This is a genomic window from Mangrovimonas aestuarii, from assembly GCF_028767185.1.
In the GTDB taxonomy this organism is placed as follows: Bacteria; Bacteroidota; Bacteroidia; order Flavobacteriales; family Flavobacteriaceae; genus Mangrovimonas_B; species Mangrovimonas_B aestuarii.
In genome coordinates, this window is the sequence record NZ_JARACK010000002.1 from 1 (window position 1) to 57,671 (window position 57,671).

General features: G+C 36.0%; 52 protein-coding genes (1 of these 52 running past the window's edge). 29 read left to right on the forward strand and 23 right to left on the reverse strand.

Going from position 1 to position 57,671, the window contains the following annotated elements:
* From PWU04_RS02685 to PWU04_RS02720, 8 genes are all read left to right on the forward strand, one after another.
* A partial coding sequence (locus tag PWU04_RS02685; protein ID WP_274474268.1) for a T9SS type A sorting domain-containing protein occupies positions 1–875 on the forward strand: 875 nt, incomplete at its 5' end.
* Between the two features lie 327 nt (positions 876–1,202).
* A complete protein-coding gene (locus PWU04_RS02690) occupies positions 1,203–4,706 on the forward strand; it encodes a fibronectin type III domain-containing protein (protein ID WP_274474269.1) in 3,504 nt (1,167 codons plus the stop codon).
* Between the two features lie 324 nt (positions 4,707–5,030).
* Complete coding sequence (locus PWU04_RS02695) at positions 5,031–8,846, forward strand: fibronectin type III domain-containing protein (RefSeq protein WP_274474270.1); 3,816 nt, start codon at positions 5,031–5,033, stop codon at positions 8,844–8,846.
* Positions 8,847–8,933: 87 nt separating this feature from the next.
* Complete coding sequence (locus PWU04_RS02700; protein WP_274474271.1) at positions 8,934–9,932, forward strand: glycosyltransferase; 999 nt, start codon at positions 8,934–8,936, stop codon at positions 9,930–9,932.
* Positions 9,933–9,937: 5 nt separating this feature from the next.
* Positions 9,938–10,900, forward strand: a complete 963-nt coding sequence (locus tag PWU04_RS02705; RefSeq protein ID WP_274474272.1) for a CdaR family protein — start codon at positions 9,938–9,940, stop codon at positions 10,898–10,900.
* Positions 10,897–11,481 (forward strand): dephospho-CoA kinase, encoded by a 585-nt coding sequence (coaE, locus tag PWU04_RS02710; RefSeq protein ID WP_274474273.1) that lies wholly within the window; start codon positions 10,897–10,899, stop codon positions 11,479–11,481. The genes PWU04_RS02705 and coaE overlap by 4 nt, the downstream gene beginning before the upstream one ends.
* A gap of 80 nt (positions 11,482–11,561) precedes the next feature.
* Complete coding sequence (locus PWU04_RS02715) at positions 11,562–13,136, forward strand: sensor histidine kinase (RefSeq protein WP_274474274.1); 1,575 nt, start codon at positions 11,562–11,564, stop codon at positions 13,134–13,136.
* A gap of 4 nt (positions 13,137–13,140) precedes the next feature.
* Positions 13,141–13,848, forward strand: a complete 708-nt coding sequence (locus tag PWU04_RS02720; protein WP_274474275.1) for a response regulator transcription factor — start codon at positions 13,141–13,143, stop codon at positions 13,846–13,848.
* Positions 13,849–13,909: 61 nt separating this feature from the next.
* Here PWU04_RS02720 and PWU04_RS02725 read toward each other — a convergent pair whose 3' ends face one another.
* The 5 genes from PWU04_RS02725 to PWU04_RS02745 are packed head-to-tail and all read right to left on the reverse strand — an operon-like array spanning position 13,910 to position 18,609.
* Positions 13,910–14,425, reverse strand: a complete 516-nt coding sequence (locus tag PWU04_RS02725; protein WP_274474276.1) for a DUF4440 domain-containing protein — start codon at positions 14,423–14,425, stop codon at positions 13,910–13,912.
* Positions 14,426–14,455: 30 nt separating this feature from the next.
* Complete coding sequence (locus tag PWU04_RS02730) at positions 14,456–15,112, reverse strand: alpha/beta hydrolase (RefSeq protein ID WP_274474277.1); 657 nt, start codon at positions 15,110–15,112, stop codon at positions 14,456–14,458.
* Positions 15,112–15,438 (reverse strand): DUF4870 domain-containing protein, encoded by a 327-nt coding sequence (locus PWU04_RS02735; protein WP_274474278.1) that lies wholly within the window; start codon positions 15,436–15,438, stop codon positions 15,112–15,114. The genes PWU04_RS02730 and PWU04_RS02735 overlap by 1 nt, the downstream gene beginning before the upstream one ends.
* Before the next feature lies 1 nt (position 15,439).
* Positions 15,440–16,696 (reverse strand): dihydroorotase, encoded by a 1,257-nt coding sequence (locus PWU04_RS02740; protein WP_274474279.1) that lies wholly within the window; start codon positions 16,694–16,696, stop codon positions 15,440–15,442.
* Complete coding sequence (locus PWU04_RS02745; protein WP_274474280.1) at positions 16,693–18,609, reverse strand: BatA domain-containing protein; 1,917 nt, start codon at positions 18,607–18,609, stop codon at positions 16,693–16,695. Before PWU04_RS02745 ends, PWU04_RS02740 begins: the two co-directional genes overlap by 4 nt.
* 172 nt (positions 18,610–18,781) lie before the next feature.
* Here PWU04_RS02745 and PWU04_RS02750 point away from each other — a divergent pair, with 172 nt between their 5' ends.
* Entirely contained in the window at positions 18,782–20,668 is a 1,887-nt protein-coding gene (locus tag PWU04_RS02750; RefSeq protein WP_274474281.1) for a M61 family metallopeptidase, read from the forward strand.
* A gap of 69 nt (positions 20,669–20,737) precedes the next feature.
* On the opposite strand, the gene PWU04_RS02755 is transcribed toward PWU04_RS02750, so the two are convergent.
* Genes PWU04_RS02755 through PWU04_RS02765 form a run of 3 tightly spaced genes read right to left on the reverse strand, consistent with a single transcriptional unit; the run spans position 20,738 to position 23,729 of the window.
* On the reverse strand, positions 20,738–22,225 hold the full coding sequence (locus PWU04_RS02755; protein ID WP_274474282.1) for a S10 family peptidase: 1,488 nt from the start codon (positions 22,223–22,225) through the stop codon (positions 20,738–20,740).
* Between the two features lie 40 nt (positions 22,226–22,265).
* Positions 22,266–23,048, reverse strand: a complete 783-nt coding sequence (locus PWU04_RS02760) for a TIGR02757 family protein (protein ID WP_274474283.1) — start codon at positions 23,046–23,048, stop codon at positions 22,266–22,268.
* A gap of 3 nt (positions 23,049–23,051) precedes the next feature.
* Entirely contained in the window at positions 23,052–23,729 is a 678-nt protein-coding gene (locus PWU04_RS02765; RefSeq protein WP_274474284.1) for an ABC transporter ATP-binding protein, read from the reverse strand.
* Positions 23,730–23,914: 185 nt separating this feature from the next.
* On the opposite strand from PWU04_RS02765, the gene folE reads away from it, so the two are divergent.
* Both folE and PWU04_RS02775 read left to right on the forward strand, forming a co-directional pair.
* A complete protein-coding gene (gene folE, locus PWU04_RS02770; RefSeq protein ID WP_274474285.1) occupies positions 23,915–24,511 on the forward strand; it encodes a GTP cyclohydrolase I FolE in 597 nt (198 codons plus the stop codon).
* A gap of 33 nt (positions 24,512–24,544) precedes the next feature.
* Positions 24,545–24,841 (forward strand): hypothetical protein, encoded by a 297-nt coding sequence (locus PWU04_RS02775; protein WP_274474286.1) that lies wholly within the window; start codon positions 24,545–24,547, stop codon positions 24,839–24,841.
* A gap of 11 nt (positions 24,842–24,852) precedes the next feature.
* Here PWU04_RS02775 and PWU04_RS02780 read toward each other — a convergent pair whose 3' ends face one another.
* From PWU04_RS02780 to PWU04_RS02815, 8 genes are all read right to left on the reverse strand, one after another.
* Positions 24,853–27,084: a TonB-dependent receptor gene (locus PWU04_RS02780; protein ID WP_274474287.1), complete on the reverse strand. Its 2,232-nt coding sequence runs from the start codon at positions 27,082–27,084 to the stop codon at positions 24,853–24,855.
* 56 nt (positions 27,085–27,140) lie between these two features.
* Entirely contained in the window at positions 27,141–27,419 is a 279-nt protein-coding gene (locus PWU04_RS02785; protein WP_274474288.1) for a hypothetical protein, read from the reverse strand.
* 54 nt (positions 27,420–27,473) lie between these two features.
* The gene (locus PWU04_RS02790) at positions 27,474–27,791 is read right to left on the reverse strand and encodes a DUF6787 family protein (protein WP_274474289.1); all 318 of its coding nucleotides are present in this window, start codon (positions 27,789–27,791) and stop codon (positions 27,474–27,476) included.
* A gap of 36 nt (positions 27,792–27,827) precedes the next feature.
* Positions 27,828–28,259 (reverse strand): DUF6146 family protein, encoded by a 432-nt coding sequence (locus PWU04_RS02795; protein ID WP_274474290.1) that lies wholly within the window; start codon positions 28,257–28,259, stop codon positions 27,828–27,830.
* A gap of 68 nt (positions 28,260–28,327) precedes the next feature.
* A complete protein-coding gene (locus PWU04_RS02800; RefSeq protein WP_274474291.1) occupies positions 28,328–28,963 on the reverse strand; it encodes a DUF937 domain-containing protein in 636 nt (211 codons plus the stop codon).
* A 95-nt stretch (positions 28,964–29,058) separates the two neighbouring features.
* Positions 29,059–30,012 (reverse strand): D-2-hydroxyacid dehydrogenase, encoded by a 954-nt coding sequence (locus tag PWU04_RS02805; RefSeq protein ID WP_274474292.1) that lies wholly within the window; start codon positions 30,010–30,012, stop codon positions 29,059–29,061.
* Positions 30,013–30,027: 15 nt separating this feature from the next.
* Positions 30,028–31,089 carry a 3-phosphoserine/phosphohydroxythreonine transaminase gene (gene serC / locus PWU04_RS02810; RefSeq protein WP_274474293.1) on the reverse strand — a complete coding sequence of 354 codons (1,062 nt, stop codon included), beginning with the start codon at positions 31,087–31,089 and terminating at the stop codon, positions 30,028–30,030.
* Positions 31,090–31,159: 70 nt separating this feature from the next.
* The gene (locus PWU04_RS02815) at positions 31,160–32,221 is read right to left on the reverse strand and encodes an acyl-CoA reductase (RefSeq protein WP_274474294.1); all 1,062 of its coding nucleotides are present in this window, start codon (positions 32,219–32,221) and stop codon (positions 31,160–31,162) included.
* Positions 32,222–32,287: 66 nt separating this feature from the next.
* On the opposite strand from PWU04_RS02815, the gene PWU04_RS02820 reads away from it, so the two are divergent.
* The 5 genes from PWU04_RS02820 (at position 32,288) to PWU04_RS02840 (ending at position 39,011) form a co-directional block, all read left to right on the forward strand.
* On the forward strand, positions 32,288–32,641 hold the full coding sequence (locus tag PWU04_RS02820) for a 4Fe-4S dicluster domain-containing protein (RefSeq protein ID WP_274474295.1): 354 nt from the start codon (positions 32,288–32,290) through the stop codon (positions 32,639–32,641).
* Positions 32,642–32,810: 169 nt separating this feature from the next.
* Positions 32,811–33,905: a redox-regulated ATPase YchF gene (ychF, locus tag PWU04_RS02825; protein WP_274474296.1), complete on the forward strand. Its 1,095-nt coding sequence runs from the start codon at positions 32,811–32,813 to the stop codon at positions 33,903–33,905.
* 150 nt (positions 33,906–34,055) lie between these two features.
* Positions 34,056–35,906, forward strand: a complete 1,851-nt coding sequence (locus PWU04_RS02830) for a DNA topoisomerase IV subunit B (RefSeq protein ID WP_274474297.1) — start codon at positions 34,056–34,058, stop codon at positions 35,904–35,906.
* 5 nt (positions 35,907–35,911) lie between these two features.
* Positions 35,912–36,403, forward strand: coding sequence for a hypothetical protein (locus tag PWU04_RS02835; protein WP_274474298.1), 492 nt, complete (start codon positions 35,912–35,914; stop codon positions 36,401–36,403).
* Positions 36,390–39,011, forward strand: a complete 2,622-nt coding sequence (locus PWU04_RS02840; RefSeq protein WP_274474299.1) for a DNA gyrase/topoisomerase IV subunit A — start codon at positions 36,390–36,392, stop codon at positions 39,009–39,011. The genes PWU04_RS02835 and PWU04_RS02840 overlap by 14 nt, the downstream gene beginning before the upstream one ends.
* Before the next feature lie 53 nt (positions 39,012–39,064).
* Here the strand turns inward: PWU04_RS02840 and PWU04_RS02845 are convergent, their stop codons facing one another.
* Positions 39,065–39,232 (reverse strand): hypothetical protein, encoded by a 168-nt coding sequence (locus tag PWU04_RS02845; RefSeq protein WP_274474300.1) that lies wholly within the window; start codon positions 39,230–39,232, stop codon positions 39,065–39,067.
* A 171-nt stretch (positions 39,233–39,403) separates the two neighbouring features.
* On the reverse strand, positions 39,404–40,471 hold the full coding sequence (locus PWU04_RS02850) for a DUF3810 domain-containing protein (RefSeq protein WP_274474301.1): 1,068 nt from the start codon (positions 40,469–40,471) through the stop codon (positions 39,404–39,406).
* A 74-nt stretch (positions 40,472–40,545) separates the two neighbouring features.
* Between PWU04_RS02850 and PWU04_RS02855 the strand changes: the two genes are divergently transcribed.
* Complete coding sequence (locus PWU04_RS02855) at positions 40,546–42,006, forward strand: aminoacyl-histidine dipeptidase (protein ID WP_274474302.1); 1,461 nt, start codon at positions 40,546–40,548, stop codon at positions 42,004–42,006.
* 70 nt (positions 42,007–42,076) lie between these two features.
* Here the strand turns inward: PWU04_RS02855 and PWU04_RS02860 are convergent, their stop codons facing one another.
* From PWU04_RS02860 to PWU04_RS02870, 3 genes are read right to left on the reverse strand one after another with little or no spacing between them, the layout of a single operon-like run.
* Complete coding sequence (locus PWU04_RS02860) at positions 42,077–43,192, reverse strand: peptidylprolyl isomerase (RefSeq protein ID WP_274474303.1); 1,116 nt, start codon at positions 43,190–43,192, stop codon at positions 42,077–42,079.
* A 27-nt stretch (positions 43,193–43,219) separates the two neighbouring features.
* Complete coding sequence (gene gldI, locus PWU04_RS02865) at positions 43,220–43,768, reverse strand: gliding motility-associated peptidyl-prolyl isomerase GldI (RefSeq protein WP_274474304.1); 549 nt, start codon at positions 43,766–43,768, stop codon at positions 43,220–43,222.
* Positions 43,765–44,781: a DHH family phosphoesterase gene (locus PWU04_RS02870; RefSeq protein WP_274474305.1), complete on the reverse strand. Its 1,017-nt coding sequence runs from the start codon at positions 44,779–44,781 to the stop codon at positions 43,765–43,767. The genes gldI and PWU04_RS02870 overlap by 4 nt, the downstream gene beginning before the upstream one ends.
* A gap of 89 nt (positions 44,782–44,870) precedes the next feature.
* On the opposite strand from PWU04_RS02870, the gene PWU04_RS02875 reads away from it, so the two are divergent.
* The 5 genes from PWU04_RS02875 to PWU04_RS02895 all read left to right on the forward strand — a co-directional run bounded on the left by PWU04_RS02875 (position 44,871) and on the right by PWU04_RS02895 (position 48,291).
* Positions 44,871–45,290, forward strand: coding sequence for a nucleoside-diphosphate kinase (locus tag PWU04_RS02875; RefSeq protein ID WP_274474306.1), 420 nt, complete (start codon positions 44,871–44,873; stop codon positions 45,288–45,290).
* Positions 45,291–45,550: 260 nt separating this feature from the next.
* Positions 45,551–45,961 carry a hypothetical protein gene (locus PWU04_RS02880; RefSeq protein ID WP_274474307.1) on the forward strand — a complete coding sequence of 137 codons (411 nt, stop codon included), beginning with the start codon at positions 45,551–45,553 and terminating at the stop codon, positions 45,959–45,961.
* A complete protein-coding gene (locus PWU04_RS02885) occupies positions 45,958–46,806 on the forward strand; it encodes an ABC transporter ATP-binding protein (RefSeq protein ID WP_274474308.1) in 849 nt (282 codons plus the stop codon). The genes PWU04_RS02880 and PWU04_RS02885 overlap by 4 nt, the downstream gene beginning before the upstream one ends.
* Before the next feature lie 4 nt (positions 46,807–46,810).
* On the forward strand, positions 46,811–47,641 hold the full coding sequence (locus PWU04_RS02890) for an ABC transporter permease (protein ID WP_274474309.1): 831 nt from the start codon (positions 46,811–46,813) through the stop codon (positions 47,639–47,641).
* Complete coding sequence (locus tag PWU04_RS02895; protein WP_274474310.1) at positions 47,638–48,291, forward strand: hypothetical protein; 654 nt, start codon at positions 47,638–47,640, stop codon at positions 48,289–48,291. Before PWU04_RS02890 ends, PWU04_RS02895 begins: the two co-directional genes overlap by 4 nt.
* Positions 48,292–48,313: 22 nt before the next feature.
* On the opposite strand, the gene PWU04_RS02900 is transcribed toward PWU04_RS02895, so the two are convergent.
* Positions 48,314–51,325 carry an AsmA-like C-terminal region-containing protein gene (locus PWU04_RS02900; RefSeq protein ID WP_274474311.1) on the reverse strand — a complete coding sequence of 1,004 codons (3,012 nt, stop codon included), beginning with the start codon at positions 51,323–51,325 and terminating at the stop codon, positions 48,314–48,316.
* 379 nt (positions 51,326–51,704) lie between these two features.
* Between PWU04_RS02900 and PWU04_RS02905 the strand changes: the two genes are divergently transcribed.
* Together PWU04_RS02905 and PWU04_RS02910 are read left to right on the forward strand one after the other, a co-directional pair.
* Positions 51,705–52,436 (forward strand): acetolactate decarboxylase, encoded by a 732-nt coding sequence (locus tag PWU04_RS02905; RefSeq protein WP_274474312.1) that lies wholly within the window; start codon positions 51,705–51,707, stop codon positions 52,434–52,436.
* A gap of 123 nt (positions 52,437–52,559) precedes the next feature.
* Complete coding sequence (locus PWU04_RS02910) at positions 52,560–53,933, forward strand: S41 family peptidase (protein WP_274474313.1); 1,374 nt, start codon at positions 52,560–52,562, stop codon at positions 53,931–53,933.
* 192 nt (positions 53,934–54,125) lie between these two features.
* Here PWU04_RS02910 and PWU04_RS02915 read toward each other — a convergent pair whose 3' ends face one another.
* Positions 54,126–54,476 (reverse strand): DUF983 domain-containing protein, encoded by a 351-nt coding sequence (locus PWU04_RS02915; RefSeq protein WP_319946474.1) that lies wholly within the window; start codon positions 54,474–54,476, stop codon positions 54,126–54,128.
* Positions 54,477–54,571: 95 nt separating this feature from the next.
* Here PWU04_RS02915 and PWU04_RS02920 point away from each other — a divergent pair, with 95 nt between their 5' ends.
* From PWU04_RS02920 to PWU04_RS02940, 5 genes are all read left to right on the forward strand, one after another.
* Complete coding sequence (locus PWU04_RS02920) at positions 54,572–55,447, forward strand: AraC family transcriptional regulator (protein ID WP_274474314.1); 876 nt, start codon at positions 54,572–54,574, stop codon at positions 55,445–55,447.
* 521 nt (positions 55,448–55,968) lie between these two features.
* On the forward strand, positions 55,969–56,166 hold the full coding sequence (locus PWU04_RS02925; protein ID WP_274474315.1) for a hypothetical protein: 198 nt from the start codon (positions 55,969–55,971) through the stop codon (positions 56,164–56,166).
* 90 nt (positions 56,167–56,256) lie between these two features.
* A complete protein-coding gene (locus tag PWU04_RS02930; RefSeq protein WP_274474316.1) occupies positions 56,257–56,649 on the forward strand; it encodes a hypothetical protein in 393 nt (130 codons plus the stop codon).
* Positions 56,650–56,729: 80 nt separating this feature from the next.
* Complete coding sequence (locus PWU04_RS02935) at positions 56,730–57,506, forward strand: MbnP family protein (RefSeq protein WP_274474317.1); 777 nt, start codon at positions 56,730–56,732, stop codon at positions 57,504–57,506.
* 51 nt (positions 57,507–57,557) lie between these two features.
* Positions 57,558–57,671, forward strand: partial view of a cytochrome-c peroxidase gene (locus PWU04_RS02940; RefSeq protein ID WP_274474318.1) — the 5' end (the start) only. It continues 936 nt past the right edge of the window; the window shows 114 of its 1,050 coding nt (coding positions 1–114); its start codon is at positions 57,558–57,560; its stop codon lies off the right edge, out of view.

A 57,671-nucleotide genomic window follows, 5' to 3' on the forward strand; every position in this document is an offset into this window, starting at 1 on the left:
TCACCGATATGGGAACTGCCAGCAGTTTGACAATTTCTGATGATTTCTTTGGATTTGTTGAAACAGTTACTTCAACTGGTGTAATTCAATTTGGACCTTATACTTCAGGAAATGAGGTGTCATTTACAGTAAGCGATGATAATGATGCCAATTGTGAGTTTACCAGTGATCCGGTTAGTTTTACGTGTCCTCCTACTAACGATGATTGTCCTAATTCAGTTGCTGTAGTCCAAGAAACGGGTATCGCCGATGCAGCTTCTGCAACAGCGATTCCAGGAACTATAAATGGTGCAACCGATTCAGGTGTGGCCGCTGAAAGCTGTAATGGTGCGACAGGTATGGCTGATGATGATGTATGGTATTCTTTTGAAGCGTTGACTGCTGATGTTAATATAACTTTCGATGCTAATTTCGATTCTGTTGTTCAGTTGTATTCAGGAACATGTGCCGGGGGATTAACAGTAATAGGCTGTTCTGATGGTATTCTTACAGCTGGTGTAGAAGAGGTTCAAGCAACGGGATTAACTGTTGGGGAGACTTATTATTTGCGTATTTATCAATATGGACAAACTCCAGCAATAGATGGTTCTTTCGATTTAAAAGTATGGTCATCTATGGCGTTAGGAATAGAAGATTTTGAGCAACAATATCTGTTTTCATATTATCCTAACCCTGTGAAATCTGAATTGACATTGAAGGCACAAAAGGATATTCAAAACGTTGTGGTTTACAATGTGTTGGGGCAGCAAGTTCTTGAGGTAAATCCAAATACTATTAATGCTACTCTTTATATGGGGAACCTGCAAGAGGGTGCATATTTTGTGAAAGTAACCATTAATGGTATTGAAGAAACGTTTAGAATTATTAAACAATAAGTAATAATCTCAAATCTTTTTTGAAGGCCACCCTTTTGGGTGGCTTTTTTTATTGATCTTAATTTCTGTTACTTACCAGAGTAGGCCTTTTTTAAAACTTTTATAAAGCCATAGTTTAAAAATTACAATATTTTAGTGTCCTTCTTTCTTGGTGAAATAGCTATCACTTCATAGAAAAAAATAGATACTCTAAGCCTTTACTTAATGTTAAGTTAAATTTTAGGTTAAGTAGCGTTAATGCTTGGTTTCGGTTGTTTCTGCTTTTGTTAAACGTATAGTTTTGCCGCCGGTTTTTCTAATCAACTATTAATAAACTAAAAAAAACAAATGAAAAAGATTACTTTATGGTTATTAGCCATATGTTGCTTTTTAGTGTCCCATCAAGGATTTTCAAAGCATACATTGCTTACAATAACCAGATCACACAATCTAACAAAGGACAATGGAGTTGCTCCAGGTCTTAATGATACAGATGTTTGTGATGAACCAACAGAGTTAAGTGCAACTAACATCACCCAAACTACAGCTGATTTAGAATGGATAGCTGGAAATACAGAAACTTCTTGGAATGTGGAGTACGGAGCTACAGGATTTGTACAGGGTGAAGGTACTACGGTAACTGGAATATCAACTAATTTATATAGTGTTGATGGATTGGTTGCAGACTCAGACTATGAATTTTATGTTCAGGCTAATTGTGATGTAGATATAAATAGCTCTTGGTTAGGGCCTTACGCGCTCCATACTTTATGTAATAGTGTATCTGCTCCTTTAACAGAGTCTTTTGCAAATACAACTACACCACTTTGTTGGTTTACAACAAGTCTGACGAGTACATGGAAATTTAGTACAGGAGCATCTTATGCCGCACAATATGCTCAAGACCATACTACTGGAGGAGGTACTAATTATGCTTGGGTTGACGGGTCTAATATAGATTTAGAAGGTTCTGTGAGTTTAACCACTGTACCGATTGATGTATCGGGACTATCAAATCCTTCATTGTCATTCGCTTTGTTTAGCAACAATACGAGTTCAGAAGCCTCTAATGATATTGACGTTGAGGTTTTTGATGGTGTATCTTGGAACAATGTTTATAATACTACAGAACTTTTAGGTGACCAATGGCAAGAATATACAATCGATCTTTCTGGTCTAACAATTACAAGTGATATTATGGTAAGGTTTACTGTGTCGGCCGATTCTGATGCTGCTCCAAGTTCTTATCATAATGATGTTCTTTTCGATGATATTGTTGTAAATGAGCTACCTAGTTGTTTAGAGCCTAATAATGTGGTTATTAGTAATGTTTTGGCTAATTCTGCAGAGTTGAGCTGGGTAGATCAGGATAGTAATCCAAATAACTGGAACATCGAGTTGATTGCAGCGGGAACTTCGCCTACAGGTGTTGTTACTCACTCTGCGACTACGAACCCTTTTACACTTGATGGATTGACTGGTAATACAGCATACGAAGTTTATATTCAAACATCTTGTGTAAACGGAGATAGTAGTGCTTGGGTTGGTCCTTTTAGTATGAATACGCCTTGTGAGTCAATGGATTTGCCAGTTTGTACCGATTTTACAGGGGTGCCTAATGGAAACGCTGCTACATTAACCAATGAGGATTGTTGGAATTTCTTAGATGGTGGTAATGGCTATGGTTATGTAACCAATGGTCAGTTTTATATTTTTAACGGAGCTGATATAAACAATGATTATGCACTAGTAAGTCCGCAAATAAACAATTTGGGCTCTGGTGATAACCAAATTACTTTTGATGTTAAGGCAGTAACTTCATCTACCGGTGTTTCTGCTAAGGATATTATTGTTGGAACTTTAAGTGCTCCGGAAATAGGTGCTTCATTTACTCCAATAACGACGGTTACAGTGACTGAAGCTTATCCAACACCAGAAAATTTCACAGTAACAATTCCAAGTGGTACAGATCAATTTTTAGCTTTAAAGCACGGTTTGGGAGCTGGTTATGTTAAATTTTATTTTGACAATATCTGTATTGAGCCTATTCCTTCCTGTTTAGAGGTAGAAGATATTACTTATAGTAGCCTTACTAATAGTAGTGTTAACCTATCATGGATGGCAGGAGCTGACGAAACCTCTTGGAATATTGAATATGGTCCAGTTGGATTTACTCAAGGAACAGGTACAGTGGTTACTGCAGATTCTAATCCTTATGTACTTACAGATTTGAACGGTAACACCGAGTACGATGTATATGTTCAAGCAAACTGTGGTGCAGGAGATTTAGCTTATTGGGCTGAAGGAGCAAGTTTTACAACATTTTGCGATCCTCTTGATTTGCCACTATGTGAAGAATTTGATGAAGCGCCATCAGGAAACTCATCAGTTCCTACTATTGAAGAATGCTGGACTTTTATTGATAGTGGTTCTGGGTATGGTTATGTGGATTATACTGAAGCATTTTATTTGAAAAACCATAATGATTCAACTGGAGATTACATCTTAGTAAGCCCAGAAATAAATGCACTATCTAGCGGTTCTAATCGAGTACGTTTTTTTGCTAAAGGGCCACAAGATACCGATTTAATTGTTGGTACTTTAAGCTATCCAACAGACGGTAGTACTTTTACAGCAATAGAGACAATTACCTTATCAAGTAGTGAATACGAGTCATTTATAGTAGATATTCCAGTTGGTACTGACACTTATGTGGGTATAAAGCATGGACAGTCTGCTGTGAATCTTACCTACAGAATTGATTCGGTGTGTATTGAAGAAATACCAAGTTGCCTTGAGGTGTCAGATATTGTAGTTAATCCAATTTCTGATAATTCAGCAACAATGCAATGGACGGTAAATGGGAATGAGACTGAGTGGATTGTTGAGTACGGAGAAGCAGGTTTTGAACAAGGAACAGGGGATTTAGTGTACACTTCTACATCTCCATTTACTCTTGATAACCTTATTGGAGGAACTCAATACGAATTTTATGTGCAAGCAAACTGCGGTGCAGGAGATTTGGCTGCTTGGACAGGTCCAATCTTGTTTACTACTGATTGTGGAGCTTTCACTCCTGAGTATTTGGAGGACTTTGAAAACATCTCAACATTAAATGAAACGTGTTGGACAGAGGGATCGGCTTCAACTATTGCAGAAGGACCTAATGGGACTGATAGCGCTTGGATGATTGATAGTTTTAATAATGATGGTAATGGAGGGAGTGCCAGAATCCGTTTAAATTCAAACACTAAAATGGATTGGCTAGTATCTCCTGTTTTCGATCTTTCGGCTGGAGGTTATGGATTACGATTTGATGCAGGCGTTACAGCGCATGATAGTTCTGCCCCTGGATATATGGGATCTGATGATCAAGTTCAAGTACTGATATCTGAAGATAATGGTGCTACATGGACTAATTTACTAACTTGGGTTTCTGGTGATCATCCATTTAACGCAGGGTATGAAGTGCTTGTCGATTTATCCTCTTATACAAGTGCAACAAGCAGAATTGCTATTTGGGCAAATGAAGGAACTTCTGATGACACCGAAGATTATGACTTTTTCGTAGATAATTTTGAGGTAACTACTTGGGATACTTTAGGGGTTGAAGAAAATAAAATAGCTGGATTAGCATTTTATCCTAACCCTGTGAAATCTGAATTGACACTGAAGTCACAAAAGGATATTCAAAACATAGCTGTTTACAATGTGTTGGGACAGCAGGTTATTGAGGTAAATCCAAATACTATTAATGCTACTCTTGATATGGGGAACCTGCAAGAAGGTGCATATTTTGTGAAAGTAACCATTAATGGTGCTGTAGAAACGTTTAGAATTATTAAACAGTAAGTAATAATCTCTAATCTTTTTTGAAGGCCACCCTTTGGGTGGCTTTTTTTTTTGATCTTAATTTCTGTTACTTACCAAAGTAGGCCTTTTTTTAAACTTTTATAAAGCCATAGTTTAAAAATTACAAAATTTTAGTGTCCTTCTTTCTTGGTGAATAGCTATCACTTGATAAAAAAATGGATACTCTAAGCCTTTACTTAATGTTAAGTTAAATTCTAGGTTAAGTGGCGTTAATGCATGGTTTCGATTGTTTCTGCTTTTGTTAAACGTATAGTTTTGCCGCCGGTTTTTCTAATCAACTATTAATAAACTAAAAAAAAACATATGAAAAAGATTAGCTTATGGCTCTTGGCTTTATGCTGTGTTTTGATATCCCAACAAGGGTTTTCACAGTACACATTGCCAACAATAGGGGGGCCACAAAATGTAGTTGCAGGAAGTAATGTTACTCTAAACTTGAATGATTCTGCGAATACAGATGATTTTCCTACAAATTATTATCAAGATTTTATAGTAACTGCTTTTTGGAGCAGCGGTAATGGTGCTTGGTCTAGCCAAGCGGGAATTACAATGGTTACTTCGGCAGGGAGTGTCTCAGTTACTCCACCTACCTCTGGAGGAATGGATGGAACTTTTGGAACTCAATTAACCTTTACAGGTACACTACCTGCAATTTATGACCCTTCGGTTGATGGTACTTTAAATTTGATTTTATCACAGTCGATGACTGGAACCAATGGTATTTGGTCTGGTATTAACGTTACATTAATACCTGGCTGTTATGAACCAACTGGACTAAACGCAATTAATGTTACACAAAATGCCGCTGATTTAGTTTGGACAGTTGGTGATTCTGAAACGTCGTGGAATATTGAGTATGGAGTTTCTGGTTTTGCGCTAGGAACAGGAACCGCAGTAAACGGATTAACAACTAATTCATATAGTATTAATGGATTGGTGGCGGATTCGAACTATCAGTTTTATGTTCAGGCAGACTGTGGAGATAATAATAGTATCTGGTCTGGACCTTATACGCTTCATACTTTATGCGATGCCGTAACAGCACCCATAACACAAAACTTTGCTAACCCAATTACTCCAATTTGTTGGTTCACTACAGGTCCTGATACATATACTTGGAAATTTGATTTAGGTGCTTATACACCATCTGAAAATGTTTTAGATTACACTTCTTCGGGTGATACTTATTATGCATGGGTTGATGGCAGTGATTTAGATACAGGTGATTCTGCGAGTTTAACGACGGTACCTATTGATGTTTCTGGGTTAACAAATCCGTCTTTATCATTCGCGTTATTTAGTAGAAATACATGGAGCGACATATCTAATGATATTGATATTGAGGTGTTTGATGGTTCTTCTTGGAATAATGTTTTTAGTCTTACTGAGGTTTTAGGTGCTGACTGGCAAGAATTTTTTGTAGACCTTTCTGATCTTACCATCACAGATGATATTATGGTTAGGTTTACGGTGTCTGCAGATTCTGATGCTACTGTTAATTACTTCTTCCATCACAATGATGTTCTTTTCGATAATATTGTAATAGATGAGATGCCATCATGTGTGCAGCCAGTTACTATCACAGCTAGCGAAGAAGGTATTTCTTCAAATTCTATTGAATTAAGCTGGGAAGAGCAGGACAGCAACCCAAATAGTTGGAACGTTGAGGTGGTTACCTCAGGAACTACACCAACAGGTGTTGCCACTCATACAGCAGGTACAAACCCTTTTACTATAACCGGATTAACAGGTAATACTACTTATGATATCTATATTCAAACGTCATGTTCAAACGGAAATAACAGTACTTGGGTTGGTCCACATACTGTAACAACTGTCTGTGGAGCATTCGATTCTATTTGTGAGGATTTTAATGGGATTCCTACGGGTACTTCTGTTAATCCGAATACCCCTGATTGCTGGTTCTTTTTAGATACAGGGAATGGTTTTGGACATGTGAAAAACGAAGCTTTTTATATCAACAACTATACAGATCAGGTTAATGATTATATGTTGGTAAGTCCTCAAATTAATAACTTAAGTTCAGGAAATAATCAAGTTACCTTTGGTGTTAAGGCATCGTCTTCAAATCCTTCTGCTCAGCAGTTTATTGTTGGAACCATGAGCGATCCTGAATTAGGGTCTACATTCACTTCAATTGGAACATATACCGTTACAGCAACTTATCCGCAATTGGAGGAGTTTACAGTGACTATACCAAGTGGTACAAATCAATATCTAGCCTTTAAACATGGTTTAGCTGGTTTAAGTATCAACTTGTTTTTTGATAATATTTGTATAGAGGCTATTCCTACATGTGCGGAAGTGCAAAATATTACTAACAATAACATCACTAATAATTCTGTGGAGGTATCATGGACAACAGGGGATGATGAAATTGCTTGGAATATAGAATATGTTCCTGCTGGATTAGCCCAAGGCTCAGGTGCTACTGTGTCTGCAGATTCAAATCCTTTTGTAATTGATGGTTTAACAGGGAATACTGAGTACGATATATATGTTCAGGCCAATTGTGGTAACGGAGATTTAGGAGAATGGGTAGAAGGACCTAGCTTTACAACGCTTTGTGATCCTTTCGGAGTACTACCATTATGTGAAGAATTTGATGAGGCTGAATATGGTAATGCTTCCTATCCAACTATTGAAGAATGTTGGACCTTTATCGATGGTGGACCAGGGTATGGCTATGTCCATTTTTCTGAATCATTTTTGATGAAGAACTTGAGCGATCCTACCGGTGATTACATTTTGGTAAGTCCTGGAGTAAATACGTTGTCAAACGGAAATAATCGTGTAACCTTTGATGCTAAAGGGCTTCAAGGTACGGATCTAATTGTTGGAACTTTAACTTATGCCTTGGACAGTAGTACTTTTACAGCGATAGAGACCATTACGCTATCAAGTAACGAGTATGAGTCATTTATAGTAGATATTCCAGTTGGTACTGACACTTATGTGGGAATAAAGCATGGACTATCTGCAAACAATCTTACATATAATATTGATTCAGTTTGTATAGAAGAAAGACCGAGTTGTTTGGAAGTGTCAGATGTGGTAATTGATCCGATTTCTAATGATTCTGCTACAATAGCATGGACTGTAAATGGAAATGAGACGGAATGGATCGTTGAATATGGTGTTGCTGGATTTGAACAAGGAACAGGAATGGAAGAAACTACTACAGCTTCTCCATTTACACTTCAGGGGCTTATTGGAGGAATACAATATGAAATATATATTCAAGCCAATTGTGGTGGTGGAGATTTAGCGGCATGGACAGGTCCTATCTCATTTACTACTGAATGTGGTGGAGTTTTTACACCAGATTACTTACAAAACTTCGAAAACACCTTAAGTTTAGGTCAAGCTTGTTGGACTGAAGGATCTGCTTCAACTATCGCTGAGGGACCTAATGGTTCAGACAGTGCTTGGGTGATTGATGGCTTTAATAATGATGGAATAACAGGTAGTGCGAGAATTAATTTAAATTCAAACACTAAAATGGACTGGTTAGTATCGCCTGTTTTCGATCTTTCAGCTGGTGGTTACGGATTGCGATTTGAAGCTGGTGTTACTGCCCACAATAATACTAATCCTGGGTATATGGGATCAGATGATGAGGTTAAAGTATTAATATCTGAAGATAATGGAACTACTTGGGCTGTATTGGAGACTTGGATTTCTGGAGACCACCCGTTTAATGCAGGCTACGAAGCCCTCATTGATTTAACAGATTATACAAGTTCTACCGCTAGAATAGCTGTTTGGGCAAATGAGGGAACAGTAGATGATGCTGAGGATTATGACTTTTTTATAGATAACATTGAAATTACTTCATGGAGTACTCTAGGGATCGAAGAGGACAAAATAGTAGGGTTGGTCTATTACCCTAACCCTATTTCGGATATCCTAAACATTAGAGCAGAGAAGAATTTAAGAGAGATTACAGTTTATAACATAATTGGACAAAAAGTGTTGACAAATGTTGTGAATTCTAGAGGAGCTCAAATTGATATGTCTGTTTTGAATGCTGGTGCTTACTTCGTAAAAGTATCTACAGACGATAGTTTTGAAACTCTTAGAGTTATAAAACAATAAAAATTGCATTAAATATTTTTAGGTTTTCATGTGATAAAGCCGTCCTTAAGGACGGCTTTTTTTGTGGGCTTTACTTACTTTTGCCCTATGCAAATGGAATTTTCATTTATTGTTCCTGTTTATAATCGACCTGATGAAATAGGAGAGTTGTTGGAAAGCTTTTCAAAGCTGAATACCGATTTAATCTACGAAATTGTTATTGTTGAAGACGGTTCGACAATATCATCTAAAGAAGTTGTGGATGCTTATAACTCACAATTGAACATATCTTATTTCTTTAAGGAAAACTCAGGACCTGGAGATTCCAGAAATTTTGGCATGCAAAGAGCCAAAGGGAATTACTTTATCATTTTAGACTCTGATTGTATTTTGCCAGAACAGTATCTAACTGCAGTAAAGCAAAGCTTGGAAAAGGATTATGTAGATTGTTTTGGAGGTCCAGATACATCACACGCCTCATTTTCCCCAATCCAGAAGGCTATAGATTTTGCAATGACATCATTTATTACAACAGGAGGAATTCGAGGTAAAAAGAGGAGTTTGAATCAATTTCAACCGAGAAGCTTTAATATGGGCTTGTCTAAAAAAGCATACCAAGCTTCTGCTGGGTTCGGTACTATTCATCCTGGTGAAGATCCCGATCTTTCTATAAGGTTATGGGACTTGGGCTTTAGAACCAAGTTAATTCCCGAAGCTTATGTTTTTCACAAACGACGTATATCATGGAATAAGTTTTACAAACAAGTGAATAAGTTTGGTTTAGTGCGTCCTATTTTAAACCAGTGGCATCCAAAAACAGCTAAATTAACCTATTGGTTTCCTACAGTGTTTACAATTGGTTTTATAATAGCTTTTGTTGGACTGTTGTTGGGATATAGGTGGTTGATTGCTTTGTATATTGCTTACTTTATGTTAATTTTAGTATTAGCATTTATAGTCACTAAAAGTATAAAAATAGGAATACTGTCTCTTTTGGCAGTAGGTATTCAGTTCTTTGGCTATGGTTATGGATTTATTAAATCGACATGGCTTGTAGGCATACTAAAACGTGATCCTAAAAAAGTATTCCCTCATTTGTTTTTTTAAAATCGATGACACCACTTATAAAAGCTAGATTCACCACCTTGGTAAAGAGTAGAAAACTTAATGTTTTTCTACTGTTTGTTGTGTTGTCTTTTTCTATTTTGGTGTTAATCAAGTTATCGAAACCCTTTACAAATACCATAACCTTTTCGTTGAACTATAAAAATGTTCCGGAATCTTATGTATTGGTTAAGGAGAATGCACCTAAAATTAAAGTCACAGTAAAAACCATAGGGTTTAATTTGTTGAAATACTATTTTAAAACTCCAACATTGGATATCGATTTTTCAGAGAACTTACCAAAAACGGAATCGGCGTATATATGGACAAGGCAAGATGCTTATGCTCAGATTAATAGGCAGTTTAATAAAGATGAGGAACTAATAAGCATAACACCTGATACACTTTACTTTAAATATGATAAATATTTGGTTAAGAACGTACCTGTAAAATGGAATGGAGACATTTCTTTCAGTCCAGGATATGATATGATAGGTGATTTTACGATTACACCAAATATGGTGAAAATTATAGGGCCAGCAAAAGAAGTAGATAATATAAGTGCATTGGAAACCGAAAGTATAACTCTCAAGGACATTAAATCTGATATAGATATAGAGTTGGCTTTGCAAATTCCAAAGGACCTAAACCTTAAATTTTCTACTAAGCAAGTGAATCTTGCAGCAGAAGTAAAACGTTTTACAGAAGGTACTCTTAAAATTCCAGTGAATCTTTTGAACGTGCCAGATGGTATTACCATAAAATACTTTCCTAAAAATGTTAATGTTCAGTATTATACTAGTTTAGAAGATTATAACGCTATTTCACAATCCGATTTTGAAGTTGTATGTGATTATGCATCCTTAGTAAAAGGACAACATTTTTTGGTGCCGGAATTAACCAAAAAGCCGATGGCGGTTAAGCGTGTGAAGATTAATCAGCAAAAGGTGGAATTTATTATCACACAATGATTGTAGTAGGTTTAACAGGAGGAATAGGAAGTGGGAAAACTACGGTAGCTAATAGTTTTAAGGAGTTGGGCATACCAGTTTATACGGCCGATGATGAGGCTAAAAAATTGATGAACACTTCTGATGAAATTAAACAAAAAATAGTAAATCTGTTCGGGGAAGAGGCTTATAGAGGGGGAGAACTCAATAGATCTTTTGTGGCTGATAAAATTTTCAATGATAAAAATCTGTTGGGAAAAATGAATGCCATTGTACATCCAGTTGTAAGAAAACATTTTGATGACTGGGTATTAAAGCAGTCAGCACCCTATGTAATCAAGGAGGTTGCTATTTTGTTTGAGCATGGCGGAGATAAGCTATGTGATTATGTAATAACTGTAATAGCTCCTCAAGAGGAGCGTATTCGTAGGGTTATTGCCCGCGATAATACTAGTGAATCCAAGGTTAAGGCAATTATGGACAACCAATGGAGTGATCATGAAAAGATAAAACATTCCCATTTTGTGATAGAAAATCTAAATCTTGATAATATGCGTAATCAAGTGCAAGTTGTACATAATCAGATTCTTAAAAACCTGTAAGTCAGCCTAAATTTTAACATTTTTGTTAATGTAAGGTTAAAGGAGAAGAGGACTAAATGTTAAAATGTTAATTTTGAACGATGAGCAAAAGGATATTCATCATATTGGTGCTGCTAATGAGTTTATCGCTCGTTGGCATCATCTTCGTTCAAGCTTATTATATCAGTAACTCCATAAAAAATGAGGAGAATCAATTTACGTTTAACGTAAAAAAAGCGCTCAGTTATGTTTCTAAGGAAATCGAGGAAAAAGAGGTAACCTCTTATTTTAATAGGTTTCAATATTTAATAGAAGATCAGAAAGAAGCCGACTCCACTGCACTTACTCAGTTATTGATATATCAGCAAGATAGTAATACAGATGAAACCTTAATTTTTAGAAGTGGTATTTTAGAAGAGAATTATAAACTATCCACATCGCTCTTTGACATAGGTTTAGATAGTATAAACATTAAACGAATTCTAAGCAGTTCAGAAACCAAAGTTTACAGTGGTAAAGGAATTTCCGGTAACGACTTTAATACCCTTCCTGAAGAAAAAGTTTTTAACGTGAAACGCCTGACGGAGGCTGAGCGATTGAGTTTTGAAGAGTACTTTAAGATTGCCGCGAGCAGAACACCAATCCATAAGCGGGTTAGTGCAGGAGAAATCAAGGAGTTGTTATCCAAAAAATTGGCAGAGGATAACATTAATATAGATTACGAATTTGCAATTTATAGTAATGATTTGGCTACCAAGGTACAAAGCTTGGGATTCGAATTGCAAAAAACATCAACGTTTAGTGTGCCCATATTTCATGATGAGAAAAGCCGTTACAACTATCGCTTGTTAGTGAACTTTCCTCAACATACCAAGTTTGTTCTTTCCTCGATAATAGGGATGATATTGTTGTCTATTGTGTTTACCTCAATCATTATTATTGCTTATGCAAGTGCTTTGTTGCAATTAATTAAGCAGCGTAAGATTTCTGAGATTAAAACCGACTTTATCAATAACATGACACATGAGTTTAAAACCCCTATAGCAACCATTAATTTGGCTCTCGACGCTATTAAAAATCCGATGGTTCTTGAGGATAAAGACAAAATAAAGCGGTATCTTAAAATGATAAAGGATGAGAATAAGCGTATGCATGCTCAGGTAGAAAATGTTTTAAGGATATCTAAACTAGAAAGAAATGAATTAAACATTAGTAAAGAAAGAGTAAAGCTGCACGAACTAATAGAAGATGCAATAACCCATGTAGAACTAATTGTTGAAGATCGACAGGGTTTTATTAAAACTCATCTTGAAGCCGATAAATCTTCTGTGTTAGCGAACGAAACACACTTTACAAATGTTATTGTAAACATACTGGATAATGCTATTAAGTATTCTCCAGAAGCCCCAATGATTGACGTTTATACCGAAAATGTAGGTAACAGTATTTTACTGAAAATTAAAGACCAAGGTAGTGGTATGAGCAAACAGGCTCAGAAACATGTATTCGAGAAGTTTTACAGGGAGCATACCGGAGATATCCACAATGTAAAAGGACATGGTTTGGGACTGGCCTATGTAAAACGAATAGTTGAAGATCACCAAGGTCATATTTCAGTAGAAAGTGAAAAAGGAAAAGGGAGTACATTTATTATAAAACTGCCATTAATATCATAAAGTCATGAATGAGCAACGCAAAAAAATTCTATTAGTAGAAGACGATCCAAATTTTGGAACTGTTTTAAAGGATTATTTAATGATGAACGAGTACGAAGTTACCCATGCCAAGAATGGAATGGAAGGCTTTGAAAAGTTCAAAAAAGATGATTTCGACCTATGTATTCTGGATGTGATGATGCCTTACAAGGATGGATTTACATTAGCAAAGGAAATCAGAGAACGCAATACCGAAATCCCTATTATTTTCTTAACAGCAAAAGCTATGAAAGAAGATGTGTTGAAAGGATATAAAGTAGGTGCCGATGATTATTTGAATAAGCCTTTCGATAGTGAAGTGTTGCTTATGAAAATCAAGGCCATTATCCAGCGTAAAGCTAATGAAACTGTGGCCGACAGTAAACAATTTGAATTTAAGATAGGAGATTTCCATTTAAATTCTAAGTTGCGTTTCTTACGCTATAGAGATAATGAGCCAACAAAATTGTCTCCAAAAGAGAATGAACTATTGAGATTATTGGCATTGCACGAAAACGACTTGATGCCTCGTGAACTGGCATTGACAAAAATCTGGAGAGACGATAATTATTTCACGTCACGTAGTATGGACGTGTATATCGCTAAATTAAGAAAATACCTAAAAGTGGATGATAAGGTTGAAATTCTTAACATTCACGGAGAAGGATTCCGTTTAGTGGTGAATCAAGATTAAAATGCTTTTTATGTACTGATATTAGTTAAAACCGACGAGAAATTTCCGTCGGTTTTTTTGTTTAAAATTTTGAAAACTCCTTCAAGCCATGACCTTCCAGAAAAGAGTCTTCATTAGCGCTGTTGTTTTCACTGGAATCGTAGTCCACTAATATTTTCCAAATCTGATTTTTCTTGACTAAAATAACGTGAAACTGGCCGTAATAGCTTTTCTCTTCTGATGTATTAGGGTTACGGGTAAGTTTGTAAATACCGCGCTCTGATGCTCGGTTGGTATTGCAAACACGTTCAATAAAACGAAACTGAATGCTTTGTTTTATAGCTCTAGATTGCCATTTGGTTTTATAAGCTTTAAAATATTCTTCGGCATTTCTGATAGATTTATTGTCTCCAGAAACACGAATTAAATTTTGACTATGAATGCTTTTAAACGCTTCTAAGTCAAGTTTTTCAAAGGCATTAGAAAACGTATTCCAAACTTGTGTGTTTATTTCCTGAAAACATTTTTGACTATCTTGGGCAAATAGCGATATTGATAATAAAAGCCCTACCCAAAGAAACACTTGTTTAATAGTCATAATACCTTTTTGTATAAAGGTATAGAATATTTAAATGTGTTTAATTAACCAGTTTTTAAACTCGTAAAAGTTTTGAGGAGCAACACCATGACCAACAGGAAATTCACTATACTGGTGGTTAATTCCCAATGCTTTTAAAAAAGGTGCAGATTTTCTAGCCCATTCAACAGGGATAACCTGATCTACATTTCCATGTGAGCAGTAGAAATTCAAGTGTTTGTATTTATTAGGGTTTAAATCCTTAGGTAGTAATTCAGGATTGATATAACCACTTAAAGCAACTACATTTTTTACTTTCTCAGGGTAGGTTAATGCAACTGCATAACTTAAAATAGTACCTTGGCTAAAGCCTAAAAGCGTTACGTTGTTTTTATCAACGGGATATGCTTCAACTGCCTCATCAATAAATTGCCTAATAATATCGCGTGATTCTTTAGCCTGTTCGTCGTCACTCCATTTTCCGTTAACGGCATCGAAATTAATCGCGTACCAGGCATTACCGTAAGGTTGTAGTGCATGTGGTGCTTTAACCGAAAGAATATATAGTTCCTCAGGCAATTCTGAAGCAAACGAAAACAAATCGTTTTCGTCACTTCCATACCCATGAAACATGATTAATAAAGGGGCATTTTCTTTTAATTTAGAAGGACGAACTAGGTGTTCTAAGCATAAATGGGTACTCTGCATTACATCACATTTTTAAACCATTCTTGAAACTTATCGCCAATAACAGGAATAGGCTTATATTCTCCTTTAATGGCATGAAAAATTCCATAAACCCAGCAAACAAAGGTTACTGCCCAAAGTGCTGTCCCAATCCAACTTCCAATGAATTTTTCGGTAATGTTTGAAACAATCAGCATAAGGATTAATCCTAACATTTGCCTGATATGGAAAGAGGTAAATGGGTTACGCTTTTCTAAATTCATAATTACGGAAATAATTAATCCAATGAATGTTAGGTAGCTTACTACCGCCCAAGTTTTTCCTTCTTTTACAGTATAATCGTCCATTTTATTCGTTAATGGTTATTCCTTTTTTTGTGATAATTCCGTAGGCTTTTCCTTTTAATGAAGTGCTTTCAAAAATAGCATTCTTGGAAGCTGAGTTAATTAGGTCTCGAGTGAATGTATATTTGCCGTTAGGATTAAACAAAGTTAAGTCGGCTGTGTTTCCAATTTTAATAGAATGCGACTCAACACCAAAACGTTTTTTTCCTGAGGTTAGCAATTCAACAGCCTTTTTCATAGATACAAGACTATTTAATGCTCCAAAAGCACTCTCTAATCCGATGGTGCCATAAGAAGCATGATCAAATTCAACATTTTTATGTTCAATATCCAACGGATCGTGGTCTGATGTAACCATGTCTATGGTACCATCTTTTAAACCATCCAATAAAGCATCGATATCTTCTTGAGTTCTTAAAGGAGGCATTACCTTAAAGTTGGTGTTGAAATCTGATAGACTTTCATCTGTAAATACTAAGTTGTGAATGGCAACGCTACAACTTACATCAAGTCCTTTAGCTTTTGCTTCACGAATCAATTCAACAGATTTTGCTGTAGAAATGGTTGGGATATGAAGTTTTCCACCTGCATATTCCAATAAAAATAAATCGCGGGCTACTTGTAATTCCTCTGCTAACGCAGGGATTCCCTTTAATCCCAATTTTGTGCTCGCAACGTGTTCGTGCATAACACCTTTTGCTGAGATTTTTTTCTCATATGGGAATGAACATACCAAACCATCAAAATTGCTAGCATACTGTAATGCAATTTTAAGAAGGTTAGGATTATCTATTGGCTTTTTATAATCATAGAACGCAATAGCACCTGCATTTTGCATATCATAAAGTTCGGCCAAATCAACAACCTCACTGTTTCTTGTTAAGGCTCCAATAGGCAAAAGGGTAGTAGCATGACCATTGGCTTTTGATAGGACAAAAGTAATATCAGAACTGGTATCCATTACCGGATTGCTATTTGCGTTAACGGCCACGGTTGTAAAACCAGAGATAGCGGCTGTATTCAAACCATTTGCTATGGTTTCACGCTCTTCGTAACCAGGTTCTCCAAAGCTTACGCTACTATCAAACCAACCTTGGGAAACATGGAGGTTCTCCAAAGCTACTTCTTTGTAGTTGTTTGGATTGGCAATAGAATTGGCTATTATGGTGATTTTTCCGTTTTCAATTAAAATATCCTGAGTGCTATTGTGAAAATCACTCGATACATCAATAATTGTAGCAGATTTTAAAAGTACGTTCATTTAAGGTGTTTTAAGATAAGCATTTCAATGATTAAGAACGCTAGTGCAAAAATAACAAACCATTTCCATAGCATGTTTATGTTTGCGTCACTTTTTATGTCCAAAAACAGCTCTTCCAGAGAATCGTGAAATGTTGCAGTATCAAGACTTGAGACATTTTGGTAGCTTAAATCACTTTCACTTCTATTGTAATTGTAGCTGACGTATTTAATGACATTTTTTTTGTCTTTAATGCCATAGATAGCAGCTGTTGAAGGTGTTTCGGTTGTTGTAATCGTTACCTTGTTTTGATATAATTGCTGTTGTGGAATAATGTTTTCTGTAGCAGATGATAAAGTTAAAATGTCGTCCTGTTTTAGGTTAATGTCAATATCATAAACATTGTTTCGACCAATGGTGTTGTATAGTTCTGGTATGGCCAAACTTTGTTTGGCAATGGCGTAAAGCGTGATGACAAGATCAGATTGTGTTAGGTTAGAATTGTCTTTGTTTAAAGCAGAGGAGAACAAAAAGCATTTACCGCTTTGAGCTAAAAATGGTTGGTTGTTCTCAAGTGACAATAGATTTGTAGCTCCAGTTGATGAAACCCTGTAATAACCATTGGTTTTAGGGTATTGGAAATTGTTGACTTTGTTGTCGAAGACTCCAGTATATACAGGATGTGAAAAATTAATCTTGGTGATTTTTCGTTCTCCTGATGAATATTCGTTTAAAGTAAATCGGTAAGCCGATAAAAAGCTATTGTAACTACTCAAATCCGCATCAGATGAAGGGATTACAATCAATGAGCCTCCGTTATTGGTAAACGATTGTAAGGCTGTATTCAATGACATAGGGACATTTTCAGCTTCATTAAGTATGATTAGATTTTGTTGATCAATTGTATTATAATCCAATTTGTTTGTTCCGAAAGATGTGTAGATAAACTCGTCTTTGGAGAACATACGCTTAAGGTAACTATCATCATTATTGTTTATTGAAAGCACTTTTATTTTTGAAGGCTTATTGATATTGAAAAATAAGCTGTTATCAAAATTTAGATCAGGCGTATCAATTCTAATTTCTCCATTTATGGGCTGGCCTTCTGGTAATGTGAAAATTGCAGTAGCTGAAGAAAGATCTGCTGAGGTTTTTGCAATTAAAGTATCATTCTTAAACAGGGAAACCGGAATGTTTTCAGGTAGAGGTCCGTTATGTTTTAAAGTAGTTGTTATTTCAATGTTTGAGCCGTCACGTTTTGAAATGTATAGGCTGTCCAAAGCAATATTTTTAGCCTTTTCAGGCTCGAGTTGAACGATGTTAAGATCAAGCATCGAATCTTTTTCAGGAGTGAAAACAACTTCTTTCTGTTGAAAATCGGATATAAAAATAAAGCGTTTTAAGCTACTCGGATCGTCACTAAAGTAAGACTTTCCCTTTATTAGTGCGGCATCGTAATTCAGCTGATTGGCAGAATAGTTAAGATCTAATAAATCATTTTTCAATGCTTTTACAGAACTATTTCTAAAAATTATATCGTTTGTAAATAACGTAATGGCTTCTTCAATATCGGCTTGCTCCAAAATGTCCTGAACAGCACGTTTTAGCAATTCGCCTTTTTTACCTTTAGCCTGCATGCTAAATGAATTGTCCAGATATATAACTGTTTCGGTAGTTTTGTTGAAGCCAGTGGTTTTGGATGTAAACGGCTGAGCAAATGCCAAAATAATGCAAGCCAACAGAAGCAATCGGGTAATTAAAGTAAGCCACTTTTTAAGCTGGGAACTTTTCCGGGTTTGCAGTGTAACCTGTTTAAGGAATTCTACATTGGTAAAAGCTTCTTTTTTAAAGCGTCTTAGTTGGAATAAATGAACAATAATGGGAATTACCAGTAGGACTAAGGCGTAAAGAAGTTCAGGGTATTTAAACTGCATTCGTGTAAAGCGTTTGTCAAATATAACAATTGCTTTTAGAATTTATCCGAGCAAATTACGATTTACTGATTAAATTAGACGTAAGAATTATTTTAACAAAAGCTTAAGTTTAGTCTTTGTAACAAGCCTATCTTTAAGGCGTCAACTAAACATGATAAAAAACTAAAACAAAATGAAGAGAATACTTATTACAGGGGTACTTGCAGCCATGATCCTTTCTAGTTGTGGTTCTAGTAAAATATCCGATAGCGAATTAGCTACTAATACTCCTATTTCTGCATCTATTGATTTAACTAAGGTTAAGAATGACCAGGTTCCGGTAACAATCAATCCTGGTCGATTTACACAAGATCAGGTAACATATAGATTACCAAAAGTGGTTCAAGGAACTTATTCAGTAAGTGACTTCGGTAGTTTTGTTGGTGGTTTTGAAGCCTTCGATTATAAAGGTAATACGATGGCAGTAAATAAAACCGACAAAAACACTTGGGTGATTGAAAATGCAAAGGATTTAGATAAAATAATATATTGGGTTAACGATACATATGATATTGAGCAAGCTGGAAAACAGCCTACCCCTTTTTCGCCATCGGGAACCAATATCCAGCCTGATAATTATGTGTTAAACCTTCACGGTTTTGTGGGATATTTTGACAGTTTGAAAAACAACCAATATAAATTGGATGTTACTGCTGACGCAAACTTTAACAGAACATCGGCTTTGCCAGTAACCAATACAACCGTCTCGCAAGATGGTAGCGCTAAAACAAGTAGTTATTTTGCATCAAGATATTTTGAGATTACCGATAACCCAATGATGTATGGAACATTGGATGTTGAAGAATTTAAAGTTGGCGATATAAATATAGTTCTTAGTGTGTTCTCTCCAAACAAGGTACATTCTGCAGCAAAGATTAAAGAGACAATGTACAAGATGATGAAGGCTCAAAAAACGTTTTTGGGAGAGATCAATAGTACTAAACGTTACGATATTTACTTGTATTTATCTGAAGAAGGTGCTGATGAGCCTACTGGTTTTGGAGCATTGGAACACCACACATCTACGGTAGTTGTGTTGCCAGAATCTATGTCTGATGAAGCCTTGGCTGAAAGCATGATTGATGTAGTGTCTCACGAGTTTTTCCACATTGTAACACCTCTGTCTGTACATTCTGAAGATGTTCATTATTTTGATTACAATGACCCTACATTCTCAAAACATCTTTGGATGTACGAAGGGGTAACCGAGTATTTTGCAACCTTATTCCAAGTAAATCAAGCATTAGTGAGCAATCAGGATTTTTACGACAAGATTATGGGTAAAATCCAAACCGCTGCCCGGATGGACGATACCATGAGTTTTACTGTAATGAGTGAAAATATTTTGGAAGAACCTTATGCAAGTAACTACTATAATGTTTATCAAAAAGGGGCGTTAATCGGGATGTGTATTGATATCATTTTACGTGAAGAGAGTAACGGGCAACGAGGAATTTTATGGTTGATGAAAGAGCTTTCTAAAAAATATGGTAAGGATCATCCGTTTAATGATGATGCAATTATGGATGAAATCGCATCAATGACATATCCGTCAATTAGAGAGTTTTTTGATATTCATGTTATTGGTACCACTCCAATTGACTATAACAAATATTTTAAAAAAGTAGGCTTGATGGTTAAGGAAGGTAAAGTAGAGACTAATTATATACAAGGTAACGGAGCTTTAGTTGTAGGTGTAAACCCTGAAAATGGAACAGTTATTTTTAATGATTCTGTTCTTAACAACAGTTTTTGGAAAGAAGCTGGTGCTATGCCAAATGATGTCATTAAGGAAATAAATGGGCAAGCGGTAACTTTACAGACTGCAAATCAAATTTTTCAAGGCGTATTTGCATGGGAGCCAGGCAAGCATGTTAAAGTTGTATTAGATCGTAATGGAGAAGTCGTTATGATCGATACAGATTTAACTACAGCTTATTCTCAAGGTGAGAAGTTGCAGGAAAACCCGGAAGCTACTCCAGAGCAATTGGCTTTACGTAAAGTATGGATTAAGGGATAATCCAATTTTAATGATAAATAAAAAAGCGGGCATTAGCTCGCTTTTTTTGTTTCAGTATAATAGTTTCAATTAGTATTTCGCAGCTTTTCCATTTGTTAGTGAGCCTAGAATAAACTCTCTTAAATCGTTGGTGGCTGTTTTTAGGTCATCATGTCTTAAATACATCATATGTCCACTTCTGTAACCTTTAAACGAAAGGCGGTCTTTCATTTTTCCACTGGGGTCTAGTTGCCACATAGTGTATTTTGCATTAAAATAAGTTGTTGCACCATCATAGTAGCCCGATTGAAACATAACCTTTAAATAAGGGTTTTGAGCCATAGCCAATCTTAAATTTTCCCGAGTATTGTCGTTGTTTCTGTCCCATGGGTGTACATCTCCAAACATATTGTACTTAACATCGGTATTGAATTTTAGTTGGGTTTTTATGTAGTAATTGATTGCTGGTGTAAATGAGTGCAGCCACGAACTTAGTTCGGCATTATAGCTTGGTGAATCCCCGGCTTCTGTTTTATCAAGGCCTAAATATCTCGAATCCAATCGGCCGATAGTATATCCGTTTTTGTTACGTAACAATTCTTTCCAGAAGTAGGATGTTGGAACACTTAGATTGTGCTGAATGATAACCTCTTTGTCTATTCCGCTATAATAAGCCATTTTAGTGGCGACTTCCTGTTTTTTATCTTCAGAGATAAAACCACCTTTGGCCAATGCTGGTACAAGGTGCTGTAGCGTGTAGTTTTCAACTTCAGGTAAAATTTCCAATAAATCCAGTTGTTGAAGTTGGTTTGGCAAAGACTTTTGATACCATGCAGCAGCAGTAAAATAAGGAAGGTTTAAAGCACTGGAAATTGCACCATCTTGATAGAGGACTTTGTAATCTGCTGGCGATACTAAAATCACGCCGTTAAGATACATCCATTGGTTGTTTTGTAATTCATGGGCAAGTCCCATAACTCTTGTGCCTCCATAGCTTTCGCCAATAAGATATTTTGGGGATTCCCAACGGTTATTGCGGCTAACAAAAGTGTTTAACCATTCTGCCAAGTATTTAATGTCGGCATTAATTCCGAAGAACTTTTTTCGTTCAGGGTATTTGCCTTCCTTGTTTTTTATCATTCTTGAATACCCCGTGTTAACAGGGTTGATATAAACAATATCGGCAACATCCAAAATAGAGTATGGATTATCTTTAATACCATAAGGCTGAACAGGGTAACCTTCCTCGTCTATATTTAAAATCTTAGGTCCTGTATAGGCTATATGCATCCAAACCGAAGCAGAACCAGGGCCTCCGTTAAATGAAAAGACCAGAGGGCGTGAACTACCGTTTTTTACATTGTCGCGTTTGTAATAGGTATAGAATAGGGTAGCTATGGGCGTACCATCTTTATCCCAAACGGGTTGCGTTCCAGTAGTTGCAGTATAGGCAACACTTTGTCCGTTAATTGTAGATTGATGGTTGGTTACAACTGTTGTATCTTTTGGGATTTGTCTGTTTTGTGCAAAAATAGAAACCGACAGAAATGTAAAAAGGTATAAGATAGTTTGTTTCATCATAAAAGGGTTGATAAAACGAAGATACAGAAAACTTTTACTAAAACCCTTCGAATACTCCCAATCCAAATAGGGCAAAATCGTATTTTACAGGATCTTTAGCATCCATTAATCTGAGGGAATCGTCCAATTCCTTTAAGGCTTTGGCATCGTTTTGTTTTCTTTTTAACAAGCCTAGTTTACGAGCGACATTGCCGGAGTGAACATCAAGAGGGCAGGAGAGTTGTGATGGTGAAAGATTGTCCCAAATTCCAAAATCCACGCCGGTTTTATCATTTCGTACCATCCACCTTAAAAACATGTTGATACGTTTTGCAGCCGATTTGTTAAGGGGATCGCTAATATGTTTTTTGGATCGTTCTAAATGATTAATCTCAAAAAAGTACTGTTTTAATTTATGTATTGCCGTTTGAAGTGAATCAGATTCAGCATGCTTTTTAAAAATTCCTTCCAGACCATCATGGGCACTGTAAATATGTTTTAAGCTTTTTACAAATTGGGTTAAATCCTGTCCGTTAAACGTTCTGTGTACAAAACCGTTTAGGTTATCCAATTGTTCTGGAGTATGGCTCATAACGAAATCGTAAGGGGTGTTTCCCAACAATTCCATCATTTTATCGGCATTTTTAATGATCATCTTCCTGTTTCCCCAAGCGATGGTTGCCGTTAAAAATCCAGCGATCTCAATGTCTTCTTTTATGCTGAATCGGTGTGGGATTTGAATAGGGTCACTCTCAATGAAACTAGGGTTATTGTACTCGATAACTTTTTCGTCGAGGAAATCCTTTAATTCGGTTTTAGAAAGAAAATCAAATTTAGCCAAAACTTAAATGGTCACTTCGTGGTTTACAATGTTTCCATCTACCATTACCAATTTTCTGTCGGCAAGGTTTGCCAGCTCTTCATTATGTGTAACAATAACAAAGGTTTGCCCAAACTCATCTCGTAGTTTAAAGAACAGGTTGTGCAGGTTCTCGGCAGATTCACTGTCGAGGTTTCCAGAAGGTTCATCAGCAAAAATAAGTTCCGGATTATTTATTAACGCTCTAGCCACAGCCACACGCTGCTGCTCTCCTCCGGATAACTGATTAGGCTTATGGTCATGTCGATGGGATAGCCCAAGGAAGTCCAATAGTTCTTTGGCTCTCTTTTCGGCTTCTGCTACAGATGTTCCTTTGATAAACGCTGGTATACACACATTTTCCAATGCTGTAAACTCAGGAAGAAGTTGATGAAACTGGAAAATAAAACCAATATGTTCGTTTCTAAATTTTGCCAGCCCTTTTTCGTTCAGGGCATTAATATCGTGACCGTTAATTAGAATTTGACTGGCTTCTCTTTTCGACGGTTTGTCCAAGGTGCTTAATATCTGCAATAAGGTAGTTTTACCAGCTCCAGATGCTCCGACAATCGAAACGATTTCCCCTTTTTTAATATTGAGATCAACACCCTTTAAAACATGGAGTTTGTCAAAATACTTGTGAATGTTCTTAGCTTGAATCATATTGGAATTTTCAAGGCCTAAAATACTACTTTGTGGAATTTTGACCAACCTTTAAGGTGTTAATTGGTATTCAGCCTTCTTTGAAAACAATTGTTGGTAGAATGTTACGCTGATTTACTGAAAGAAAACCCTTCAACCGCTATTTTTTACTTAATTTTAAAAGGATAAATGTAAATCGAGAGCTTATGTCCTATAGAAATTTTGAAGAGTACAATATCGAAATAACCGAAGGGGTTAAAGCGCGATATAAAAAGATTATAAAAGATATTGGGGAGGATCCAGATAGAGAAGGGTTATTGAAAACTCCCGAACGCGCTGCTAAGGCCATGCAGTTTTTAACCCAAGGCTATAATCAAGATGCAGGTGATATTCTTAAAAGCGCCATGTTTAAGGAATCGTACAATGAAATGGTAATAGTTAAGAATATTGAACTCTATTCGCTTTGTGAACACCATATGTTACCCTTTTTTGGAAAGGCTCATGTGGCTTATATTCCCAATGGAAATATTGTTGGGTTAAGTAAAATTCCAAAAATTGTAGATGTGTTTGCTCGTCGTTTGCAAGTTCAGGAGCGATTAACAGAACAAATATTAGACTCCTTGAACAATGCTTTGAAACCACAGGGTGTTGCCGTTGTAATTGAAGCGGCTCATATGTGTATGATGATGCGCGGTGTACAAAAGCAAAATTCGGTAACTACCACTTCTGGTTTCAGGGGGCAGTTTAAGGAGATTGAAACACGAAATGAGTTTCTTAAGTTAATCAGTGAGGATTTATCGTAGATAATTAATTTTTGGTTCAGCCGTTTAAACAATATGGGTAAATACAAAAAGTTAGCTTTAAGCATCGTTCTGGATGCAATAGGATATTTTAGTTATGCAATACCGGGAATAGGAGAAATGGCCGATTTGGTATGGGCACCAGCTTCTGCTTGGATCATGATACGAATGTATAGGGGAAATAAAGGAAAAGTTGCAGCCGTAGTGTCCTTTGTTGAAGAGGCTTTACCAGGGTTGGATATCGTTCCAACGTTTACGTTAATGTGGCTTTATACTTATGTTTTTACAAAAACGAAAAGTGAAACAAAACAAAAACAAAAAAGCGCTCATTGAGCGCTTTTTTGTTAGAGTTCGTATTTTATTCCGAGGCTAATATTTCTTCCCATATTATAAATACCATCGGTTTTTAATCTGGAAAGGTGGTTGATGTATTTTTTATCCATGATATTTGTAGCAACTACTGTAAGTGATAGATCTTTCTTAAATAGTTTTAAATTCCCACCAAGTCCGGCACTTAAAAGGTTATACCCATCAGTAGAGGTCTCAAAATCACTGACATTATTTTGTTCAAAGGTTGATTGAAGTTTTACAAAAGCATACTTTGTATAACCTGAATCGTTATTGAATTCTACCCTTAAAGTGTTTTTTAAAGTGTTAGCAGGAATTAATGGCAAGTAGCCGCTATTTTGTTTTCCTGTTACGGTTTCAAAACTACTTTCAACATGCAGCCAATCTAATGGGTGAGGGTGAAAATGCAAACCAAATTCTCCACCATATAATGATGCATCGTTTTGCTGATATACATAAACGGGGTCGTTATCTATGAACTCACCATTGGGTTGTAGATAGATATAGTTGCTAACCAAATTATAAAATCCGTTAACGAAAATTTCCCAGTGATCGTTCTTAAACTCTAAATCAAAATCGGTTTGGAAGTTTTGTTCATAATCAAGGTCTTGGTTTCCAACTTCGTATCGGTTAGCTCCAAAGTGATTCCCGTCAGAAGCAAGTTCAGCTAAGTTAGGAGCTCTAAATCCAGTTGCCAAATTAAGTCGGACAGTAATGTAGTCACTTAAGTTTGTTTTCGCTCCGGCAGCACCATTAAAACTGTTATAGGACTTATTGAAGTCATCGGTATCGATTGTTCTATTATCGAAACGAGCCCCTAATTGAACGTCCATTTTTTCAAAGTGAATGTGTGAGGTTGCTAATATGCCAAAGTCATTGGTTCTTGCATCAGGAATTAAAAGTTCTTCACCGTAATTGGTGTTGGTTTGATCCATTCCTTGCACTCCGACTATGGTTTCAAATTTTCCTAATTCTGGTAAATGATATTTTAAATCGTAGTTAAACGTTTTTAACTTCATATAAAGAGAAGCTTCATCGGTGTTTTCGTCATCTTCTTCGTGTTCATGCTCATCTTCATCCATACCTTCATGTTCGTGATCTTCATTATGATGGTGTTCTTCAAATTCCTTTCTATCATTGTAAGTATAACCTAGATTGATGTCCAGTTTAGAATTTTCAAAGAAAGCCGTAGATTTTGAACTGAAAATATGGTTGTTAATTTGTTGATAAGGCAATAGTGGGGTTACTTTTGTAGATTGTATCCCTATTTCCTCAGGAATACCTAAGTCAGAACTGTTGAGGTTATATCTAAATTCTGTTTTAAAATTGGCGCTTTGATAGCCTATTCCGGTCTTAAGGTCGTATTCCTTAAATCGTGTATTAGTAACTCTATAGTCAGGAGTTTTATAATCGGCTTGCTGAGCATAACTTCCACGTAAAAGGAACTTATATTTTTCACTAGAGGTTTTAACCCCGGCATTTGTACTAAATCCTTGGGTATTGGAAAAGTAATTGGTATTTACATCGCCTTGGGTGGTATTACTATCTGCAAAACGTTCAGGATTTAAGTAGAGAACACCTCCAAGGGCATCGCTTCCGTAAAGCAGGGAGGCAGGTCCTTTTATAACTTCTACACTTTCTATCCCAGCATCGCTAACACCCAAGCCGTGTTCGCCACCCCATTGTTGGTTTTCAAGACGTACACCTTGTGCGTAAACTAGAACTCTATTAGTACTTAATCCTCGGATTACAGGTTTGCCAATACCAGCACCTGTGGTAATAGAAGAAACCCCCACAATATTGGTAATACCTTCAGCAAGCGTAGAAGCGCCTTGAGCTTTTAGGTTAGAGACTTTTTCCTGCTCCACTTTCATCACGTTTTCACTTTGTAGTTTGTGAAAAGGGGTGGAGACAATAACCTCTTTCATTTCTACAGCAGATACTGTCATTTGAATAAACAGTTGTTCCTCTGTAGGGAACGTAATCGATTTGGACAGTGTTTCAAATCCTATGTAGGAAAATAGAATGTCGTACGAACCTGTTGGAAGATTCTTTATGGTAAAGTTACCATTATCGTCTGTAGTGGTGCCTTTTTCAAGTTGAGGCAAATAAATACTAACAAACTCTAGTGGATTATTTTGATCATCAGTGACTGTTCCGCTAAGTTTGTGTTGAGCGGATACTGATTGTAATACCAATAGTAGCATTACATTTATAAAAATTCTCATGTGTAAATGATTGATTTAAAAATGTTTTAATAATTTTTTAAAAAATAAACAAAATGTTAAATCAATTGGGGAGGTCCCCTTAAAGGAAACGGTAAGCGTTGATAATCACTAATAAAATGATATGCACTTAATATAGTTTGATGGTTTTCTGTTTTCGGAGTAAGAATTACAATTAGCTCATCTAAAGTAAACGGCTTTTTTACTTTAAACTTGTAAAACTTACATTCAAAGTCGGTTTTATGGAGGTGAGTAGTTTGCTCACCATGGCAAACTTCATGATTATGATGGGAAAAAGCATGGAGTAATTTTACACCACTAGGTAGCAGTATAGACAAAGCTAAAAGCAATGTTATAACCTTACCTATGATATGTGTTTTAACAGCCTGCAATTATTCTACAAAACGTTTTAAACCAATTCTACTCAACATCTTTTTCTCAAAAGCCCAAAAGAATGAAAATTGACCAAAAATCCATCCAAAGGATACCAAAAGGACTTGGTAAACAGGGAAAATAGTTATTGTTTTCAGAATGTAGTAAAGTAATTTCCCTAATGTATAGTCTGATAAATTATCTTTTGTAATTCCCAAAACCTCAAGCAAAGGTGTTGTAACAAATACTGAAGAAGAACCAGTAACAGCAAATACTGTGAAAATAATAATCAACTGTTTGTTAGATGAGATTCCCCAACGTGCCTTTAGTTTTTCCATAATTAGGATTTGAAGCTGCAAAAATAATAAAAGCCCTTAAATTCTGGGTGTCATTCCTGTTAACTTTTGATTGTATTTTAACTGAAAATAAACGAAATAGTAATATAGTTTATAGTTTACCTCGTATCCATAATCAATATTTGGGTCGTAATCGATAAGCATTTCGTACAGATTTGAATCGAAGACTTGAGGCTGTCTAACTCTTTGGTTCCACGAAATAACATATTGCCAGTTGCGTTGCTCTAGTAATTGCTGGCTGTAAAAACCCTCGGGTCTTGCAACACTCTGTAACCAAGCATTAAAACCTGGTTCAATAATTATGATTTCGTATTCAATATCATCATTGGCAATTCTTACAGTATCCTGACTTACTTCTTTAGGCAAATCCTCTTTGACTGATGATGTTTTTGAAGAATGACAACCAACAGCTATTAATAGAATAATGGCTAATAGATATAATAATTTCATGGCATTTTTATTACATCTAAAAATACGAAAAAAATGCCGGACCTCTTTTGATATATTACGGTTTTAAGCTAATCCTTCCCTAGAAAACTGTCCAACAATCCTCCAAGACCACTTTTCTTTTTGTTGGCATTGAGCATCATGTCCGAAACGTCGTCAATAATACTGCCGTCATTATCGGTATCTAAAATGGAAAGGAAGCCAAGCTCTTGTTTAGCAGAGCTGCCCGTTACCAAACCGCTAAGCATATCGTTAATATTGTTAGAACCTGCTGAAGGTTGGTTTCTAGCCTGTTTTCCTAAATATCCCATTAAAATAGGAGCGGCAATTTTAAGTATTTGACTAACTGTTTGTGAGTCGATACCTGATTTTTCACTAAAGGCTTGTTCCATAGGTTGTTTTTTGTTTCCTAAAACATGCCCGAGGATTTTATCGCCATCGTTTATAACATCATCATTAACGCCCCCTTTAAATAGGTCGCTTAGGTTATCTAGGATGCTTCCGTTATGTTTTTTGTTCAAGGCGTTCAATAACCCATCGGCTCCTTGTTGAGATGATGCATTCCGTTTCATAGCATGGGTGAGTACCGGTAATGCCATTGTTAAAAGGTCTTGGGTTTGTTGGGAGTCTTGTCCGGTTTGTTTGGCAACTCCATCAATTATGGTTTTGCCCATGTCGTTGCCTAAAAGATCGAGAATACTTGCCATGAGAGTTGATTTTTATAAGGAGCATTAATTTAATAAAAAACTCCGACTGTTTTGGTCGGAGTTTTGTTAATTTATACTTTGTTAAAGCGTAGTGTTTATATTTTTAGCAAGTCGATAATTTGAGAGGCTAGTTCTAATCCTATGCGATCTTGAGCTTCGTTTGTAGATGCTCCAATGTGAGGGGATAAAGATAAATCCGGATGCATTAATAATTGTACTTCCGGGCTTGGTTCCTTTTCAAAAACGTCAAGTGCAGCCTTGCTTACTTTTCCTGAGTTTATAGCGTCTACTAAAGCTACTTCGTCGATTACACCTCCACGGGCAGCATTGATGATGATTACGCCATCTTTCATCTTTTTAAAGTCCGCTTCTCCAAGCGTGTAATCTTTTTGAGCAGGAACGTGAAGGCTGATGAAATCGGCTTGTTTTAAAACCTCTTCTTTTGAAGTAGATTTAATAGTGAATTGTACTTTCTGTCCGTCGAAAAATTCCAATTCTAAATTCGCTACTTCGATTAATGGGTCGAAAACAACAACTTTCATTCCCAATCCAATCGCGATTTTGGCAGTAGCCTGACCAATGCGTCCAAAGCCTATCAATCCAAGGGTTTTTCCTTTAAGCTCTGTGCCTTTTGCGTATGACTTTTTAAGATCTTTAAAACGAGTATCTCCATCTAATGGCATATCTCGGTTGGCGTTGTGTAAAAAACGTGCTAATCCATAAAGATGAGCAAATACCAGCTCGGCAACAGAGTGTGAGGATGCCGCAGGGGTATTGATTACTTGAATGCCCTTTTTCTTAGCGTAATCAACTTCAATATTGTCCATTCCTACACCACCACGACCAATAAGTTTCAGGTTTGGGCAAGCATCGATAATTGGTTTTGTTACTTTGGTTGCACTGCGCACCAACAAAACCTCAACATTGTTTTCGTTTATGAAATTTGCAAGCTGCTCTTGGGCAACACGGGTTGTAATTACTTCAAATCCGGCAGTTTCCAAAGCAGAAATACCACTTTGTGAAATGCCGTCGTTAGCTAATACTTTCATAGTATGATGTATAATTTATGCTTTTCGTTCTAATTCACTCATTACTTCAACCAATGCCTTAACGCTATCAAGAGATAAAGCGTTGTACATAGAAGCTCTATAACCGCCAACACTTCTGTGACCATTAAGACCATTAACTCCGGCTTCTTTCCACATAGTGTCGAATGTTTCTTTAAGATCGTCATTAGTAAGGTTGAATGTGGCATTCATAATTGAGCGATCTTCTGTTTTTGCAAACCCTTCAAACAAAGGGTTGATATCAATTTCGGAATATAACAGTTGGGCTTTCTTTTCGTTTATTTTTTCGATTCCTGAAATTCCTCCAAGTTTTTTTAGCCATTGTAAATTTAGCATGGATACGTAAACAGCAAAAACTGGCGGTGTATTGAACATGCTGCTTTTATTGATGTGAACTTGGTAGTCCATCATCGAAGGGAGCTTTCTGCTAACCTTTCCTAATATGTCTTCTTTTACAACCACAAGAGTTGATCCTGCAGGCCCCATGTTTTTTTGAGCTCCTGCATAGATAAGGTCAAACTTTGAAAAATCCATTGTTCGTGAGAATATATCACTACTCATATCGCACACCATAGGGACAGGGCAATTAGGGAATTCCTTCATTTGAGTCCCATAAATTGTATTGTTGGAAGTACAGTGGAAATAGTCTAAATTATCTGGAATGGTGTAGCCTTTTGGAATATTATTGAAGCCTTCAATCTTTGATGAAGCTATTTCCATAACCTCACCAAAAAGTTTAGCTTCCTCAATAGCTTTACTACTCCAAGTACCTGTGTTTATATAACCAGCTTGTTTTTCCAAAAGGTTGTAAGCAATCATTAAAAACTGTGAACTTGCACCTCCTTGAAGAAACAATGCTTTATAACCTTTGCCTTCCAGACCGAGTAGTTCCAGAGCCAATGATCGGGCTTGTTCCATTACATCTACAAAAGGCTTGCTTCTATGCGAAATTTCTAAAATAGAAAGACCATTATCAAAGTCCAAAACTGCTTGGGCAGCTTGCTGCATGACTTCTTGTGGTAAAATACAGGGGCCAGCGCTAAAGTTGTGTCGTTTCATTGTTTAGTGGTTTTTAGCATCACAAAGGTGATGAATTATTTATGAGTAGGTGTTAAAATCCAGTGAAACCTTATTCTAGGTTTTGCAAAAATTCCAAGGTGTCTACTCCATCAGCATAGTCCCATAATTCAGGGGATTGTGTTTTGCCGAAAGGGATTTCACTTTCTGAAAAACCTTTGGCAACAACGCACTGAATACGCTCATTATCTGCTTCAAGTTTTTCCTTTAATGACTCGTGATTATCGTAATACTCGTAAAAAACAGTTGCAATTGGGGATGCATAGCTTTCATCTTCCTTAATCATTAAAAAGCCGTTTTCCAATAAATCAAATTCACTCATTAGATATACCGCCTTGTTGTAATCGTAATTGTTGGCGTATTTGTTTTCCTCAATGATTGGATGCCAATGGTAAAGTCCATTGAAAAAACCATCGAAATCATAATCTTTAGGAACAAATAACTTGGATACATTTCGGCAGCCTAATCCGTAATATCTAAAAACATCATCAGAAAGGGCTTTGAGTTCATCCTCATTTTCATTCCCTGTCAAAACAGCGACAGAGTTTCTGTTCTGTCGAATAATTGAGGGTTTTCCTTTAAAGTAATATTCAAAATATCTAGCTGTATTGTTGCTTCCAGTTGCGATTACCGCATCAAAATTTTCAAGTTTGTCAGTTGTAAAGGAAATACGTCCTTTAAATTCAGGCTCAACATACTCCAGGTACTTGGTTAAAAATGGAAGAAGCTGTTTGTCGTTTGAAGATTGTTTTACTAAAACCTTGTGCCCACTAATTAAAACCGATAGAAAATCATGAAAACCAACCAAAGGAATATTTCCTGCCATAATGATGGCAATTGTCTTCTCTGAATTTTCATCTAAATTGTAGTTTTTGGTCCAGGTTTTTAGGTTGTATTCTGTCAAGGCATTAGTCCATTGGTTAAACGCAAACCTAAGATTGTCGTCCGTAAACCATCCATTTTGTTCTTTGGCCAGTTTAATCTGGTGTTTAAAGCCGTCAAAGAATAAATCGTTATGGGGTATGCTGTCTTCTTTGGTAGGGTTTTCAGTAGTAAACTGCTTTAAAAATGACCCAAGAGCAACAAATGCATTAATTCTTTTCTGTAAATCCATGCTGTATTTGGTTATGAATGGTTTTGGCGTTATTTTTGCAGACAAAGTTAGAAAAAGAATACTGCTATGGCAATTATAATAACAGACGAATGTATTAATTGTGGTGCTTGCGAACCAGAGTGTCCAAATACCGCTATTTATGAAGGAGCAGACGATTGGCGTTATGCAGATGGTACCAGTCTGGAAGGTAATGTTGTGTTGCCTAATGGTAAATCAGTAGATGCTGATGAAGCTCAAGAGCCTATCAGTGACGAAATTTACTATATCGTTCCCGATAAATGTACAGAATGTAAGGGATTTCATGAAGAACCACAATGTGCAGCTGTATGTCCAGTAGATTGTTGTGTGCCTGATGAAGACAACGTAGAGACAGACGATGAGCTTTTAGGAAAGCAATCTTTTATGCATCCAGAAGATTAAAGGTCAGTCTATTAAAATAATCATAAAGCCCAAGCGTTTGCTTGGGTTTTTTGTTTAAAACATATAAGAATTAATTACATTTGCAGCGGCTTACCAAAAGGGGCTAAAAATGTAATTGTAGAATAATAATATTCCCGGTTTTTTCGGGGACGATTAAATAAATTAGTTAATGAAAGCAGGAATTGTAGGATTGCCTAACGTAGGGAAATCAACCTTGTTTAATTGTTTGTCGAATGCTAAAGCGCAAAGTGCAAACTTCCCATTCTGTACAATTGAACCAAACATTGGAGTTGTAAACGTGCCAGACCCAAGATTGTCAAAATTGGAGTCTTTAGTAGATCCTGAGCGTGTTTTGCCGGCAACTGTAGAGATTGTAGATATTGCAGGTTTGGTAAAAGGAGCAAGTAAAGGTGAGGGGCTTGGAAACCAATTCTTGGCTAACATTAGAGAAACGGATGCAATTCTTCATGTATTGCGTTGTTTTGAAAATGATAATATTGTTCACGTTGATGGTAGTGTAAATCCTATTAGAGATAAGGAAACTATTGATATAGAGTTGCAGTTGAAAGATTTGGAAACTGTTGAAAAGAAACTCGAAAAAGTAAAACGTGCAGCCAAAACTGGTAATAAGGAAGCTCAGAAGGAAGAAGCTATCTTGTTTAAAATTAAAGAAGGTTTAGAGTCTGGTGTATCTGTTCGAGCGTTAGAGTTTGAAGAAGACGATTATTTGGAGTTTGTCAAGCCATCTCAGTTTATTACCGACAAACCTGTACTTTATGTGTGTAATGTAGATGAAGGAGCAGCTGTAAAAGGTAATGAGCATGTAGAGCGTGTGAAGGAAGCCGTAAAAGATGAATATGCAGAGGTTTTGGTGCTTGCTGTTGGTACAGAAGCTGATATCAATGAATTGGAAGATTATGAAGAGCGCCAAATGTTCTTGCAGGATATTGGATTGGATGAGCCAGGATCTTCTAAATTGATTCGTGCAGCTTATAAGTTGTTAAACCAGCAAACTTATTTTACAGCTGGTAAAAAAGAGGTTCGTGCTTGGACGGTAAGTATTGGGGCTACTGCGCCACAAGCTGCAGGAGTTATTCATACCGATTTTGAAAAGGGATTTATTAGAGCCGAAGTAATCTCATATGATGATTATGTAAACTTTGGTAGTGAAAGTAAAGTTAAGGAAGCAGGGAAAATGCGTGTTGAAGGCAAGAATTATGTGGTTAATGATGGTGATGTAATGCACTTTTTGTTTAACGTGTAGACTGCTTTTTCCTACAAATATAAAAGCCAATTTCCTAAAGGATATTGGCTTTTTTTATGTGCATTTTGTACCTTGTTTATTTCGGATTTTTCTACCGAAATACTATATTAGCAACTCATCACGAAAAAAATAATTGCATAGGCTTGTTATATGATTGAACAAACCAATTACACTGAAGATAACATACGCTCACTCGATTGGAAAGAACATATTAGGATGCGTCCTGGTATGTACATCGGTAAGTTGGGTGATGGCTCTTCCCAAGACGATGGTATTTACATTCTTTTAAAAGAGGTTTTGGATAATTCCATAGACGAATACGTTATGGGAGCTGGAAAAACTATCGAGATATCCATTCAGGGCAATAAAGTAATTGTTCGCGATTTTGGGCGCGGAATACCATTAGGTAAGGTTGTCGATGTTGTATCTAAGATGAATACGGGAGGAAAGTACGATTCCCGTGCCTTTAAAAAGTCGGTTGGTTTAAATGGTGTGGGTACAAAAGCCGTTAATGCGCTGTCAACCTTTTTTAGGGTAGAGTCTACCCGTGATGGCAAATCGGCTTCGGCAGAATTCGAGCAAGGAAATCTTGTTAACCAGGAGACATTAGATAATACTTCAAGACGTAAGGGAACTAAAGTGTCCTTTATTCCTGATGAAACCATTTTCAAGCATTATAAGTTCCGTCATGAATATGTTGAGCGTATGCTCAAAAACTATGTCTATCTAAACCCTGGATTGACCATAGTCTTTAATGGTGAGAAGTATTATAGTGAAAATGGGCTAAAAGATCTGTTGGAAGAGAACATCAACGGTTCCGATATGATTTATCCTATCATCCACCTTAAGGGAGATGATATTGAATTGGCAATAACTCACCATAAAACGCAGTATAGTGAAGAGTACCATTCATTTGTTAACGGTCAGAACACTACTCAAGGTGGTACACACTTAGCAGCCTTTAGAGAAGCTTTGGTGAAAACATTGCGTGAGTTCTATGGAAAGAATTACGACGCTTCCGATATTAGAAAGTCGGTAGTGGCAGCGGTGTCTATAAAAGTAATGGAGCCTGTTTTCGAAAGTCAGACAAAAACCAAATTGGGATCTACAGACATGGGAGGGAACCTTCCAACAGTAAGAACCTATGTGAATGACTTTGTAAAAAATAAACTTGATAACTATTTACATAAGAACCCTGAAGCTGCTGAGAAAATCCAACGTAAAATTCTTCAAGCAGAAAGAGAACGTAAAGAGCTGTCGGGAATTAGAAAGTTAGCCAAGGAGCGTGCTAAAAAGGCAAGTTTACATAATAAAAAGCTTCGTGACTGTCGTGTGCATTTGGGAAACCTTAAAAATGACCGTCGTTTAGAGAGTACACTTTTCATTACTGAGGGGGATTCAGCATCGGGAAGTATTACTAAATCCCGTGATGTGAACACCCAAGCGGTATTTAGTTTAAGGGGGAAGCCTTTAAACTCTTATGGGATGAGTAAGAAAATAGTATACGAGAATGAAGAGTTTAACTTACTTCAGGCAGCATTAAATATAGAAGAATCGTTAGAGGATTTACGTTATAACAATATTGTAATCGCTACCGATGCCGATGTGGATGGGATGCACATTCGTTTACTGTTAATTACATTCTTTTTACAGTTTTTTCCAGAACTTATAAAGGAAGGGCATTTGTATATTTTGCAAACTCCCTTGTTTAGGGTGCGTAATAAAAAGGAAACAATTTATTGCTATTCAGAGCTGGAACGTATCAATGCTATTGAAAAGCTTAAGCCAAAACCAGAGATTACTCGATTTAAGGGGCTTGGAGAGATATCTCCAGATGAGTTTAAGCACTTTATTGGGGATGACATTCGTCTAGATCCTGTTATGTTGGATAAGGATAAGAGTATAGAAGAACTTTTGGAATTTTATATGGGTAAAAATACTCCAGATAGACAAGAATTTATTATCAATAACTTGAAAGTCGAACTGGATGTAGTAGAATAATTGCTATGAGAACAAATAATGGTAAAGTTAAAGGGCTAATCGTTTCAGTCTATTTTGTACTGATCGTTTTGGTTATTATAATGGCAACGGTGTTTAGGGCCTTTAAGGATTTGACACCAAATCCAACAGTTTCGTTTATCGTTATTTTTATTGGATTTCTTCTCCTAATTGTTCTCATGCACCAAATAGCCAAGTACTTTGAATACGATAGCGACGGGATGAAGGTTGTGGTTACCAATAGAGGTCTGTTGCTGTCGGAATATTTAAAATACCGTGAGCATGTAGTTGAGTTTAAAAAGGAAAATCTTTCGGCCTTTAAACTGAATGATTACATCGTATATAAAAACTTGGTTTTATTTATTGAAAAACCAGGAAAAGGAACAAAAAAGGAAGTTTTCGACGTGACTTTGGTGGGACGAAAAAAACGCAAGTACATCAAACAATCGTTGAGTAAAATGATAAAAAACAACATAAAGATCAAGAATGACAGAAGATAACGGGCCATTAGAAAATGACTTCAAAGAGAGCCAGGATACCATTACCAAAGTAACGGGAATGTACAAAGACTGGTTTTTAGATTATGCATCTTATGTTATACTGGAGCGTGCCGTTCCGGCTATTGAAGATGGTTTTAAACCGGTTCAACGCCGTATCATGCACTCTATGAAAGATCTTGATGATGGTCGTTACAATAAGGTAGCTAACATTGTTGGGCATACCATGCAGTACCATCCTCACGGTGATGCGAGTATTGCCGATGCCATGGTGCAAATCGGTCAAAAAGACTTGTTGATAGATACCCAAGGAAACTGGGGAAACATTCTTACTGGTGATAGTGCAGCGGCATCTCGTTATATTGAAGCACGTTTATCGAAGTTTGCCTTGGATGTTGTTTACAATCCAAAGATTACAGAATGGCAGGCATCCTATGATGGTCGCCGTAAGGAGCCCATTAACCTCCCTGTTATGTTTCCGCTATTATTGGCGCAAGGGGCAGAAGGTATTGCCGTTGGATTATCGACTAAAATTTTACCCCATAACTTCATCGAGCTAATTGATGCTTCCGTAAAACACCTTCAGGGTAAAGGTTTTACTTTGGTTCCCGATTTTCCTACAGGAGGAATCGCTGACGTATCTAATTATAATGATGGATTACGTGGAGGGAAAGTACGTGTACGAGCAAAGATTTCCCAATTAGATAAAACGACTTTGGTGATTACCGAAGTTCCTTTTGGTTCTACAACGTCAACTTTAATTGATTCCATTCTAAAAGCGAACGATAAAGGGAAGATAAAAATCAAGCGTATAGAGGATAATACTGCTGCAGAGGTGGAAATATTAGTACATTTACCTTCTGGTATCTCTCCTGATAAAACCATCGACGCATTGTATGCTTTCACAAATTGTGAAATGTCCATTTCGCCTTTGGGCTGTGTAATTGAAGATAATAGACCATTGTTTATTGGAGTGTCTGAGGTTTTAAGGCGCTCTACAGATAATACAGTTCAGTTGCTAAAAAGTGATTTGGAAATCAAGCTGAATGAACTTGAAGAACAATGGCACTTTGCATCGTTGGAACGTATTTTTATTGAAAAACGAATTTATCGTGACATCGAAGAAGTAGATACTTGGGAAGGTGTTATTGAAGCGATAGATAAAGGACTTCAGCCGCATATTAAACACCTTAAACGTAAGGTTACCGAAGAGGATATTGTCCGTCTTACTGAAATTAGAATTAAGCGTATTTCTAAATTCGATATTGATAAAGCACAACAGAAAATTGAGGCTTTGGAAGGTGATATAGCACAAGTTAAGCATCATTTGGCGAATCTTATTGACTATGCAATTGCTTATTTTATCCGTTTGAAGAAAGAATATGGAAAGGGTAAGGAACGAAAAACTGAGTTGCGTGCTTTTGATGATGTTGATGCGACCAAGGTTGTAATTAGAAATACTAAACTGTATGTAAATAGAGAAGAAGGTTTTGTTGGTACATCTTTGCGCAAAGATGAGTATGTATGCGATTGTAGCGATATTGACGATATAATTGTGTTTACCCAAGAAGGTAAAATGATGGTAACCAAGGTAGATTCTAAAACCTTTATTGGTAAAAACATTATTCACGTTGCGGTCTTCAAGAAAAAAGATAAGCGTACCATCTATAATATGATTTACCGTGATGGAGCCAAAGGACCCTCGTACATTAAGAGGTTTTCGGTGACTTCTATAACTCGCGATAAGGAATACGATTTGACAAACAACGCTAAAGGGTCAGACCTTTGGTACTTCTCTGCTAATCCAAACGGCGAGGCCGAAGTCGTTACTGTTTTCTTGCGTCAAGTAGGAAGTATTAAAAAACTGAAATGGGATATAGATTTTGCAGATATCCTTATTAAAGGAAGAGCGTCCAAAGGAAATTTGGTTACTAAATACGCCATTAAGAAAGTTGAGCTAAAAGAGAAAGGAGTTTCAACGCTTAAGCCAAGAAAAATATGGTACGACGAAACTGTAAGACGTTTAAATGCTGATGGTAGAGGAGAGTTGCTCGGAGAATTCCACGGTGAAGATCGTATATTGATCATTACACAATCTGGTTTAGTCAAAACTATTATTCCTGAGCTTACAGCTCATTTTGAGGACAATATGATTGTTCTTGAAAAGTGGATTCCGAATAAACCTATTTCATGTGTTTACTTTGATGGCGATAAAGAACGTTTTTATGTAAAACGTTTCTTGGTGGAAAATGAAAACAAAGAAGAGGTGGTTATAACCGATCATGAAAAATCTTATTTGGAAATTATTTCAACCGATTGGAAGCCTGTTGTTGAGGTTGTGTTTGCTAAAGAACGAGGCAAGGATCGTAAGCCGAATGTAGAATTACTACTTGAGGAATTTATTGCAATCAAAGGTATTAAGGCTTTAGGAAATCAATTATCCTCAGATAAGGTCAATCAAATAAATCTGTTGGAGTCAATGCCATATGAAGCACCAGAAGAAGTTCATGCTGATGATTTGGAGGTTGTAGATGAAGAGACTTTAAAGATGGAGAATGAAGAAGAATCAAATGAAAACAGCAACAGAAAGGGGCAAGGCTCATTATTTTAAAATGAGTCTTGGTATTCACGTTTCATTATTATCCAATAAGAGGGTACTGTAGCCTAATTGTGGCGTTCGTTGTTTTGTAGCACAACAACGCTTGTAAAAGTACCTACTGCAAGTGTAATAATAATGGATAATGCTAAAGCTTTACTGAGTACTTCTAGAGCCATTAGAGCTGTAATAATTATTACTAAGCTACAGGCTACAAAAATCGTCTTTTGAATCATTTTGTTAATTATTGTAAGGGTTATTGGGTGGAGAATGGGGGGTATTGTCTATAAATTTAATAAAATTGTAGGATATAAGCCTGAAGAAAGTAAGTTTTTTTGTTGCTTTTTTGTAAGTGTATTGTTTGTTACTAGTAAAGACTGATTATTAAAGTTTAGACAAATTGGTGGTTAAAGGCCTTTTTTTTGGATGTAGTTAACTAACAAAGCTACGACATAACTATAACTTTTCATGCCGTCTGTTTGATTGTTTGCCTGTAAGTAACCATCATATGTTTTTTTGAAAATTGGTTCAACTGGGTTTTGATAACTGTCCCAAAATAGCCGTCCTTCCTCATAGTTTTTTAAGATGCCTATATTAACATTTTTAACAAGTTTGTTATAGAGATTTTCGTCTCTTACATAAAGTTCATTCAGGCAGTGACGCAGGCCGAAAATTAAACCAGAATACCTGAAGTAAGTATCAGGGTGGTTGATAGCTGCCATGCAGCCAATAAAATTTGCCTCATTTTCTGCTGCATATCCTAATTGATGTGCAATCTCATGCGAACTCGTTGTCGGCATTTTATAGGCAGGAATCAACCCATCCACCTGACCTTCATTTGTAAAAGGGTTTAAATAGCCACTAAAACCCATATATGTTAAAGGTAAACTGTAAATAGATTTTTTTATACTTACGGGGTGGTACTCCAGGTGAGGAAATATTTTTTGTAGCTCTTTATACCCTAATGCACTCTTTTTTAAGATATCTGGCTTATTGTAGGGCATATTTACGGCTAGGCTATCATTATTAGTGATTTCATAATGAGCTCTGTTGGCCAATTTTATCAAGCTTGTAGTAGTTGTTACAAGTTCTTCTGTAGTATAATCGGCATTGAGATTTAAGTTTTCATGCAAAGGAGGACGGTAATAGTTCATCCCCCATAAAAAATGGAAAGCAAAATAAAAAATGGATAGGGCAGTCAAAACATCTGTAGTCCAAGATTTCGGAGCTTTGATGATACGGCGTCTGTTTACTATAAACCAACGAATTGCTAATACAGATGCTAATGTGTAAACAATGTCTCCAAAAGAAAATGGGAGCCAACCAAGAACATACCTGAAAATTTTTGAGATAAAAGGATATAGCCCATTGCTGTAATAGGTCTCAATAAACTGTGGGTACTGAGCAATAAATTTTACCAATAAAAACTGAGGTAAAATAGATAATGCAATTATGGGTTTTACGATATGGCGCATACCTCAAAAATAGCCATTTGTTTGTAATTCTTATCTTCTAATACCTACCTTTGTGACTTAATTTTTAAGATACTATGAATTCAGAAATAAGAGAACTAAAGCCCAAAGCTCTGTGGAATAAATTTGCTGACCTTAATGCTGTGCCTCGAGCCTCGAAAAAGGAAGAGCGCGTTATTGCTTTTATGAAGGAGTTTGGTAATAATTTAGGGTTACAAACTATTGAAGACGAAGTAGGGAACGTTATTATAAAAAAGCAAGCTACTCCTGGTATGGAAGATCGAAAGACCATTGTAATGCAGTCGCATTTGGATATGGTTCATCAAAAAAACAATGATACTGATTTCGATTTCGATACCCAAGGAATTGAAATGTATGTTGATGGTGATTGGGTTCGTGCTAAAGGAACTACTTTAGGAGCCGACAATGGACTTGGTGTAGCGACAATTATGGCGATTTTGGAAAGTAAAGATATCGACCACCCAGCAATTGAAGCTTTGTTTACGATTGATGAGGAAACAGGAATGACTGGGGCTATGGGATTAAAAGGAGGAATTCTTGACGGCGAGATTCTTTTAAACTTGGATACTGAAGAAGATGATGAAATAGGTGTTGGATGTGCCGGAGGTGTAGATGTAACAGCGACACGTGAATATAATGTAGAGGAAACGCCAGAATTCAAAATAGGATATTCCATTACAGTTAAAGGGCTTCAAGGAGGTCACTCTGGAATGGATATTATCAAAGGACTTGGTAATGCCAATAAATTGATGAACCGTTTGTTGTTTGATGGTTTCGAAAATTTTGGACTTCGTATTTCTGAAATTAATGGAGGTGGATTAAGAAATGCTATCCCTAGAGAGAGCAATGCCGTAGTAGCAATCGATGCTGTTCACGAGCAAGCTTTTGAGCTGGAAATGCAAGAGAAGACAGAAGTATTAAAAACAGAATTAAAAACAGTTGAACCAGGATTGACTATTGTGGTTGAAAGATGTGAAACCCCAGAAACGATTATGGATTTGGGTGTTCAGGAAGGTGTAACCCGTGCACTTTATGCTGCTTGGAATGGTGTGTACCGTATGAGTGCCGATATTCCTGGTCTTGTTGAGACATCGAATAATATTGCCCGTGTAGAGATTAAGGATGGTAATATAAAAATCGCATGTTTAACTCGTTCATCAGTAGAGAGCTCTAAGTGGGATTTAGCGAATACGCTTCGTGCTACTTTCGAATTGACTGGGTGTGAAGTAGAGTTCTCTGGAGATTATCCTGGTTGGACACCTAATATGGATTCTGACATATTAAAGGTTCTTGTTGATCTTTACAAGGAAATGAATGGGGAAGATCCTAATGTAGCAGCTTGTCACGCAGGACTGGAATGTGGTATTTTAGGAACCAATTATCCAGAAATGGATATGATAAGTTTTGGACCAAACATCAAAGGAGCTCACTCTCCAGATGAACGTGCAAGTATTTCTTCTGCACAAAAGTACTGGAAGTATGTTCTTGAAATATTAAAGAATATTCCAAAGAACTAATTGAGGTGCAGTTATATATAAAAAAAAGCCTTTCTATTGAAAGGCTTTTTTTATTGATCGTATTTTAGAATTACTCTTGGATACCAGTAATTTCCAAATCGAAAATCAAGTTGGTATTAGCTGGGATAACAGGAGGCATTCCTCTTTCACCATAAGCCAAGAATGAAGGAATAAATACTCTCGCTTTATCACCTACATTCATGTTTAACATTGCTTCACGGAATCCAGGTACCAAAGTGGCTCGCTCATTATAAATCATAGGGAATGGCTTATAAGCACCGCGCTTATCTCTATTTTCGTCATATTTTCCGAACTTTTCTGCAATGTATTTGTAGTTGGTGTCAAACAACTGTCCGTCTTCAAAGTAACCAGCATAGTTTATTAATACCTTATCCTGTGAAGTAGGCTTCACCCCATTGGGATTTTCGTTGTTATATATCATCACTACTCCTGTAGGCAAACGTTTTACAGTACCTTCAGGGCTCTCATTTTGTTTAATGAATTCCTCTCGGGCAGCGTTCAACTTTGCTTCACGTTCTTTCTTTTCCTGTTCTAATTCAACGAAATGATTCTTAAACACTTCTGAAGCGTTAAAAGCTTGTGCAGCCTCTCCTTTTCTAATGATGTTTACTTCTTGAATGATTACATCTTCTTTTGGTTTGTCTCCAGGTTTTGTGGTTTCTATATTGCCAAGAGCTGTTAAGACATCATTTCCTTCTACTAAATGGCCAAATACAGAATGTTTATTGTTTAACCATGGAGTGGCCTTAAGAGTGATAAAAAATTGACTGCCGTTGGTAGCAGGTCCCGAGTTTGCCATTGAAAGTATGCCCAATGTGTCGTGTACCAAAGTAGCATCAAATTCATCCTTGAACTTATAGCCAGGATTACCTCTTCCTGTGCCTTCAGGATCTCCACCTTGAATCATGAAGTCTTTAATGATTCGGTGAAAGGTTAAACCATTGTAGAATTTTTTTCCTTGGTAAGTACTATCGACCAAATGGTTGGTCCCTTCTGCAAGAGTAATGAAGTTCGCTACTGTTACTGGTGTTTTTTGGTATTCTAATTGGGCAACCATTGTTCCTTTGTTGGTTACGATTTCAGCATAAATACCATCGCCAAGATCGGGGTATTTATTTTGGCAAGATGTAAAACTCACCAACATTGCTAATAAAAATAATTTCATAGTTTTTTTTACTAATGTCATGGTTTATTAATTGGTTTGGTTTTGGCTTATAGAATTTACAGTGACTTTGCAAACTAAAGGGACACTGCTTCCTATTTTATTTTCGTCTCCATAATAGCCATAAGCTTTTTGGGAAGGGAAAAGGAATGTAACTGTTTCTCCTACTTTCATTAATTTAAGACCTTCGCGAAGCCCTGTAAAAAGCTCTTGTTGGTCCATGGCGTAGTTTTGGGTTTTTATTTCGTCTTGAGAATAAATTAAATCTCCTTCTAAAGTTTTGACATCGTAATTAAAGTTTACCAAATCACCAAAAGCAGGTTTAGATAGTGTGTCGTTTTCAATTTTAGTATTGTAGTAGTACCAAAACCCACTTTCTGAAGCGATGTAGTCTATTTCTGGGTTGCCTTTTATGATGTCTTCAATGAGTTTTTGTTCATGCTCATTAAGCTTTTTATTTCGTTCAACCGATTGGTCTATAAATGAACCGCTATTCACACTAACAGGCTTGCGGGGCTCAGGAGATTTACAACCAATAAAAGTCAGAAAGGCGAAAGCAATATATATTAAATGTTTCATGAGTTGAGTGCTTGTTTATATTGCGGTAAGATACTAATAAATTTTTCAATGGTATCTTCCAAAGACATATCACTCGCCCCTCCGGCAGCATTGATATGGCCACCTCCAGAAAAATGAGTCCTAGAGAACTCGTTTACAGAAAAACCACCTTTAGAACGTAGTGAAATCTTAACAATATCCTCTTGTTTGTTTTCTATGAAAATGGCTGCAAAAATAATGTTGTCTAAAGACAAACCATAATTAACAAAACCTTCGGTATCGCCTTTTTTGAAATTGAATTTGTTCAATTCCTCATGCGATAGGGTAATAAATGCTGTCCGAAACTCTGGTAACACCTTTAAGTTGGTCAATGCACAACCCAATAACTGCAATTTCTCATAACGATTGGTGTCATAGATGTTATTGTGGATTTGAGCATTATTAGCTCCTTTATCAATCAGATCAGCAATAACACGATGGGTAGCACTAGTTGTCGATGGAAAACGGAAAGAGCCTGTATCTGTCATAATACCGGTATAAATACAAGTGGCTATTTTGGAATCTATTTTAGAACTGTCATTTAACATTTCAATGAATCTGTATACCATTTCACAGGTTGAACTCATGTTAACATCAGAGTACATGTACTTGGCATAATCGTCAGGCTGTTGGTGATGGTCAATCATAATCTTAATAGCTTTACTTTTAACTAAAGAAAGCTCCATATCACCTGCACGGTTTAGTGCATTAAAATCGAGTGTGAATATCACATCGGCATCGCCAATCAGTTTATCGCAAACTTCTTTGTCTGTTTCGTATTTCAAAACCTGATCGTCTCCTGGTAGCCACTTCAAGAAGTGAGGATAGTCATTTGGAGAGATAACTTTAGCATCTACGTCGTACTTCAATAGGTAATGACAAATTGCTAAGCAGGATCCCATAGCGTCACCATCTGGGTTTTTATGTGGAACAATAACTGCTTGTTTAGCAGTGTGGAGTAAAGATTTTACTTCGGAAAGATCTTGTGTGTTCATAGAGGGCGAATATACAATTTTTTAAACTTGGAGTGTCTTGTTTTTAATTGGAAAACCATTACTTTTGCACGACATTTAAAAATATGAAAATGGCAACAAACAGAACATTTACAATGCTTAAGCCAGATGCTGTTGAAAAGGGACACATTGGCGCAATACTTGAAAAAATCACAGCTTCAGGATTTAGAATTGTAGCTTTGAAGTTAACGCAAATGACAAAAGCCGATGCAGAAACTTTTTACGCTATTCACAGTGAGCGTCCATTTTTTGGAGAATTGGTAGAGTATATGACTCGTGGACCGATTGTAGCTGCTGTTTTGGAAAAAGAAAACGCTGTTGAAGATTTCAGAACGCTTATCGGAGCGACTAACCCAGCTGAGGCTGCAGAAGGAACTATCAGAAAACTGTATGCTGCTTCTATTGGTGAAAACGCTGTTCACGGAAGTGATAGTGATGAGAACGCTGCTATTGAGAGTGCTTTCCACTTTGCAGGAAGAGAGATGTTCTAATAAACGAACACACCTAATATATTCAAACGCAACCTTAGGGTTGCGTTTTTTTATGGATGAAAGGCATAGTTTACACTATGAAACTCATTTGATTATCCGTAACTTTATGATAAGCATATCATCTAACTATGGAAATCAAAGCGTTACCCAAACAGCCTCCTATATTTATTTCTTACTTAAGAGTGGGGCGACTTCTTTATTATTCCTTGATACTTTTCATACTTGAATCCTGGTTTTTCTGGAGCCTACTCAAAAAAGCGATGGCAAGAGAAGATCGATTATTAATAATAATTTGGGGAGTCTGTTTCTTGTTTTCTTTTGTTCATATCTTTTTGGTGACTATGGATGGCTGGTCTCGGTTTCAAAATTACAAACGTGCCAAGGATCAGTTTTATAAATTTGGTTTTAATCGGAGGATTGCCAATTTTTATATTGGCTCTAAATGCCAGAGAAATGCAGCAATTGTAGCTGCAGACGAATTGGGTTACGCAAAGGAAATAAGATTGCATTACAAGCGGAGTGGTGTGAAATGGTACCATTATATTCCTTATTTTATGATAAAGGACCCTCTGTTTTTCTTTAGGAAAGCCTTTTGGTCTAGAACTTTTTTAGAGAAGAACTACAAGCCAAAATATGATTACCACAAACTTCAATTGGAGCTTCAAGCATGATTTTATTAGCCGAAAGAATAAGTAAATCTTTTGGAGAACGAAGGGTTTTAAATAATGTTGATATTTCTTGTCAGGCTGGTGAAATTAGAGGGGTTTTGGGTGAAAACGGAGCAGGAAAAACAACTCTATTTAAAGTTCTTTTAGGTCTGGTTTCTAAAGAGAAAGGTAAGGTGATTGTAAATTCTAACCATAAAAAACCTTTGGGGGGGATTGTTGAAAAGCCCTCTCTTTATGAGTATTTAAGTGCAGTTGAAAATTTAAGGGTTTTTTCCAGGATTCAAGGTTTACAGCTCACGGACCATGAAACTGAAGTTTTACTAAAACGGGTCGGGTTGCCAATAGAAAGAAGAGATGTTGTTAAAAACTTCTCTTTGGGAATGAAGCAACGATTGGGGATTGCGGTAGCGCTACTTAATAATCCATCCTGTCTTATTTTAGACGAACCATTTTCAGGGTTGGACCCTATGGGAATTACTGCTTTGAGGTCGTTAATTTTAAAGCTAGCTAAGGAGGATGGCCTTGCTATTTTGCTAAGTTCGCATATTATAGAAGAGCTAAGTAAGGTTTGCGATTACCTATATGTTATTAAGAAGGGAGAGGTCATTAAGTTTGGTGACACCCAAAAATTAATCAATCAATGTTCTAAGTGCTACCACTTTTATGGGTTGGATATAGAATTATCCAATAGTTTAAAGCCCTTTTCTATATATGTTGAAACAGGGCATATTTTGGCAGAAATAAAACAAGTTGAAATCCCCAGTATTCTAAGTAAGCTATATGAAGAAGGAATTCAAATAACTTCTTGTTACCCTGAAATTGACATGAACCAACTTTTTGAAGTATGATTCGATGAAATCCCTAGTAAAAGCCGAAATCTTGAAAATGACCAAGCAAAGCCATACGTTTTACGCTTTGGGAGTGCTGATAGTTATTGAAGCTGTGGTGCTTGTAAGTGCCTATTATCAGGGCAACGCTTTAATAGATTTGTTTCTGGAAAGCTTAAAGGAATCTTTTTATTTTAAAGGGAATTTGCTTAATGGAAATCTTATGGTATACTTAATCCTTAACACATTATGGTTTCATTTACCATTAATATTGATGATTATTGTCTCTGGAACATTAACAACTGAATTTAAGGATAAAACCCTTCAAACGGTTTTCATGCAACCGGTAAATAAAAAACAGTTTTTGTTAAGTAAATACATTGTCGGTATCCTGTTTACCATTTTATCCGTTTTGATTTTAATGCTTACCTCTTTCTCCTTTTCCTATTTAATCTTCGGGCAGGGAGATTTAATAGTGTATTTGGAAACACTCAATTTTTTTGAGAGTAAAGAGGCGGGCTTTAGGTTAATCATGGCTTTTCTGTCGGGAACACTTACTATGATTTTCTTTTCGGTTGTGAGTTTAACGTTGGCGGTGTTTTTGGAAGAATCTGCAAAAACTTGGATTGTGGCAGTCTTGTTTGTAATTGTTTCCAATGTATTGTATAAAATGGACTTTGGAAATGGCATTGTTAATGAGTATTCTTATATGAAACTCAACAATACATGGCAGTACTTTTTTGAATATAAAATTGATTGGGGACAAATTGTTAAGAATAGCGTTTTTTTAGTGATATATACCTTTGCTGTTATGGGGATTGGTATTTATGGATTTAATAGAAAGGATCTAATATGAAAAGACTATTCTTTATAGTGTTTGTTTTTTTGAGTTTTCATCTAATGGGACAAAAGGATGCTGAGTTATTGCTTGTCAAATCTAGAATGGATTCTATTATATCTTTTAAGGCCGACTTGAGTTTGAAGGTAGATTTGGATTATGTGAATATACCAACCAAGTTCGGTCAAGTAGTTTATGAGCAAGGAGAGCCTTTACAAATTGTATCCAAGCAGTTTATGATGGTGCCTAAAAAGGGATTGGACTTTCAGCTAGATAGATTATTGAAGTATGAATACATTACTGTAGATCGAGGAGGGGTTAACTACAACGGAAAGAGCCTTAAACAACTCAATATTATTCCTGTAGATAAGAAAGCAGATTTTTCCATAGCTACAGTAACAATCGATCCTGAACTCAATAGGCTTGTAATTTCAGAAATAAGTACAAAAAAGGAGGGAACCTATACTCTACATATGTACTATGAGAAGCCCTCAGATGTGCTTCCCAATACTATAGAAGTGGTTTTTGAAGTAGAACGGCTAAAAATTCCAATTGATTACATAGCTAAAGAAGCCAATTTGGATAAAAGGGAGTTGGAAAAGGATAGTCTTAAAACGGGAACCATTGTGTTGAAGTTTTCAAATTATGATATACAATATCTGAAATAGCTTGTTGCCTTTCTTCTGGAGCCTAATCAGTTTCTTTGGGTTTGGTAGTGTTTGTTTTTAGTGAATCTTGTGTTATGTTATGAATGTTTTGATATAGTGAATCCATTTTGGTTTGCGATTGTTCTTCTTCAGGTGAATCTACAGGTTTAGCTTGTTCATCATCAGGAATGCTATCCTGCTTAGGAGGTGCAAAGCGAGTGCGAATGGAATCAGGTAAATCGTATTTCAGTAGTTCTTCAACATTGCTAGAGTCGACATCCTTATAGTCTATCTCTTCTAGATCTTTGGTTTTCTTACCTAGCTTTACCTCTGGGGATTCATGGGTTCCAGTAACTTTTATAGGAATTCCTATAATGCCAAAAGGAGGGAGACCCAGTCGCATTTTTAGGTTGAGCTGTCCATCTAAACTAGTTTGCCCTTCAGTACGCAAACGAAAGCCTTTAGCCTTAATTTTAAAGCGTTCAATATTTACAATATTATTGTCTATTTTGGTTTTTATTTGAATATCTGACACTTCCGGATCATTAATGTCTTCAGCATTAGCTTGTTTGGAAACAGCACCTAACACTTTATGACCCTTTAACTGTACACTTTTGACAGTAAGCACACCTTCACCTTCCAGTGATGGTAATACGGGCTGCATGTTATGATTGAGAACTCCAGCAATGCTATATTCTATGGAAACAACACCTTCGGCATCTTCTGCAGCTGGGGCTATAGTTTTGAAAAGTTTCAATTCGTTATAGGCCCGTTGCACGTCGAAATCGTCAAGTTTCAGTTTGTATTTAAAATCGGCTTTATGTACGCCTTCATTTTTATAGTACATATCCATTTTAGCATTGGCTCCAATCATGTCCATAGAGCCGTCAGTTAGTATGAATTGACCGTCATTGATAACCAGATTACCTTTAAGGTTTTCTAAATTCATTTCGTCATATTGGACTTTTTTGGCATCGGCTGTCAATGTCATATTCAGATAGGAGGGGATTTCTATAACTCCAAATTCATAAACTGATGAAGACTCTTGAATCGTATCGTTAACAACTGCTACTTTAGGAGTTTCTGTTTGCAGGCTATCCTGACTGCTACTTGCAATGAATTCGTTAACATTTATGTAATTAGAAGTAATGCTATAGTCACCTTTAAGGATTTCGTTTTCAAAGAGGACAAAGTTGATTACGTTTTCCATTTGGCCATTCATGGTGAAATCTGAGGATTCATAAATCCCCTTAAAATTGTTGAATCCCATGGTGTTTTGGTTAAATGTAAACAGGCCTTGTTTAATAATAAAGGGTTTGGGTAGGTACTCTGTATGGGTTTTTATTTCCCTTACTTCCAGTGTTCCTTTGTTGTTAAGCTTGTTGTAATTACCGTTAGTGGCATCGCTTTGGCGTCCTGAGAAGCTTACGTCCGCTTTAATGTATCCGTCTAAATCCAAGCCTTCCTGAGCGAATACATGGTAAACCTTGGCCACATTGATAACCCCTTTTGCCTTGATGTTGTATAGCACATCGTTGAGGTTAGAGAATTTGGCATTAAGGGTAAACGGTTCGCCCTCGAAAGTAAATGACGCAGGATCTATCAAGATATCGGTGTCGTTATAGGTACCGTTGGTGTTATGGACTTCTGCCTTAATTTGAATGTTTTCAATGGGAGTTGGGTAGTAGCCTGTTTTAATCCATCCATCGGTTAATTTGAACTGGCCTTCGGTTTTAGGAAAACTGTTTTCGGATTCATTGAATTTACCTTGGGTAACAATATTTGCTTTCAGCATTCCCTTGAGGTAAAGATCGTTAATGCCGATGGCTCTATTGAATTCTTCAAGATTAAGATCGGAAAGAAGTGTGCCGTTAACATTCAATGCATTTTCTTTAGCGTTTATGGTTGCTTTACTGCGTAGGTAGCCATCTCCTATGCTAAAGTGAAGTGTGTCCAAAAGCATATTCATTTTTTTGTAATCGCTTTGGGGTAGTTTTGCTTCCAGTTTAAGGCTAATGTCTTTTGCTGGCATGGGGCTTTGCGAAAAGGCGATGTGGCCATTTCGCAAAGCAATTGAAAATTCAATGTCTGGATTTATGTTTTCAGAAGAAATGTACTGACCATTTATTGCTAATCTAGCATCCAATTGTCCCTTCACGTTAGTTTGTTCTAACCAAGTGAGGTACGGCGGAGGGAAAGCCGTAAAAAGTTGTCTTAACTTGCTATTATTGGTGGTGATGTTAAGGTTGAGATCATAACCGTTTTTTAAAACAACAACAGTTCCTTGTAGCTGAACTGGTAGTTCGTTAATGGAAAAGGCTCGATCCTCAATGACCAAAATAAGGGAGTTGGTATTGAATTTTGTAAGCAATTTGGTGCGAATGCTTTTATCTGTTAAATAGGATAGGCCTTCGTACTTTAAATCCAAATCCCCAATTTCTGCTTTCGATTCCAGTTCAACATCCGATTCCAGAAAGTGGCCTTTGCCAATGTAGTTAAATCCAATAGCTTCGGCCTGCACTTTTGTAGATTTATCGTTGTAGTGCACTGTGCTGTTTTTTATTTGAAAGGTCTTTAGGTTGAGGGCGGCCTCTACGGGTTTGCCCTGTTTTAAGGAATCCTGTTCTTCTTCCTCTTGAATATAAATGTTGTAGTTGGGTATACCCACTTCGTTTATTCTAACAAAAATATCGGAATCGATAATGTAAATGCCATCTACAGTGGCAGCTTTTCCAAATATTATACTGAACATGTCGATACCAAGGCTAATCTCCTTAGACTTTAAAAGGAGTTCATTCTCATAAGGCTTGGAGCCGTTTAATTTAATATCGTAAAGTGATAGGGTAAGGTGGGGAAAGTGTTTAAAGAAGGACAACTCTGAATGGCTAAAATTGATTTCTGCCGCTAGTTTTTTATCGGCAAGGGTTCTTATTTTCTGGGTAATGGTATCGGCAAATATAATGGGTAATATGTAAAGAAGGATAAAACCTATTATTGTGAGTACCCCTGTAATCTTAAGCACTTTAACTAACCATTTTTTTTGCTTGAACTCCATATTCATTGTAGCATAATGTACTTGTTATTTGATTGTGAATAGGATTTTTGGGAGCATTACTAAGTTAGTGATTATTTTAAATGGCTGTAAATGAAATGGTTGTTAAGTTTTGGGTTTGAATATATAAGTAGTATGAAAACATTTATAGTTTATAGGCTTTAAAAACATTCTAGGTAAGATGAAATTTTTAGTATGTAGCTAGGTGAACGAGTAAAAATTCAATGTTGATAACCGATGTTTTAAACCAAGGGGTGCTTATAATGCTTTTCAATTTACTTTTGAGGGATTTGTTTAGTTTAGGCTTTCATATGCTTTGAAATCCTCTAGATTTGTAGATTGAATGAATTGGTATAAATTAAAATAAAAGAACAAACATAAAATGATGATTAGAAAAATAGCATTAGGACTACTAGTAATTGGGGTGATAAGTTGTAATTCATCCCAGAAAAAGCCAAGTGCGAGAAATGTAGAAACTTATCCTAATATTAATATTGTTGGAGCAATGAAAAATGTTATGTGGAAAGGGGAATTAGGTAGTAGTATTGACCTTGACACAATCTCTAATAAAAAAGGACTATATGGTCTTGGACCGGAGGTCTATCTAACGGGGGAGTTACTGATTAATAATGGAAAAAGCTATGTGTCGAAAGTTGCTTCAGATTCGACAATGACTGTTGAGAAGCGATTTGATGTTTCTGCACCTTTCTTTGTTCATTCCAATGTTATTGAATGGAATGAAATTGAATTGCCTAATAATATTAAGTCCATTGAGGACTTGGAAAAATTTATTGATGAAAAGACATTAGATTTCAAACGTCCTTTTACTTTTAAGTTAATAGGGCAAGTTTCAAATGCAATTATTCATATTCAAAATTTGCCTGCAGGAACAAAAGTGTCATCGCCTAAGGAAGCGCATCAGGGACAAATAAACTATGGTCTCAGGAATGAAGATGCTGAAATAATTGGGTATTTCTCCACGGAACACAAAGGCGTGTTTACACATCACGACTCATTTTTACATATGCATTTAATAACAGCAGACGAAACCAAAATGGGGCATTTGGACGAGTTGGAAATCGGAAAAATGAAATTGTACTTGCCAAAAAAATAAAAACTTATACCAATTTTTTCTCAACTAAGTGTAAAGAAAAAAATTAGTGTTTCCATGTTCTTTGTTCAAAGAATACTCAATTAATCTCAGTCATTAATTTTCACTCATAAACTTTTATAGTAAATGAAAATAAAGTGCATATTAATCTTTTTATCATTATCACTAAACTCACTTGGGCAATCAAACCATAAGTTCTCGGAAGAAGAGGTGTTGAAAGATTTAAAATTCCTAAGTAAATCCTTAAAAGAGGCGCATTATAATGTTTACGCTTATACTACCAAACAAGTGTTTGATTCGATATATTTAGCTGTAAAATCCTCAATACCTAAAGATTCGATGAGTTTGTTGGAAGCTACCAATATTTTTCAGCGATTGATATCGGCTGTCAACAATGGGCATACAGAAATTGATTTTCCTGGTCAGTCTTATGGAGAATATGCTTATTCTGGAGGAACTGTTTTTCCTTTGGAAATTGCTTTTGAAAACAATATACCCTTAGTGAGAAAAAACTTTTCAGGTAATGATAGTATAAAGATAGGTTCGGAAGTTTTGAGTATAAACGGTCAATCAATGTCCAAAATACTTTCTGAAATATACCCACAAATATCAGCTGAACGAATTTATTTTAAAAATGCCAAAATAGAACTGTATTCTTTCCCAAGGTATTATTGGCAGGTTTTCGGAAGACAGGATACTTTTGATGTTGAAATTAAAACAGATAAAGGCATAAAAAAGTATGTGTTAAAAGCCATTAATCTGATCGAAGACTACGAGGCTAAACGAACCGAAGTTTTGAATGCTCAAATGACTCTCAAATTTCATGGACGAACCGCTTACTTGAACCCTGGGCATTTTTCAGGAGACGAACAGGGGTATAGGAAATTCATAGACTCATCATTTGTTGAAATAAGCAATAGAAAAAGCACCAGTATTATAATTGACCTCAGAAATAACAGTGGAGGGGATAACTCTTTTAGCGATTATCTGGTGGCATACATTGCAAATAAACCTTTTAAATGGAACTCTAAATTCACTTTAAAAACAAGTCAATTCCTAAAAGATCATGTAAGAAGGAATAACGATACAACAAAGACTTATTTTCAGGAAATTCTAGGTCATAAAAATGGCGAGATTTACGAATATGAGTTTGATGAATACAAACCTCAAACCATACAAAACCGATTTACAGGCAAAGTTTTTGTTTTGGTTAACAGGCAATCACACTCTCAAGCAGCGTTAACCGCAGCTCAAATACAAGATCATAAATTTGGAGTCATCGTAGGAGAGGAAACAGGAGATTATGCGTCTTTATATGCCTCTCAGTTTCAATATAGGCTTCCAAATACTGGAATTCAGGTTAAGGTTTCTAAGGGATATATTGTAAGGGTTAACGGTAGTACAGAAGAGCAAGGAGTAATCCCGGATATCTTAATCAAGGATTATTTGTTAGATGAAAATGACGAAATATTAGAAGGTGTATTGAGGAAGATAAACTAAGCGAACTAAATACCATATAAAGAATACTAAATATAAAAAATGGCTTTTGTAATTGTTTGTCCGTATTGCATGAATAAAGTTGCGGAAAAAAACTAAAGTTGATGAAGTAATATTTTTAGTTATCTGATAAAACATAAAACCAGAGAGAACTTTTAGGTATAAGAGGCAATCAGTTATTGTGTTTTTAACAGTCTATTTTTTATGGAAAATATATATCCAAATAGCTCTGGAAACCCTAAAATTAAAAGTGCTAGCTAAAATTACTATTAAAACAAGGGTCAAGAAAGCATTAAAAAGTGATAGGCCTATAAAGTGCCATAAAATGATAAAACTTGCCAACATTTGTACTACGGCGAGAGCATAACTAACATACATAGCGCCAAAAAAGAAACCGGTTTCTTTTTCGAATTTATAGCCGCACACCTTACAATGGCTATTCATTTTGGGGATTTGGAAAAGAAAAATATTTCCTTTGCTATTAAATATGTCACCTTTTTTACATTTAGGACATTTGCATTTTGCTATATTCATTACTTTGCTCATAACTTATGTTACTAATATAGCTGCAAAACTATTATTGAAGCTTGTTTGTAGTCATATAGTTTTAACTCTATTTATTGTATTTTTAGGACATTTATATGAGAGTTCCCGTTCTTAATATTAAGCAATTTCAAAAGTCGAAACCTTTAACAGGTTTTTATGTCAATTCTTTTTCTAACCATATTAAATTGAATGAGGATTTGATCAGCAAACCGCATAGCCATGACTTCTATTTGTGTGTTATTTTTACTGAGGGAACAGGAATTCATGAAATAGATTTTAATACTTATTCCATAAATCCAGGGAAAGTTTTCTTTTTAAAGCCTGGGCAAACACATTTTTGGAAATTTGATAGCCAACCAGAGGGTTTTATCTTTTTCCATTCACAAGAGTTTTATGAATTAAACTTTTTAGACCACAAACTCAGTTCTTTTCCTTTTTACTATTCATATCAAAATCCGTCTTTTTTACAGATTTCTGAAAATGACATAAACTATTTTAATAGTAAGTTTCAAGAGGTTTTCGAAGAGCAAAAACGAAATGATATTTTTCGGGAGCTAAAAATAGTTAGCCTTATCAATTGTATCTATATTGATTTAACAAGAGCGTATACTCCCAATATAAATTTGGTAAAGTTTTATCCATATAACTATTTAAAAATACTCGAACAACTAGAAACTTTAATCGAAATAAACTTTTATGATCAAAAATTTCCAAAATTCTATGCGAGTGAGCTAAACATAACCACCAAGCACTTGAATAGAGTTGTTAAAGAAACTTTAGATAAAACTACTAGCGAACTCATTTCCGAAAGAGTTATGCTTGAAGCCAAAAGATTAATTGTTCATTCTAATAATAATTTAGCCGGTATTGCTTACACACTTGAGTTTTCTGACTATGCCTACTTTTCTAAGATGTTCAAATCAAAGACAGGCTTATCACCAATGGGGTTTCGAAAAAAATATAAAAACTAATAGAGCTAGAGATTCAGGTTGTATTTGTGTCTAAAGTGAACAAATAATTAGAACCAGTTATTAATTCATTGTAGATTGTTTGAGAAATTAATAACTGATGCTTGTACTCAGTCCAACTGAAAATATCCTGGTTAATCTTTGGGTACATTAGAAAATGGATAGCAAAAAGGATTAGATTTATAACTTTTTGAGAGATATTTTTTTAAAGAGTATGGTTACAGACTAAACTGAACATAAACTTAACTGTTTGTAACGCAAATGTTAAACTGTCTATTTTGTAGATTTTCTTTGTAAACAATAGATTACGATAAGGAAGTTTCTGTTTTGATGGTGAAATTTTAAGAAATATATAATTTTTTAAGTGAATTTATATTTGATTGTTAATATGTTAGCTTTTTTGTTGTGTTAATTTTTGTTTACCACCTTTTTTCAAAAGAATTTTTTACTACTTTTAGGCGTCCCAATAAAAAATCTATTAGAAATTTAATTTATTTAAAAACAACTAAACCCTAAAAATCACTATGGCAAGAGCAATGTTTGAGTATACTAAAACTATACTCAAAAAAGTAAGTTTCGATGCAACGTTGTTTTGTAAAGAAGTCCAAAAGGCAGCACAAAGATTGTTGCCTTATGAAATAGAAGAATTAAAAATTTTTATTAAGTCCCTCATTTTACAGAACCCAGAATTACAACAATCGTTGATTTATTTAAAAGCATAAAACATAGGCTACCATTTGGTAGCCTTTTTTGTTAATTGTTTGTTCACGTTTAATGCTAAGTGTTACTTTTGCAAAAAAGTAAATCTTCAATTGAAGCGGTACATTGCTATATTAATGCTTTTGGCACTTTCGTTCCGTCCAGTATTTTATCTGGGGCAGGTAATATACTATGAACTTAACATAGATTACATTGTACAGAACTATTGTGTTAACAAGGACAAACCCAAATTACAGTGTAACGGAAAATGTCACTTGGCCAAACAGCTGCAATTAACCACTGCAGAGAATTCCAATTTGCAAGATCAAGCTATAGTTTCTGCATTTGAAGGTTTTCTTCCAGTATTTCAGGCCTCGCAGACTCAATTGGAGTTTAACTCACCATTTTATTCAGATTCCCATAAGGTAGTAATAGACTATAACAATAACTACCGTTTTCTTTTTTCGGGATCTAGTTTTAAGCCGCCAAGCATTATAGTTATTTAATATCATCTTTTTTTACAGGGTTGGGAGATATTTTCCCAATCCAAATCTTACGTATTTAAATAACTGTAATTAAAAAAATAATGAAACAATCAATTTTTGTATTGGCTGCACTGCTATGTCTTACAATATCTTCATGTTCATCAGACGATAATACTATAAGTGGAGAAGGCCATATAACCTTGGAATTCGATAATGCTTATAACGATAACGATTTAATATTAAGCACAACTTCTTACAATGCTTGTGGAGCTGAGCAAATAACCATTAACAAGCTTAAATACATAATTAGTAATATTCGTTTGGAGAATGAGAATGGAGAAGAATTTACTTATCCTAAAAACGACTCTTATTTTATTGTAAGTGAGGAAAATCAATCTTCTCAATTTATCGATTTAAGTCAAGTACCTGCTGGAAACTACACTAAAATAACTTTTGGTATAGGTGTAGACCAAGAAAAGTATCTCGAAGGAGCTGAAGGTCAGGGAGACTTTTTAGAACTTGCTACTAATGAAGGAATGATTTGGTCTTGGACAGCGGGATATAAGTTTTTGGTTTATGAAGGTATGTATACTAGTGAAAGCGTAACAGCAGAAACAGCTTTTTCGGTGCATATGGGTAGCCATGGAACAGCATTGGACAATTATAGTGAACTAACTTTAGATTTACCGATGGATGCTGTGGTAAGAACCAATGTAGCTCCAGCAATTCATATCGTTGCCAATATTTCTGATATTTTGAATGGTACCAATCAAATCTTTTTAGAGCAAGGAGACCAAATTCACGTAGATGGAGAAAAGGCTCCTCTTATAGTTGCTAACGTAGACGAAATGTTTACGGTAGATCATATTCACAATTAATATAACAACTTTCCCCGGGTGAATTTCTGGGAAGGTATAAACATATTGAATATGAAATCAATACTATTAAGCTTGGTATTGGCATTACTGCTATTTTCCTGTAGTAGGGAAGATAGTCAGTACATTCCTATACCAATCACTTTAGAGGTTAGTATGCCATCTAAT

What these genes read in the sequence shown, in the direction of transcription:
- PWU04_RS02690 (WP_274474269.1), top strand. Translation starts at nt 1,203, where the DNA reads ATGAAAAAGATTACTTTATGGTTATTAGCCATATGTTGCTTTTTAGTG.
- PWU04_RS02695 (WP_274474270.1), top strand. Translation starts at nt 5,031, where the DNA reads ATGAAAAAGATTAGCTTATGGCTCTTGGCTTTATGCTGTGTTTTGATA.
- PWU04_RS02700 (WP_274474271.1), top strand. Translation starts at nt 8,934, where the DNA reads ATGCAAATGGAATTTTCATTTATTGTTCCTGTTTATAATCGACCTGAT.
- PWU04_RS02705 (WP_274474272.1), top strand. Translation starts at nt 9,938, where the DNA reads ATGACACCACTTATAAAAGCTAGATTCACCACCTTGGTAAAGAGTAGA.
- coaE (WP_274474273.1), top strand. Translation starts at nt 10,897, where the DNA reads ATGATTGTAGTAGGTTTAACAGGAGGAATAGGAAGTGGGAAAACTACG.
- PWU04_RS02715 (WP_274474274.1), top strand. Translation starts at nt 11,562, where the DNA reads ATGAGCAAAAGGATATTCATCATATTGGTGCTGCTAATGAGTTTATCG.
- PWU04_RS02720 (WP_274474275.1), top strand. Translation starts at nt 13,141, where the DNA reads ATGAATGAGCAACGCAAAAAAATTCTATTAGTAGAAGACGATCCAAAT.
- PWU04_RS02725 (WP_274474276.1), bottom strand. Translation starts at nt 14,425, where the DNA reads ATGACTATTAAACAAGTGTTTCTTTGGGTAGGGCTTTTATTATCAATA.
- PWU04_RS02730 (WP_274474277.1), bottom strand. Translation starts at nt 15,112, where the DNA reads ATGCAGAGTACCCATTTATGCTTAGAACACCTAGTTCGTCCTTCTAAA.
- PWU04_RS02735 (WP_274474278.1), bottom strand. Translation starts at nt 15,438, where the DNA reads ATGGACGATTATACTGTAAAAGAAGGAAAAACTTGGGCGGTAGTAAGC.
- PWU04_RS02740 (WP_274474279.1), bottom strand. Translation starts at nt 16,696, where the DNA reads ATGAACGTACTTTTAAAATCTGCTACAATTATTGATGTATCGAGTGAT.
- PWU04_RS02745 (WP_274474280.1), bottom strand. Translation starts at nt 18,609, where the DNA reads ATGCAGTTTAAATACCCTGAACTTCTTTACGCCTTAGTCCTACTGGTA.
- PWU04_RS02750 (WP_274474281.1), top strand. Translation starts at nt 18,782, where the DNA reads ATGAAGAGAATACTTATTACAGGGGTACTTGCAGCCATGATCCTTTCT.
- PWU04_RS02755 (WP_274474282.1), bottom strand. Translation starts at nt 22,225, where the DNA reads ATGAAACAAACTATCTTATACCTTTTTACATTTCTGTCGGTTTCTATT.
- PWU04_RS02765 (WP_274474284.1), bottom strand. Translation starts at nt 23,729, where the DNA reads ATGATTCAAGCTAAGAACATTCACAAGTATTTTGACAAACTCCATGTT.
- folE (WP_274474285.1), top strand. Translation starts at nt 23,915, where the DNA reads ATGTCCTATAGAAATTTTGAAGAGTACAATATCGAAATAACCGAAGGG.
- PWU04_RS02775 (WP_274474286.1), top strand. Translation starts at nt 24,545, where the DNA reads ATGGGTAAATACAAAAAGTTAGCTTTAAGCATCGTTCTGGATGCAATA.
- PWU04_RS02780 (WP_274474287.1), bottom strand. Translation starts at nt 27,084, where the DNA reads ATGAGAATTTTTATAAATGTAATGCTACTATTGGTATTACAATCAGTA.
- PWU04_RS02790 (WP_274474289.1), bottom strand. Translation starts at nt 27,791, where the DNA reads ATGGAAAAACTAAAGGCACGTTGGGGAATCTCATCTAACAAACAGTTG.
- PWU04_RS02795 (WP_274474290.1), bottom strand. Translation starts at nt 28,259, where the DNA reads ATGAAATTATTATATCTATTAGCCATTATTCTATTAATAGCTGTTGGT.
- PWU04_RS02800 (WP_274474291.1), bottom strand. Translation starts at nt 28,963, where the DNA reads ATGGCAAGTATTCTCGATCTTTTAGGCAACGACATGGGCAAAACCATA.
- PWU04_RS02805 (WP_274474292.1), bottom strand. Translation starts at nt 30,012, where the DNA reads ATGAAAGTATTAGCTAACGACGGCATTTCACAAAGTGGTATTTCTGCT.
- serC (WP_274474293.1), bottom strand. Translation starts at nt 31,089, where the DNA reads ATGAAACGACACAACTTTAGCGCTGGCCCCTGTATTTTACCACAAGAA.
- PWU04_RS02815 (WP_274474294.1), bottom strand. Translation starts at nt 32,221, where the DNA reads ATGGATTTACAGAAAAGAATTAATGCATTTGTTGCTCTTGGGTCATTT.
- PWU04_RS02820 (WP_274474295.1), top strand. Translation starts at nt 32,288, where the DNA reads ATGGCAATTATAATAACAGACGAATGTATTAATTGTGGTGCTTGCGAA.
- ychF (WP_274474296.1), top strand. Translation starts at nt 32,811, where the DNA reads ATGAAAGCAGGAATTGTAGGATTGCCTAACGTAGGGAAATCAACCTTG.
- PWU04_RS02830 (WP_274474297.1), top strand. Translation starts at nt 34,056, where the DNA reads ATGATTGAACAAACCAATTACACTGAAGATAACATACGCTCACTCGAT.
- PWU04_RS02835 (WP_274474298.1), top strand. Translation starts at nt 35,912, where the DNA reads ATGAGAACAAATAATGGTAAAGTTAAAGGGCTAATCGTTTCAGTCTAT.
- PWU04_RS02840 (WP_274474299.1), top strand. Translation starts at nt 36,390, where the DNA reads ATGACAGAAGATAACGGGCCATTAGAAAATGACTTCAAAGAGAGCCAG.
- PWU04_RS02845 (WP_274474300.1), bottom strand. Translation starts at nt 39,232, where the DNA reads ATGATTCAAAAGACGATTTTTGTAGCCTGTAGCTTAGTAATAATTATT.
- PWU04_RS02850 (WP_274474301.1), bottom strand. Translation starts at nt 40,471, where the DNA reads ATGCGCCATATCGTAAAACCCATAATTGCATTATCTATTTTACCTCAG.
- PWU04_RS02855 (WP_274474302.1), top strand. Translation starts at nt 40,546, where the DNA reads ATGAATTCAGAAATAAGAGAACTAAAGCCCAAAGCTCTGTGGAATAAA.
- PWU04_RS02860 (WP_274474303.1), bottom strand. Translation starts at nt 43,192, where the DNA reads ATGAAATTATTTTTATTAGCAATGTTGGTGAGTTTTACATCTTGCCAA.
- gldI (WP_274474304.1), bottom strand. Translation starts at nt 43,768, where the DNA reads ATGAAACATTTAATATATATTGCTTTCGCCTTTCTGACTTTTATTGGT.
- PWU04_RS02870 (WP_274474305.1), bottom strand. Translation starts at nt 44,781, where the DNA reads ATGAACACACAAGATCTTTCCGAAGTAAAATCTTTACTCCACACTGCT.
- PWU04_RS02875 (WP_274474306.1), top strand. Translation starts at nt 44,871, where the DNA reads ATGGCAACAAACAGAACATTTACAATGCTTAAGCCAGATGCTGTTGAA.
- PWU04_RS02880 (WP_274474307.1), top strand. Translation starts at nt 45,551, where the DNA reads ATGGCAAGAGAAGATCGATTATTAATAATAATTTGGGGAGTCTGTTTC.
- PWU04_RS02885 (WP_274474308.1), top strand. Translation starts at nt 45,958, where the DNA reads ATGATTTTATTAGCCGAAAGAATAAGTAAATCTTTTGGAGAACGAAGG.
- PWU04_RS02890 (WP_274474309.1), top strand. Translation starts at nt 46,811, where the DNA reads ATGAAATCCCTAGTAAAAGCCGAAATCTTGAAAATGACCAAGCAAAGC.
- PWU04_RS02895 (WP_274474310.1), top strand. Translation starts at nt 47,638, where the DNA reads ATGAAAAGACTATTCTTTATAGTGTTTGTTTTTTTGAGTTTTCATCTA.
- PWU04_RS02900 (WP_274474311.1), bottom strand. Translation starts at nt 51,325, where the DNA reads ATGGAGTTCAAGCAAAAAAAATGGTTAGTTAAAGTGCTTAAGATTACA.
- PWU04_RS02905 (WP_274474312.1), top strand. Translation starts at nt 51,705, where the DNA reads ATGATGATTAGAAAAATAGCATTAGGACTACTAGTAATTGGGGTGATA.
- PWU04_RS02910 (WP_274474313.1), top strand. Translation starts at nt 52,560, where the DNA reads ATGAAAATAAAGTGCATATTAATCTTTTTATCATTATCACTAAACTCA.
- PWU04_RS02915 (WP_319946474.1), bottom strand. Translation starts at nt 54,476, where the DNA reads ATGAGCAAAGTAATGAATATAGCAAAATGCAAATGTCCTAAATGTAAA.
- PWU04_RS02920 (WP_274474314.1), top strand. Translation starts at nt 54,572, where the DNA reads ATGAGAGTTCCCGTTCTTAATATTAAGCAATTTCAAAAGTCGAAACCT.
- PWU04_RS02925 (WP_274474315.1), top strand. Translation starts at nt 55,969, where the DNA reads ATGGCAAGAGCAATGTTTGAGTATACTAAAACTATACTCAAAAAAGTA.
- PWU04_RS02935 (WP_274474317.1), top strand. Translation starts at nt 56,730, where the DNA reads ATGAAACAATCAATTTTTGTATTGGCTGCACTGCTATGTCTTACAATA.